This window comes from Tenacibaculum xiamenense, assembly GCF_964513065.1.
Classification (GTDB): domain Bacteria; phylum Bacteroidota; class Bacteroidia; order Flavobacteriales; family Flavobacteriaceae; genus Polaribacter; species Polaribacter xiamenense.
The window spans coordinates 115,344-173,014 of the sequence record NZ_CAZEQU010000010.1; the positions used below are offsets into that span (position 1 = coordinate 115,344).

Sequence of the window (57,671 nt, forward strand, 5' to 3'; positions counted from 1 at the left end):
TCTCATTCTACTATTACGTTATAATATGTTAAACTTCTATTTACTTCCTTTTAAACAAAGGTACCGTAGAGCAAGCTTCACCAAACATGATGTTTTTTGCTACGGGCTGTATTCTTTGAATTAAAAAGGTATATGCAGAAGAAGGGATTGGTTTGCTAGCACATCCTTTAATAATTACTGGTTTATCTTTTAATTTTTCAATGTCAAAATTATCAATAATTTCCTTAAAAACAACGGTTTCTAACAACTCTAAATCGCCAACCACAACTTTTTTCGCATATGGTGTTAGCATAGTTGCTAGCAATAAGTGTGCCCAAGAGGGAATTATTGCATCAGAACTACAAGATAAGGCTACATAACAATCTTGGTATTGCTCCCAGTCATGAGACTTTACTTGATCTCTGAAGTCTTTTTCTCTTAAAATTAGTCCTTCAAACAACCAATCTTTAATATCAAAAACAATTCTAGGTCCTTTTGGATAGAAATCTTCAAGATCAATTGTTTGAAGAGGGCTATTTGCTACTCTATTTACAATTTCGCCTGCCATGATTATAAAAGTCCTAATTCAAGTTTAGCCTCCTCACTCATCATATCTTGAGTCCATGTGGGGTCAAATGTAATTTCAACCTCGCAGTTATTAATTTCTTTTAATGTTTTTACTTTCTCCTCAACTTCAACAGGTAACGTTTCTGCTACAGGGCAGTTTGGAGAAGTTAAGGTCATTAAAATTTTAGCATCGTTTTCTTCTGAAACAAAAACATCATAAATTAATCCTAATTCATAAATATCCACTGGAATTTCAGGATCGAAAATAGTTTTTAAAACACGTACAATTTTATCTCCTAATTCTTCAAGTTTATCTTCTGTCATAATTCAAAGTCTTATTTTGCCAATTTAGCCTGCTGTGCTAAAGCGTATAGTTTAATTTGTTTCACCATCGATACCAATCCATTAGCTCGTGTAGGGCTTAAATGCTCTTTTAAACCAATTTCATTAATAAATTCAGTATCTGCTTCTAAAATATCTTTTGGAGATTGCTCTGAGAACACACGCAATAAAAGCGCCACAATCCCTTTAGTTAAAATAGCATCGCTATCGGCAGAAAATTGAACTTTATCATCACTAAGTTCAGAATGCAACCATACTTTCGACTGACACCCTTTTATTAAATTTTCATCTAATTTATAAGAATCATCAATTAAAGGTAATGATTTACCTAACTCAATAATATATTCGTAACGTTCCATCCAGTCCTCAAACATAGAGAACTCATCAATAATTTCTTCTTGTATTTCTTTGATAGTCATTTTTTAGAACTATTTTTGCACAGTCAAAGACTAATTTTGTTGAAAGTGCAAAATTACGATAAAAAAAGGCATTTTAATGCCTTATGTTGATAAAGTAAACTTAAATATTAATTTTTGTTAGGTATTCATTAGAATTCGAACAAAGTAGAATAAAGTTCTTTAACATAGAAATTATTAGCAGGTTAGCAAATTAATACAATGGTATATAAATACTATTTTTGTTGACCTAAAAATATATTTCTATACTTAAGACATGTAAATTAACACTATGAGTAAATTATTAGCTGTTGGAACAGTAGCTTTTGATGCTATTGAAACACCATTTGGTAAAACAGATAAAATTTTAGGAGGATCAGGAACTTTTGTAGGTTTGGCAGCTGCACAATTTGGTGTATCAACTGGAGTTGTTTCTGTAGTTGGAGGAGATTTCCCTCAATCGTATTTAGATATGATGGAAGGAAAAGGTATTAATACCGATGGTATTGAAATTATAAAAGAAGGAAAAACATTCTTTTGGAGTGGGAAATATCATAACGACATGAATTCACGTGACACTTTGGTTACTGAATTAAATGTTTTAGAGCATTTTAAACCTGTTGTTCCAGAAGATTTTAAAAATTCTGAAATTGTTATGCTAGGAAACCTTCATCCATTGACCCAAGCTTCTGTTCTTGATCAAATGAATGAGCGTCCAAAATTAGTAGTTTTAGATACTATGAATTTTTGGATGGATATTGCTCTTAGCGATTTACATGAAGTTTTAAAACGTATTGATGTGATTACTATTAATGACGAAGAAGCTCGTCAATTAAGTGGAGAATATTCATTAGTTAATGCTGCAAAGAAAATCCATGCAATGGGACCTAAATTTGTAGTTATTAAAAAAGGAGAGCATGGTGCTCTTTTATTTAATGAAGGAAAAATGTTTTTTGCCCCTGCTTTACCTTTAGCTGAAGTATTTGATCCAACTGGTGCTGGAGACACTTTTGCTGGTGGTTTCTGTGGGTATTTGGCGAAAACAGGAGATGTTTCTTTTGAAAATATGAAGAACGCAATTATTTATGGTTCGAACTTAGCTTCTTTCTGTGTAGAAAAGTTTGGAACCCAGCGAATGGAGGAACTAACAAAAGAAGAAGTTCAACATCGTTTACAGGCATTTAAGGAATTAACACAATTTGATATCGAATTATCATAATGAGAATCCGCGGGTTAACTGCGGATTTTTTTATTCAACAACACTATAAAAACACAACACAACTAAACACTTTTTTAAAACAATGAGTGACGCTATTAAACATGAATGTGGAATTGCTTTAGTACGATTATTAAAGCCTTTAGAGTACTATAAAGAAAAATATGGTACCGCATTTTATGGAGTAAACAAAATGTACTTGCTTATGGAAAAACAGCACAATCGTGGACAAGATGGTGCTGGTATTGCAAGTATTAAGTTTAACGTTGAGCCTGGTACTAGATATATTAGTAGAATTCGTTCGAATAAAACCCAACCTATTCAAGATATTTTTGGGCAAATAAATGAGCGAATTAATGGTGTTTTTGAGAAAAACCCAGACAAGGTGAACGATGTACAATGGCAAGAAGAAAATATGCCATATATCGGTAACTTATTTTTAGGTCATGTTCGTTATGGAACTTTTGGAGGGAATAGTATAGAAAATGTACATCCTTTTTTACGTCAAAGCAATTGGCGCCATCAAAGTTTAATTGTTGCTGGTAACTTTAACATGACCAACTCTAATCAGTTAATGAAAGAGTTAATTGATTTAGGACAGCACCCGAAAGAATCTACGGATACTGTAACGGTAATGGAAAAAATTGGTCATTTTTTAGAAGATGAAGTTGCTGATACATATGTTGAAGCTAAAAAGACTGGTTTAAACAAAAAGGATGCTTCTCCTTTTATTGAAGAAAATTTAGACATCCAACGTATCTTAAAAAGATCTTCTAAAAACTGGGATGGTGGTTATGCGATGGCTGGTTTGTTAGGACACGGAGATGCTTTTGTATTTAGAGATCCTTCTGCGATTCGTCCTGCATTTTACTACCAAGATGATGAAGTAGTTGTAGTGGCTTCTGAGCGTCCAGTTATTCAAACTGTGTTTAATGTAAACATCGACTCTATTAAAGAAATTGAAAGAGGGCATGCATTAATCATAAAAAAGAACGGTAAAACAACCATGTCTCCAATCTTAGAGCAAAGACCTAAAAAGGCTTGTTCTTTTGAGCGCATTTATTTTTCGAGAGGTAGTGATGCTGATATTTATAACGAGCGTAAAAACCTTGGAAAATACGTTTTCCCAAGTGTGTTAAAATCGATAGATCACGATATTCAAAATACTGTTTTTACCTATATACCAAATACAGCGGAAACATCTTTCTTTGGTATGATGGAGGCAGCTGAAGATATTTTAAATCAGCAAAAAACTGAGGCTATTTTAGCTGGAGGTGGTAAACTTTCAAAGCAGAGAGTAATTGAAATTTTATCAACAAGACCTCGTTTCGAGAAAATAGCTATTAAAGATGCAAAACTAAGAACCTTTATTACTGATGACAGTAGTAGAGATGATTTAGTTGCTCATGTTTATGATGTTACTTATGGTGTAGTAAAACCAACAGATAACCTTGTAATTATTGACGATAGTATTGTACGAGGAACTACATTGAAGAAGAGTATTATCAAAATCTTAGACAGATTAGCTCCTAAGAAGATTGTTATTGTTTCTTCTGCTCCTCAAATTAGATATCCTGATTGTTATGGTATTGACATGGCTAAAATTGGTGACTTTATCGCTTTTAAAGCTGCATTGGAGTTATTAAAAGAGACTAATCAATATCATGTAGTTTACGATGTTTATCAAAAATGTATTGCGCAACAAAACAAGCAAGATGATGATATTATAAACTACGTAAAAGAAATTTACGCTCCTTTTACTGATGAGCAAATATCTGCTAAGATTGCTGAGATGTTAAAAACGTCAGAAATCAAAGCCGAGGTTGAAGTTATTTATCAACCAGTAAGTGAATTACACAAGGCTTGTCCAGACAACTTAGGAGATTGGTATTTTACTGGTGATTATCCAACAAGCGGTGGTCATAGAGTGGTAAACCAAGCATTTATTAATTTCTACGAAGGAAACGACAAAAGAGCTTATTAAGCTCCTAGCTCATCAATCACTACGTTATAAGCATTGAGTGGTGAGATTATATAAAAAACCAGCATCTTTTTAAAAAGATGCTGGTTTTTGTTTTATGACTTCTCCAATTCTTTTAAAAAATAAGAAGGCCTGATTCCATTTACTTTATAAAATGCTTTTGAAAAAGATTCCGCATTATTAAAACCCGATTCCTCTGAAATAGCCTTTATGGTAAACTTCCTTAATTGGGTATCTTCTTTAAGCTTTTGAGTAATATAATTAATGCGCAACTCGTTCAAATAACTTGAAAAGGTCTTTCCTTTATAACAATTAACAACTTTAGATAAGTATTGTGTATTGGTATTAATTTCCTTTGCTAGTTTCGCTAAAGTAACCTGATTAGATGTGTACAAATTTTCTTTTTCAAACTTCTCCAGAGATTTCATTATTTCATTTACAATAGACTCTGGTATTTCAATTTTACTCTCATTAGCTTTTTTTTCTTTACTCGTGACTCTATCTGACTTGCCTTTTAATAATTCCTCAAACCTTTTTTTATAAGTCTTCCTTTTTAAGTATTGAAGATACAGGAATATTATTAAAGTTAAAGCAATTATTATGCTAGCATAAACTATATAGGATGTGTTACTTTTTTCAGTTTTTAACTGTTGAAGAATAGTTTCTTTTTCAGCTTCTAATTTTGGAATATCATATTCCTTATAGATCTTTTTGCTTACGTATAGTTCCTTTTGATTTACAATGCTATCAAATTTTAACAACCGATTTATATAAAACAATTGCATCTCTAAATCATTCTCTTTCTTGTGGTAATCAATAAGTGTTATGTAAGTATCTCTCATAAAAGGTGAAAAACTTCTTTCTAATTGAAATATTGAGTCTGATTTTTTATAATATTTTAAAGCTTCGGTGATTCTCCCAATCGAATCAAAAGACTTTGCTATATAATAATAAGGATACAATAGATAACTGGTATTTCTTTTCTTTTCAAAAAAACTCATAGCTTTATTAAAAAAAACTATGGATGAACGATACTTCTTTTGGTTATAATAATTTATCCCTTCGTTTATAAATAAGTAATGGTAAAAAACAGTGTCTTTTAATTCAAGAGCCTTTTGTCTAGCTAAGTTTATATACTTATTGGTTGAGTCAATTTTTTTATATTCAGTATAAATATTGGATATTTCCATTAATGACCTTAGCGTATTTGATTCATCATTATTCTTTTTAGCACACACATAATTTTCTTGCAACAACTTTATAGCTCCTTCAAAATCTTCAATTTTTCTTTTTATAGTACCAATTCCAAAATTAGACTGTATAATATACTTTTCAATTCCATTTCTTTTTGCACATTGATTAGCTAACAAAAAATTATCTATAGCTCTATGGTAATCGTATTTCTTTCGATAATATATCCCTTTACTAAGATAAATAAGCATAGGGTAATATTTTGTTGGTTTTTTTTTTGATATATCAATTGCACTATCTGAATATACAAGAAACCTATAATCATTGTATAAATCGGACATAACGTAATAACCAGATATCAACTCGTTTTCAGCGTTTTCGATTTTAGCCTTTTGGATAAACCATTTAATATACTTGATTTTTTCTTTTTCAGACTGAGCCCTTTCATAATATCTAAAAAGTGTATCTAAACTTTTATTTCTTAAAGTATCAACCTCATTTTTCTGGGAGAAACAATTAATACAAACAATAACTAAAAAATATATTAGAAAAATGTTCTTTTTTGATAACATTACATTCATCGTTTATCGAGTTCTTTTAAAAAATAAGAAGGCCTGATTCCATTTACTTTATAAAATGCTTTTGAAAAAGATTCTGCATTATTAAAACCTGATTCCTCTGAGATAGCCTTGATCGTAAACCTCCTTAATTGAGTGTCTTCTTTAAGTTTTTCCGTAATATAATTAATGCGCAACTCATTCAAATAATTTGAAAAGGTCTTCCCCTTGAAATGATTGACAACTTTAGATAAATATTGTGTATTGGTATTAATTTCCTTTGCTAATTTCGCCAAAGTAATTTTATTAGAGATGTATAAATTTTCTTTTTCAAACTTCTCCAGAGATTTCATTATTTCATTTACAATAGAATCTGGTATTTCAATTTTACTCTCTTTAACTTCTTTTTCTTTATAAGTACTCCCATCTGACTTGTCTTTTAGTAATTCCTCAAACCGCTTTTTATAAGTCTTTCTTTTTAAGTATTGAAGGTACAGGAGTATTATTAAGATTAAAACAATTATTATAGTAGCATAAATTATATAGGATGTGTTATTTTTTTCAGTTTTTAATTGTTGGAGAATGGTTTCTTTTTCAGCTGCTAATTTTGGAATATCGTATTCTTTTAGCATTTTTTTATTTATGTAGATTTCTTGGGCATGAAGAACACTATCTACTTTTAACAAATTATTGATATAGAGCAACTGGTTTTTTAAATCTCCCTTTTTCTCATAATAGTCAATCAAATATTCATATCCTTTTCTAGTTAAAGGAAATATACTTTGTTTTATTTGAAATATTGTATCTAGTTTTTTATAGTACAACACTGCTTTTTCCTCGTTGTCAAGTTTAACATAAGTATTCCCTATGTAAAAATAAGCTATGGATAAATTTTTCTTTGATTTGAGTTTTTCAAAAAACCTAGTGTACTTTATTAAACTATCAAGAGCTTGTTTATATTCCCCTCTATGGTATTGTGAAACCGCCTCATTTAAAGAAAAGTGATTAAAATACTTTTTGTTATCCAAATCTTTAAACTCTTTAATACCTATTCTATTATAAAATGAAGCTGAATCAGGCTCCCCTAGGTCATTATAAATATTTGCAAGTGCAGCAATTGAAATGTATTTCGTATAAACATCTATTTTATCTTGATTTTCTTTAGCATATCTAAAGTTTTCCTGATACAAATAAATAGCGGACTTATACTCCTTTATCTTTCTTTTGATTATTCCTATATTATAGTTGGAATGAAATATTTGGTAATCATCATTAAACTGATTAGCATAATTCTTAACAATCAAATAATAATCGAGCGCCTCTTTATATTTTTGTTTCCTATAATAATTGCCTCCAATGAGTTGATATGCTTCCAGAGGGTAACTCTCATCTGGGTTATCTTTTGTCTTTTGAATTATACTATCACAATATTTCAACATTAGCTCCTCCTTATGTATAATAGCCATAGCATGGTAACTAATCATCAAAAATTTCCTGTTCTTTTCTTTTTTAGCCTTTCTTATAATATATTTTAGAACATTGTCCTTTTCTTCCCTAGATTTCTTTTTGTTGGTTATTTTGAACAAATCCATGTACTCTATTCCTGCCAAGGTATCAATCTCTTTTAATTGACCGAATAAATTAAGGTTAAGAAAAAAGATAAGATTCAAAAGATAAACTGAAAAGTTCCTTTTCATTTGAAAAGATTTTTTTAAAGTGAAAATCGCAATTGCTTTGTCCAGATAGATATGTAATTACCGGTTCGAAAATACTTAAAATTACCTTAAAAGTTAGTCTAAAATCTGCAAAATAACTTTCAAACATATAAGATGCTAAACTCGCTTTAGATGATTTAAGGACAGCATCCTAAAAACCAAACAAACCTTTCATTACAAAGACTTTAAGCAAAAAATCTATAACTCGATTTTTATAAATATCGACCCAATTTTTATAAATCGTGAAGTTTAATGCTTTTTCACTGCATTTTTTTTGCATTGCTTTGTAGTGTATTTACGTCGGGGAAAATTGCTAGAAAAAAGTATACCTCTTTATCCGAAAAAACGATAAACACACATTGTCCGATTTATTGAATTGTTTATCGTTTACAAGTTGTTCTCATTAAAATATAAAACTTTAGGGTAAAGAGGTGTTTTTTAATTTCAAAAGTTAACCAAAAAGAACATCAAAACTGTCAACCATTTTAATGAACTCATCTACAGAATATTCTAAAAAATGCAAAAAGAAATACCAAAAAACATTCAGCTCGATTAAAAAAAATATTACTTTCGCCAACGCTAAAGAAAAAGTAAGTTGTAATTGCTATCTACATTACTTACGAAAACTTTTATAAAATTTTACAACTGTTGAAACACAAAAAACACTTTTTGTGAGCAACTGGTCATAAAACTGTGAGTGACTTTAAAAAATTCATGGAAAAAGATAACTAGAGATATTGTTGAGACAATAAGCATTATTGATTTCAAAAGTTCAAAGGAAATATATCTCACTCAATGAAAAAATATGCCAAAACAACTATTTCCAAAAGAAATTATCGAAAACACAGTAGAGGTACATCAATTCAAACACAACAGAAAAACGAGTATTATTTATACCATAATTTTAATGAGTTTGTTAATAGGATTTATTTCTCTTCCTTTCATTAAAATCACTGTTTCTGAAACATCACAAGGCATGCTTCGATCTGAAAGTGACCGGATATGGGTTCAAAACTTAACAAGTGGAGAAGTAATTCAAAAAAGTTTAAAAAACAACTCTTTGGTAAAGAAAGGTGACACCCTACTTGTTCTTAGTAATAAAACCAATATCCAAGAAAAAGCAAATATTGAAGCACAGATTATTGAGCATAAAGAATTTATAATAGATCTAAAACAATTGAGCACCTTAAATAGAGCATCCAATCTTGGTAGTTTAAAATATAAACAAGAGTTTCAATCGTACCAACAAAAGTTAAGAGAACTACAAACCAGATTTTTAAAAGCTAAACAAGATTATTTTCGAAATAAGCAATTGTTTGAAAAAGGGGTTATCGCTAAAATTACTTTAAATGATCAGCGATTAAATTATGACTTAGCCATCAATGCCATAAAGCAGCTAAAGAACCAACATAAAAGTTCTTGGCAAGCAACTTTAATAACAACACAAAACGCATTAAAGGAATTAGAAGCTACCAAAATAAAACTAAATGAAGAAGGTCGTTTATCAGTTATTAAAGCTCCAATAAGCGGAGTTGTATTAAACATGAATGGCATTGAACAAGGGGCTTTTCTTCCTGCTGGCACTAAACTAACGGAAATTTCTCCAAACACGGCAATTGTAGCCGAATGCTATGTTTCCCCTGAAACTATTGGTTTATTAAAAAAAGAAAATAAAGTTAGTTTTCAAGTTTCTTCATTTAATTATAATCAGTGGGGATTAGCTACCGGAACAATTAAAGAAATTGGGAATGACGTGCAATGGATTGACAAACAACCTGTATTCCGCGTGCTTTGCTCTTTAGATCAAGATTACCTTAGTTTACAAAATGGATTCAAAGGGTATTTCAAAAAAGGAATGACTGTACAGGCTAGATTCGATATTGCCAAACGTTCCTTATTTGATTTACTATATGACAAAGTGGATGATTGGTTAAATCCGAATATCGCGCAAACTCCACAATAGAAAATATGCTCATCAAAAGAAATACATAAAATTACCCATGAAAAATTTAAAAAACTTAGAACGATTACAGCAAGTACATAACCTAATTCAACAGGAAAAAACTGGAACACCGAAAGAGCTTGCTTCTTTATTAAATATTAGTGAACGATCAATACATTTACTTCTCGAACAATTGAAAGATTACAATGCGAATATTTGCTATAGTCGAAGTAGAAGAACATATCACTACTGTAACGATTTTGATTTTCAAGTATCTATTTCTGTTAGTGTTTTAACAGGAAATGAAGTAACTCAAATTTTTGGTGGGAGCTACTTTTTACCAACAAATATGAACCTTGCAAGTTAATTGCAGTGAACACGATTATGTTTGCAGTATCAAATCAGAAATAGGTGCACATAGTTTTGAATTGATATCGATACTGATTTTATGTTTCAAAACGTAAGGTCGTATCAAAAGAAAAAGTTTAATTAAAAGTTTTAAAAAATGAAAAATTTAGAAAATTTTGGAGTTAAGGAATTAAACCAAGAAGAACTAAAAAATAATAATGGAGGAGACTTCGGTATTAGTCTTGTAGTTGCAGGAATTGCTTTGACTTTAGCTGCTCTAAATACAGATTGGGATAAAGTCGGAGAGGATATTTCCAACGGTTGGCATAGTTTATAATCATAAAAAATAAAAAAAATGAAAGATTTAAAAAATTTCAAAGTTGAAGAATTAAATGCAGAAGAACTAACTTTTGTTAATGGAGGTGAATCAGGGTGGTACTATTTAGCAAGAGAAGCTAAAAGGCTATATAACGTTAATAAGGGTATGGTCTTAGTCGCATTTCATTACATCGATTCACTATAACATCAATAATTCGATTCAAAATTATTACATTTGAATCGAATTTTTCTCAATTGTTTAAAATACTACAACCTAAAGCAAATAAATAACATGAAAATAATATCTATAATTGCAATCCTTTTATTTGTCATAAACATTCTCAATCTGGACTTTGATAACCTTTTGAATCTTTCTAAAAATAAGTCAGCTTACATCAATATTATCATCGCTATTATAATTTTTATTTTTAATCAAAAGAAAAGTTGATCTCATGAAAAAGAAAAAAATGCTGTATTCTCTATCATGATACTTTTAACCATTTTTTTATTTGATTTCAGAGAAGTCTTTCTCGATGGAATCTTACATGGATTAAAATAAAAATACACCTGTAAAAATTGAAATTAATTAGGCTTTGTCTTCATAATAGTCGTGTGGCTTGCATTACAATTTTATTTACTCTCTATTTAAGTATAAATAAATTGTTGAGACCCTATGTGTATTTAAACTTTCCTGAAACTATCATAGCTTTTATTTTAGGTATACTCCCAAATTTTATTGGAGCTGCTATGGTCTTCCTAGTTTATTTAAAACTTAACATTAGCAAACTTAAATCCATAATATTCACAATGGCTATTGTTCTATTTATGGAATTCGAGCGATTTTATAATCAAAATATTAATTTTGATATCTTCGATATACTCGCTTCTGTTTTTGGCATTTTAATTTTTATTACCTGGACAACAACTTTTTAAACAAAAAACCAAGTTCCCTTGAACTATTGACTACTTTCACTACAAAGCAGTCGGAGGAATAAATATTTACTTCAACAAACGGTTATTTATTATTTTTCACAATAATCCCATGGCATAAAAGAAGCTATATGGTCTAGCTCGACCTATTGAATACACTCACTTACTTTTTCTCTTTCCTTGCAAAAGAATTGCAGTCAACATCCATTAATTTGCAGAAAACATTTAGAAAAAGGAATGGCTAAAATTACCATAAAACAACACGATATTACTGATTGCGGTGCTGCATGTTTAGCTTCTATAGCTGCTCATTATAAATTACAACTCCCCATTGCTCGTATTCGACAATATGCAAGCACAGACAAAAAAGGAACTAATGTACTTGGTCTAATTGAGGCCGCCCAAAAATTAGGATTTCAAGCGAAAGGCGTTCGAGGAGAACTGGATAGCTTATTTAAAATTCCAAAACCTGCTATAGCCCATGTAATTGTTAGTGAAAAACTACATCATTATGTCGTCATTTACGAAGTTACCAAGGAATACATAAAAATTATGGATCCAGGAGATGGTAAATTTCATAAGAAAACACATGATGAGTTTTTAAAGGAATGGACTGGTGTTTTGCTTTTATTATTACCCCAAGAAGATTTTACTCCTCGAAATGAAAAAGTATCCGTTATAAAGCGTCTTTGGTTCTTATTAAAACCTCATAAATCGGTTATTCTTCAAGCTTTTATTGGTGCTATTATTTACACACTTTTAGGTTTTTCTACTTCAATTTATATTCAAAAAATCACAGATTACGTGCTCGTTGGGGGGAATACCAAGCTATTAAACTTACTAAGTGTTATAATGCTAGTGCTAATAGTCTTACAAATTATCATCGGTGTTTTTAAAGACATATTTTTAATAAAAACTGGACAACAGATTGATGCCCGTCTCATTTTAGGTTATTACAAACATTTATTAAAACTCCCTCAACAATTTTTTGACACCATGCGAGTTGGAGAAATCATCTCTAGAATTAATGATGCTGTTAAAATCAGAGCTTTTATAAATGAAGTATCACTATCATTAACTGTAAACGTGTTAATTCTTTTTTTCTCCTTTGGATTAATGTTTATGTACTATTGGAAACTAGCGCTTATCATGCTTGCTGTAATCCCATTCTACTTTTTAGTATACTTTATCATCAATAAACTCAATAAAAAAACAGAGCGAAAAATCATGGAATCTTCTGCTGATCTAGAAAGTCAGCTAGTCGAATCTCTAAATTCAGTAGGAACCATAAAACGATTCGGCTTAGAAGATTTTGCCAATATTAAAACAGAAACTCGATTTATCAGTCTATTACAAATAGGTTACAAATCCGCTTTAAATTCTATTTTTTCGGGAACTTCAACCAAGTTAATCGCCCAAATTTTTACTGTGGTATTATTATGGAGTGGTTCGTATTTCGTAATTGATCGACAAATCACCGCGGGAGAACTAATGTCGTTTTACGCTATCATTGGTTACTTCACCAGTCCTGTGGCAAGTTTAATTGGAGCCAATAAACAGATTCAAAATGCTTTAATAGCAGCAGACAGACTCTTCGAAATCATGGATTTGGAAAGAGAAGAAAATGAGCAAAAAATGGAGTTAACTAAAGATAAAATCGGAAATATAAACTTAGAAAACGTGGCATTTCGATACGGGAGTCGAGTTCAAGTTTTCAATGATTTCAATTTAACTTTAAAGAAAGGTAAAATTACGGCTATTGTTGGGGAAAGTGGCTCTGGAAAATCTACCTTGATATCATTACTGCAAAATTTATACCCAATACAAAAAGGACAAATAAAATTTGGTGAAATCGATGTCAAGTATATTCAAAATGAAAGTTTAAGAAATTTAGTGAGTGTAGTACCTCAACAAATCGATCTATTTTCAGGGAATGTTGTCGATAATATTGCTGTAGGCGATTTTAATCCAGATATGGATTTAATTATTCGGATCTGTAATTCTATTGGAATTCTTCAATTCATAGAAGAACTTCCCAATGGATTCAATACCTATTTAGGTGAAAACGGAGCATCTTTATCCGGTGGTCAAAAACAACGAATCGCAATTGCAAGAGCTCTATATAAAAAACCTGAAGTACTTGTATTGGATGAAGCAACATCTTCTCTTGACTCCACTTCGGAGAATTTTGTCCAAAAAGCAGTTAACTCCATAAGAGAAAAAGGAAAAACGGTAATTATTATTGCTCATCGCTTAAGTACAGTCGTTAATGCCGATGAAATAGTTGTTCTCAAGAAAGGAAGAGTTGCTGAAAAAGGCAATCACAAGGAGTTATACGAAAAACAAGGAATATATTATAATTTGTGGCAACAACAAATACCAAGAATTGCTTAAAAACATCTAGCTAATTTTACACTCATGATACATATACTATTGAAAATTTTTGACATGATTATTTCAATTATCTAAATTAATCTAACTCTAACAATCAAACACCTCTAATTATCTTTTAAATCAGAATGTTACATTTGTATTCAGTTAACACATTCTCTTATAAGTTTTTATGTCACCAGGAAAAAAAACAATTAATATATTCTTTATTTGTAACATTGTACTTATTATTTTTATAGGTATTAGCTGCAAAAAAGACATGAACAATTCAACAAATCCTAAAGTAGTAATTGCACATAGAGGAGCCTCAGGATATTTACCAGAGCACACTATGGAAGCGAAAGTCATGGCTTATGCAATGCATCCTGATTATATTGAACAGGACCTGGTTCTAAGTAAAGACGATATACCTATAGTTATCCATGATATATACTTAGATGATGTAACCAATGTAGCTACAATTTTTCCAGAGAGAAAAAGAGAAGATGATAGGTATTATGTTATTGATTTTACTTTTGCTGAATTACAACAATTAAAAGTAACTGAGCGTTTTAAACCTTCAACAGGAAAGCAATTTTACCCAAACCGCTTTCCAAAGAACAAAGGTAATTTTAGATTACACTCACTATCACAAGAAATTGAACTGATTCAGGGGTTGAATTATAGTACTGGAAAATCAATTGGAATTTATCCTGAAATTAAGAATCCAGATTTTCATCATAAAAATGGAAAAGATATCGCTAAAATTACTTTAGATATTCTCTCCTCATATGGATACAAAACAAAGGAAGACAACTGTATTTTACAATGTTTTGACTCAAAAGAACTAGAACGAATTCGTAAAGAAGTGAAATCAGAGCTTTTTCTTGTGCAATTAATTGAGTTTCCAGAAGAGGCTAAACAATTAAAACATTTTGCCTCTTATGCGAATGGAATAGGTCCTTGGTACAAGCAAATTTTGGATAAAAAAGAAAATGGAAAATGGCTGTTTACGAACCTTGTTAAAGAGGCTCATGAACTTGATTTAGTAGTACATCCATATACTTTTAGATATGATCAATTAGAAGAGTTTTCTTCATTTGACGATATGATGAATGTATTATTTTTCGAAGCAAATATTGATGGTGGGTTTACTGATTTCCCAGACAAGATGGTTGATTTCCTTAGAAAATAAGTATTGATTCTTATCCCAATAGAAATGCTTATTTTTGATTATCTATTGACACGAAAATCAATAGCTAAATAAAACAATTATTTAATAAGTTTCAGCTACTTGTTGAAACATATTTATCAATTTACAATCATGAAAATTCAATTACTTGCTTTTGGTGCTGCCAGTGAAATCCTTAGCTCTACCTCTGAATTATTATTTGACAATACTATCTCAGTAGCAGAACTTAAACAACACTTAATTTCTGAATTCCCAAATATGGCCAGACTCAGCTCATTTGCTGTTGCTATTAACGAAGAATATGCAAATGACAATCAAGAAATACAGAATAATGATGTAGTTGCTATTATACCCCCTGTAAGTGGTGGATAATGGAAATTATGAATTATTAATTGAGTTAAATTGCTAATGCCGAGTTTTGAGTTTTTGTATTGAATTGATTACTTTCAGCTTTTCACCCTTACAACTTTCGATTCTCGAAAAAACAATACCAACATTAAACACCAAACATTCAAAACTTAAAACTCATAATTCAAGAAAGCTATTTCTTCAAATACTTTCCAACGAAAAAAGTTCCAAACGGTAATATCGACAAAAGACAAACCATAAAAAAGTCTTTACCCTTCCATTCTAATTCGTATTTCAACATAATTGCCAATACGATATACAGCACAAATAATAAACCATGTGGCATCCCTAACATTTTAACATATTCTGGATTGTTTTGCATGTATTTAATTGGAACGGCAATGAATAAAAGTAGTATATAAGATATTCCTTCTAAGAGGCTTACAATTTTAAATATATTGATCATTTCTAGTTATAAATTTACTTGCAAAGCTATTGAAAAGTTTCTTCCCGGAGCAGAAATTCCTGAAGCAAATTCTCTGTAATGTTCGTCGAAAAGATTTGTGATATTTCCCTGTAAAGTCAAACTATTTGAAACTGCAAACCTTCCAAATAACCCTACCGTCATCCAAGCTGGGCTTCCGAAATACTTATCTACATCTTCTTGAGCATCTGCATTTATAATTGGAGTTTGCTCATGGTTATCAATTCCTTCACTAATATTATAATCTTGAATATCTTTTTTAGCATTGAATACCAAGTTGGCGCCTCCTTCAAACTTATTATTGGTATAGTTTAATTCAAAATTACCAAACAACGGAGGAATCGAAGACAAAGGCTCTTTTAAGTCATAACTTTCTCCCTTCGTATAGGTAATAAATCCAGAAGTTTTCCAGTTTTTATGTAGTTTCCCTTCATAGCTCACTGTAAATCCAGTTACATACGCACTTCCTTTATTTACATTTGCTACAGCATTTCCTGTTTCTCCATCAAATTGAATTTCAGAACCTACTTCTGCTTCACTATTAACACTTAAATCAAATGGTGTTCTATAAATATAATTATTCAGTAGAGTATAATACACATTTGCTCCTACTCTAAATTTACGATCGTTGAAATACTTTTGAATTCCAATTTCAGCATTATAAGCATGCTCAGGTTTTAAATCGATATTTGGAACCGTTACATTCCCATTTTTCTCTCTTACCTTTCCTACATCATCAATATTTGGAGACCTAAAACCAGATGATAAAACAGCGTTTAACTGCCAAGTTTTATTGGGCTTATATACATAACCAATTGTTGCCGTTAAAGCCGTATTATTTAAACTAATATCATTATTAGGCAATTGAATAAATTGCTCATCGATCCATTTTGCTGTTAAATTTGTATTGGTTAATCGCACTCCTGTGTTTAGGGTTGATTTACTGTTTAAATCTTGCCTATACCCTAAATATAGCGCAGAACTGAAATAGGAGCTTCCTCCATCAGCATATCTTGACTGAACGGCAAAGTCGCCGTTAAAACCTTGAATTGCCCCATCAACAATGTTCAATGTTTTCCCATAAGAATTAGAGTTAACATCGTTGTATACCATTTCAAAACCATACTCCAAATTACGTTTCTTAGCCAATGGCACCTTGAAATCTCCATTTACACTAAACACATTTACATTTTCCTCTCTGAAAGATTTATCCAAGCTTCCAAATTTTCTTTGAATTCTACTTTCTTCAATGCTTTGGTAAGCTAAAGTAATTACTCCTTTTTCTAACCACTTCTTTCTCGGATTAATTTCCAATTGCGGAGAAATCAACAATCTTTTCTGTGGTCCATAATACCATTCCGCAAATTTTAAACTCTCTCCTTTTAATTCAGTTAATCTATCAAAACGAGGAATATTTGAAGATGTTGAATATTGAATATTTACCTTTAAATCGGTTCTTTTCGACAACGGCACAAAAAACTTTTGAAGAACGTCAGTTTGATTATACCCCGTATTTCTCTGTAAATTTTGGTGGTCATTTACTGTAGGGTTTTCTTCATAGTTTCCGTTTATATTTTCAGAGTAAAACGGAACCTTTCCCCAATCTTCAAAACCATGTGATCTATTTTTACCCATGGCTAAATCGTCAAAATTACTGTGAGAAATACTTGTAAAAGAGGCCCAATTTTTAAATCTTAGTTCTGCCGATACTGTATTGGTAGTTTCATTATTAACTGTACTATATCTAGAAAATAATCCTCCTTTAATTTCACTATCTTTTTTAGATAACTTTGGAGTTTTTGTATAATAATGAATTACTCCTCCTAAAGCATCTGAACCATAAATAACAGAAGAAGGTCCGAAAACTACTTCTGTTCTATCTAATAAGTTAGGAGATACTGTTATTGAGTTTTGAAGGTGTCCTTTTCTATAAATAGCATTGTTCAATCGAACTCCATCTACAACTAACAATACTCTATTACTTTCCATACCTCTCAGTACTGGACTTCCTCCTCCAGATTGAGATTTTTGCACTTTAATACCAGGTACATTGGCTAATAAATCTGCCGATGTCTGCGGTGAAACCTTAGCTATATCTTTACTTGTTATTAAGGCTATTTGCTCTGCAATTCTATTTCTCTTTTCTTTATTCTTAAATACAGAAAGTACTACCTCATCTAATTGCTCTGAATGCTTCGATAAATAAACATGATTATCATTAGCCAAAATAGCTTTCTTCTTTGCTCTATATTCAGAATAAGTTACATGAGAAAAGATCAACATTTCATTCGGAGAAAACTCTGAAAGATTAAGAACACCATTTTCATCACTTATTGCAGATTTCATTTTTGCTCTGTTATATACGGCAACCGACTCAATTGGCTTTCCTGTTTCTGCATCAAAAATTGTTATTTCCTGAGAAAAAATCGAGTGCGCTAAAAATAAAAATAGTGTAAATACTACTTGTTTCATTGTTTATTTAATTAAACACAGTTTCTAATATATCTAACGATTTTGGTTTTCTAAACCCATCCAAATGCAACTCAAAATATTTTATTAGTGTTTTGAGTATAATTTGCCTTTCATTTTTATTTAATGAAATTGCATTTATTGCATCAAAATTTATGCCTAACACCCTTTTAAAAAGTGTTAATTCAACATTATATAGTGTTAAATTTTCATACTCGGAATCGGTAAAGCTTCCTTCGGCTAAATTAAAACCTTTTTTCCCTATATTCGAAGTATCTGGGTAAAAACCTAAAAACTTAGATAAATTCATTAAAAACACTAAATGAAAGTTTGATATTTCATCATGACTATCGAGCCAAAGTAACGCTGTTTCTATGTATGTATATAACCCTGGGTTTTTTTCTTCTTCCTGTATAATCCCTGAAAGAATCTCAGAAAGAAACAGAACGATAGTTTGTTTAACAATAGAAGTATGTATACTGCTATAAGGATGAATAACTCGTGCTTCTTTTATTGAATTAAGTGTACTTTTATGATTATGATTGGCCACCATTTGTAGTTGAGTTAATGGCTGAAAATAGGCTGTTTTTAGTTTTCCTTTTCTAGAACTTAAAACTCCTTTAACCATATACGACTTTACACCATCTTCAAGTGTAAAACACTTTACTATTAAACTGGTATCTCCGTACTTGATAGTTCCAAAAACGATGGCTTTTGTATTAACAATTGGCATTAGTTTACAATAGCTATTTTAGTTGTTGCCGATTCCGTATTGTCTTCATTTGATAGCAATACAATATATATTCCTGAAGCTACTCTCGTTCCGGCCAAATTTCGTTTATTCCAAGTTACTTTACCTCCGCCTAACTGCTGCCCCTCGACAACATTTGTTTCGAAAACTAAATTCCCTGAAACATCTAATATTTTCACGTTTGTTCCCTTTGGTAAATGAGAGCCATTACGCCCATCAATTGTAACAACATCATGTTTTCTTAGGGCCGGATTAGGATAAGCATATACTTCTTCAAGACCTTCTCCGAAGGGTACAACACCACTCTTGTAGGCTACCATTCCACGGCTTGTTGCAAAATACACTTTACCAGTAATATCGTCTACTTTTATTTTAACTATTTTATTAGAAGGTAAAGGCGAATTATCCTTATTGAATGCAGCTAAAGTAGTTTCACCACTTGGGTTTGTATATAAAACACCTCCTGTTTCCGTTCCAAACCACTTATTATCACCGCCATCAATTTCAATAGAATTTATTGTTTGATCACCTAAAAGCTTTTTCGGAATTCCTTCATCCAATATTACAACGGGTTCAGCATTATTTATATTACTATCAAAAATTCCAGAAGCATTATTAAACACGACCAACCCGATAGAAGTACCAATCCATATTCTATTATTTCTATCAACTCCAATAGTTCGAACATTATTACTTGGTAAATCTCCTCTATTCACCTCAGCGATTAAAGCTTCCTTCCTGTCTCCATTTTCATTATATGCCAATAACCCATTACCTCTTGTTCCAATCCATACATTATTAAACCTATCAACTTCAATTTCGTTTAACCCTATTTTATTAAAGTTAATAATCGATTCAATATCATAACCTGTCCATTGACCACTAGCCGATAATTTTTTCAGCCTTTGTGAAACTCCTATATTTGTTACCCATAAATTCCCTTGCCTGTCGAATGCTGATCCACTCACACGAATAGTTACTCTATTTGGAATATCTTCAACAATATCCTCTAAAGGGCTATTTAATTGATTATAGAAGTTTTGTACTTGCCCATCTTGAATATTCAACAAACCTCCAGTTAATGGAGTATTAATTTGAGCTCCGGTAATATCTCCAAATGAACTTATAAAAACAGAGCTTTCTTCATTTTTATTAATATTTACAGAAACTAAATCGGCAAAAGGTGTATTTGGATCGTATGGATAGTTGTTCCAGCTCTGACCATTGAAATGAGAAAACCCTTTTCTATTACCCGAAGGGGTGTAAGTAACATTATATCCTCCATAAACCAACCATAAATTACTGTTGTGAACATCCATTGAAAAAATATCATTAAACATTGGTCCTTCAGGATGAATTTCTTGAAAAGTACTTCCATTAAAGGTTTTTAAAATACCGAAAGTGGTGGTTCCTAAATAAACATCTCCGTTTTCTTCATAAGCTTCATTTAACTGAAAATTAAAATTAGTATTTGCAGTTATTTGCTTCACCACCCCCAAACCAGTATTCAAAACTACCGCTGTATTGCTCAAAGCAATTGTAATGCTATTGTTTGAACTCTTTATTCCAATAATATTTTCTGGAAATGTTCTGACAGTACTGATATTTGATCCTTGAATTCTGAGTAATTCATTTCCTCTTGAAGCAAAAACCTGATTATCGAAAACAGAAATGTTTGTAAAATTCCCCGTAAACGTTTGTGTCCAATTATTGAAATCTATCAAGTTTGGATTATTAACATCCGCTATATAAATACCATTTTCAGTAGCTGCATAAATTTGCCCTTCATTTACTGTAATCTGATTTATGTTTAAATCAGATGAACCAAATCCAATAAAATAAGTATCTCCAAACTCCAGTCTTTCTATATCATAAACCACAATAGCAAAAGGTGTTGCTAAATATAATTTGTTGTTAAACTCATAAATGTGGTTAATTCTCTTCTCTCCAGTCTGATTAAAATTAGTAATCTCTGGAGACTTTGTTATTTTACCATCATTATTTACAACTTCCAACAATCCATCTTCATAACCAATAACCAATCTTTCTAATGAACTACTATAATGTAAAGCTGAAGTTGTACCTCCCGATAATCCATGAATTGATGATATCTTACTCGTCTCATTAGAAACTGCATTATATATAAAAACAGCGTTATCAGCCAATGCATATATAAAATTACCTTCCTTAGTAAAATCCTTTACATTAGAATAAGAAAATAGATCTTCCCAACTATCAGAATAGTCTACTTGAGAGAATAAAGTGATATTGAAAAAAAGTAGAAAAAATGGTAGTATTTTTTTCACCTGAACAACTTGATTTAAAAATTTAATTTCAAAGATGAAAGACAACACTTTCAAGACTTGCTCCTATGATTTCTTTCAAGAATACTAACATCATAAAAAGCTTCAAGTCTGAAATACTTTGTCTTAATATCAAAGATATTACTATTAACGCTAAAAAGCAGTACATTCGTACAAATTTGATTTTTTATGTCTGTAGAAATTGAACGTAAATTCTTGGTTGCTTCCAATGATTTCAAAAACCAAGCTTTCAAAAAGGTATATATTAAACAAGGTTTTTTAAACTCTGATAAAGAACGTGTTGTTAGAGTTAGAATTAAGGATAACGAAGGGTTTTTAACCATAAAAGGGCCTTCGAGTAAAGAAGGAACAACCCGATTTGAATGGGAAAAACAAATAAACAAATCAGAAGCTGAAAGTTTGTTCCATTTATGTGAGAAAGGTGTTATTGAAAAGTTTAGGTATTTGGTTAATATAAAATCTCACACGTATGAAGTAGATGAATTTTTAGGAGATAATGAAGGTTTACTTATTGCAGAAATTGAACTCAATTCTGAAAATGAACTTTTCACAAAGCCTAATTGGTTAGCAAAAGAAGTTACTGGAGATATTAAATATTACAATTCTAACTTAAGCAAGCTGCCCTATAAAAAATGGTAATACTTTGTCAATAGAGTACTACCATTTCCAGTTATAATCCAAGAATTCGTATTCTTCTTCTAAATATTGTAGCATAAAGAAAAGATCAAGCAATTCTTGATCTTTTCTCGAATAAAACTGTGAGTTCCCCCTAAAATCACAATCCCTTTCTTTTCATGTGTCTAAATTACAAAAGATTATGCTTCATTTTCTCTGAATTATGCCATTGGAAGAAAAACTTAAACAAACAACTAACATCAAGCAATAACTGGCGTTTACCAATTCATATTATGCTAATTTTAAAGGGAAAACAATGGAAATTTGAGTTCCCGTTTCTTGCCCATCGCTCAGGTCTTTTATATGAATATCAACAGCTTTTCCATACATAATTTCCATTCGTTCTTTTACGATGTTAATACCGAATGATTTTCTACCAGTACTGGTATGTAAATTTTTTATTTTACTTCTTTTTATTCCTATTCCATTATCTCTAATTAAAACACGAACCATATCATCCAATTTATAAATCGAAAGCTTAATAATTTTTTCTCCTTCTTTAAAACTTAAACCATGCCAAATAGCGTTTTCAATAAATGGCTGTAAAAAAAGTGGTACAACTCTTAACCTAGCTACTTTAATACTTTTATCTATCTGAATATCAAAACTAAATCCATTTTTCGCTCTCAATTGTTCTAGTTTAATATATACAGATAATATTTGTAGTTCTTCTTCTAAGCTAATTGAGTTTTCATTAGTTACTTGAAGAACTTTTCTAACGAGCATTGAAAATTTAGTGATAAAGTTAGAAGCTTCATCAACCTTGTTTTGAATAACATAATTGTTAATGGAGTTCAATGAATTAAATAAAAAATGAGGATTCATTTGACTTTTAAGTGCCACCATTTTTAATTGAGCAATCTGATTTTTTTGTTTTAACAAATTCAGTTCCGCTTGCTGTTTTTTCTCAAAAATTCCTTTTAAATAACTACTAATTAGCGCCGTAAATATTATGCTCTGAGCAAAAGCTCCTATGAAATAATAAAACATTCGGTGTACTGGCCAATCTATTAAGTAATACTCTCCTTTAAGCATTTTTAATGAGCTTATATTTGCCGCTATCAGGAAAAATATACAGCCAATTAATAAATATTTCGAATGCTTTGATTTGCTTTTTGCGAGCATGTAAAAAATTAGCAAAGAACAAATTGAAGCGAAAGGTACGGAAAAAGCGACTACTTTCTTTTGAATCTCATACCCGTAAAAAAACTGAACAACTACAAGTATTAAAGCAAATAAAATGAGCACCCAAGAAAACCTCTGCGCTATTACATCTAGCCTAGGAAAACCTCTGCGACTTCTAGTTAAGCTTCTACAAAACTGAATAAAATAAAAATAGGCAATGTATTGAATTGAAAAGCTAATGTATTGATAAAAAGATATCACAGTTTCATTCTCAAAAACATCCCTAGTTAAATATACCACAATACAAAACAAGTAAATACTATAGTACTTGTTTAGCTTATCTCTATTCAATAAATAAAAGATAAAGTGGTAAATAAAGAGAACAGAAAGACCTCCTCTTATCCAAGAGTAAAAACCAGAAGTAATATCAAGAAGCATTAATTATTTATCCAATTGTAACATTTCCACCAACTCATTCTTCTTACGCCTACTTACACTTACAACGGTTCCATCAATTAATGTTAGCTCGCTTGAGCCTCTATTGTACTCCGTAACACAGTTAAGATTAATCACATAGGAGTTATGCACTCTATAAAACTCAGGAAATGCAAATTTCTTTTGAACTTCTTTTAAAGTTTTTGTAGCAACAATTCTCCTTTCCTCTGTTAAGAAAATGGTAGTATAGCTTTTATCAGCTTTCAAGTAAACAACATCTTTTTTGTCAACTAAATACACCTTTCCGTCAGCAGAAATATTTATCTTATCTATTACTTTGACTTCTCTTTTTTTATAATAAAATCGCTTTTTAGCTTTTTCGAAAGTAAGTTGCAACTCATCTAGGTCTACTGGTTTTAAAAGGTAGTCCAAAGCATTCGCCTTCACCGCCTTTACACCATACTCATCATGGGCAGTTGTAAAAACCACATCAAATCCTCTATTTGGAAAATTATTCAGAAAAGTAAACCCATCCATTTCTAACATTTGGATATCTAAAAAAACAATATCTGGGTTAATTTCTCTAATTATATCAGACGCAATAACGGGAGAACTACATTTTACAATGTTAAAATTTTCATTCGGCCTACATTTCCTTATTTTCCACTCTAATGCCTCTAAAGCATCATTCTCATCATCAATCAAGACAATCTTTATCATACGTTTACTCATCAATATTACATTGTATCAGGACTATTATAATGTGGGGGAGTAAACACAGCGCTTCGTACTACAAACAAGGCACAACACTTGTTTTCATAATACGGGTTCACTTTGCTTCTAAAAGCTTCTATCTTTAAGTATCAGTCTTAAATATAATGATTTTTTTCTTAAATTCCTTGTCAAAAAAGAAATAAAACAGCATTAAATCACTAGTTTAGACCACTACCTTTTCAGAAAATTTCGTTGGCAAAAATATTAAAACTTTTTGTTAGTATCATTCATATATAGTTTATCATTACTTAATTCATGATAAATCATATCAAATGCTTGGTCGCGCAATTCTTTTCTATCGCCTATTTTTTTATCTTTTGTTTCTATAAAACATCCTTGTTTTATCCTAATAATTCCAGGGCCTCCTTTGTAGATATTCCAGGAAAAAAACCTCTTAGAATCGTAATAAACCTGAGGAACAATAGGGATTTTATGTTCAATAGCTAAGCTAAAAGCCCCATTTTTAAAAGGAGCCAACACAATGTCTTCCTCAGGAACAAGTCCCTCTGGGAAAATACCAACACTGGTTCCGTTTTTTAATTTTTCCTTAGCCATTTTGTAAACCCGTTTTCTACTTTTATCAGAACCTCTATCTACCATAATTACCACCTTCTTATAGAAAAAACCAAAAACAGGAATTTTCACCAGCTCTTTTTTTCCAACAAAAACAATCGGGTTTTTACTCATTATAATCATAATCCAAGGATCAATCATAGAAGCATGATTTGCTATAAACAAGTAACTTTTATCTTTTTTTATACGTTCATCTCTTTCAATTTTTAATCGAAACCCCATTCCGTACACTAACAGAAAAGACCAACCTCTAATCATTTTCCAAAATGTTGGGTAGTACTTTTCATTAGATGTAAGTACCAAAAGTATAGGCATCATAATCAGAATTGTGCTAAACATTAAAATGTAAAACCACAGCCTCCAGATTAAAAGAAAAGGAATTTTAAAATACTTCATAACTGCGAATGTAGTAATTTCTTTTGTTTGATAAATTTAAAGCTTATTTTTGCCCGTCTTGTGTTGCTATAAACAATTCACATAGGATCTATAAGATAACTGCAGTTATGTTTATTTCTTGTTTTAGGAATGAATTATTTGCAAATTTTAAACAACCAGATATAAACAATTTTATATATAAATAACCAATGGCGAGAATTTTAACGGGAGTTCAAAGTACAGGAACACCACATTTAGGAAATTTATTGGGAGCAATTTTACCAGCTATTCAGATGGCTAACGACTCCAACAATGAATCTTTTATTTTTATTGCAGATATGCACTCTTTAACACAAATTAAGGAAGGAGAACAGCTGCGTGAGAATACCTATAGTGTTGCTGCAACTTGGCTTGCTTGTGGTATTGACATTAATAAGACTGTATTCTATCGTCAAAGTGATATTCCTGAAGTAGCTGAGCTATCTTGGTATTTAAGCTGTTATTTTCCATATCAGCGATTAACCTTAGCGCATAGTTTTAAGGATAAAGCGGACCGGTTAGCAGATGTAAATGCTGGTTTATTTACCTATCCAATGTTAATGGCAGCCGATATTTTATTATATGATGCAGAAATTGTTCCTGTTGGCAAAGATCAATTACAGCACTTGGAAATTTCTCGTGATGTAGCAAACAGAATTAATAATATTGTTGGTGACACCCTAGTTCCGCCACAGGCTAAAATTAACGAGGAAACAAAGTTAATTCCTGGTATTGACGGTGAAAAAATGAGTAAGTCCAGAAATAATGTTATCAATATTTTCTTACCAGACAAAAAGTTGAGAAAACAAATCATGGGAATTCAAACGGATAGTACTCCTTTAGAAGAACCAAAAAACCCAGATACTGATAATGTTTTTGCTTTATATAAACTATTGGCTAATGAGGAGCAAATTGCTGAGATGAGAGCTAATTATGAAGGTGGGAACTACGGTTATGGACATGCAAAACAAGCTTTATACGAACTAATTATTGAGCAGTTTGCTGATATTAGAGCTAAGTATAATCACTATATGGAAAATCGTCATGAAATTGATGAAGCTTTAACTATTGGAGCAGATAAAGCGAGAAAAGTTGCCCAAGATGTTTTACAAAGATTGCGTAAAAAGATTGGGTATTAATTTCATATCTAAGAGAATAAATAAAAAAAGCGAGAATTAACATTCTCGCTTTTTTTATTTATTGTGTTCCCAACGAATTATGGCGCTGGATTTGGTATTAAGCTATGAACTGCTTCGATTTCATTTAAAATATCTTCTGAAAGATCAATATTAATAGAATTGATATTCTCCTTTAATTGATCCATTTTGGTAGCACCAATAATATTACTAGTTACAAACGGTAGTTGATTCACATAAGCTAACGATAATTCAGCTAAAGTTAAACCGTGCTTTTTAGCAACTTCCTGATACTTTCCCACTGCTTTTGCAGATTCGGCAGATGAATACCTGCTAAAGTTTGGAAATAACGTTACACGGGCTCCTTCCGGTTTTTTACCACCTAAATACTTTCCAGATAATATTCCAAAAGCTAGAGGTGAATACGCTAACAAACCAATATCTTCTCGTAATGACACCTCTGACATTCCGTATTCATAGGCACGATGAATTAATGAATATGAATTTTGAATTGTTACTGGTCTTGGCAAATTATGTTGCTCTGAAGTTTGTAAATACTTCATCGTTCCCCAAGGAGTTTCATTAGATAAACCAATATGCTTAATAATTCCTTGTTTTACATAATCGTTTAACGTTTCCAATATCTCTAAATGGTTTTCAGCTTCTTTTGCAGAAACTTTATAGGGATAATCACGTACTCCAAAACAGTTTACTCCTCTTTCTGGCCAGTGTAATTGGTATAAATCAATATAATCCGTTTGTAAACGTTGTAAACTACCTTCAATAGCTTCTTTAATAGCGCGTTTACTAAAACCGTCTTTTCGTATATGTGCTGTATAATCACCTGCTCCAGCAATTTTAGTTGCTAAAACTACTTTATCGCGATTTCCAGTTTTTTTAAACCAAGTTCCTATGATTTTTTCGGTTTCCCCATAGGTTTCAGCATTAGCTGGCACTGGATATAACTCAGCTACATCAAAAAAGTTAACTCCTTGTTCAAGAGCATAATCCATTTGCTCATGCCCTTCGGCTTCAGTATTCTGATTTCCCCAAGTCATGGTACCTAGACAAATCTTTGAAACTTTAATATCTGTATTTGGTAAGGTTGTATATTTCATTATTTTTTTTGATTTGAGAATTATAACATTGCGAAACGAGCAATTGATGTCTTCTCTCTTTATTTAATTCAAAATAGCATCAATTCCTGGAAGGACTTTTCCTTCTAAGCTTTCTAGCATAGCTCCTCCTCCAGTTGACACATAACTTACTTTGTCAGCAAAACCAAATTGCTTTACTGCGGCTACAGAATCTCCTCCTCCAACTAAAGAGAACGCTCCATTTTTAGTAGACTCAGCAATGGCATTTCCTAATTCGGTAGTACCTTTTGAAAAACTATCCATTTCAAAAACACCTAATGGTCCATTCCATAAAATAGTTTTTGAAGCTGCTAGTACCTCAGCAAACTTCTCAGAAGTTTTTGGCCCCACATCTAAGCCCATCCATCCTTCTGGGATTTCATTTGTATCTACAGTTTGTGTATTTGCATCATTTGAAAAAGCATCTGCGATTACCGCATCAACTGGTAAATGAATTTGGGTATTGTTTTGTTTCGCTTTTTCTAAAATTTCAAGTGCTAAATCTAGTTTATCATCTTCAACTAAAGAGTTTCCTATCTTTCCACCTAAAGCTTTTACAAAGGTAAAAGTCATTCCTCCACCAATAATGATATGATCTACTTTCTCAATAATATTCTCAACAATTCCAATTTTAGAAGATACTTTTGCCCCTCCTAAAATAGCTGTTACTGGTTTTTCGGAATTATTTAAAACTTTATCAATGCTCTCAATTTCTTGAGCTAACAAACTTCCAAAACACTTATCATTTTCAAAGAATTGAGCAATTACAGCTGTAGACGCGTGTGCTCTATGCGCTGTACCAAAGGCATCGTTTACATATACATCTCCCCACTTTGAAAGCTGCTCAGCAAAGGCTGTATCTCCAGATTTTTCCTCTCCATAAAAACGTAAGTTTTCCAATAACAAGATTTCACCTTGTTTTAAATTACTCACCGCTTCAGCCACTTTATCTCCAACACAGTCTTCAACAAAAGTTACTCTTACGCCTAATACCTCAGTAACTTTTTCCACTATATGGCGCAATGAAAATTGATCTTCTACTCCCTTCGGACGCCCTAAATGCGACATTAAAATACAACTACCACCATCTTCCAATATTTTAATTATAGTTGGTTTTGCCGCCTCTATTCTGGTTGCGTCGGTAACTTCAAAAGCATCGTTTAATGGTACATTAAAATCAACACGAATTAGTGCTTTTTTATTTTCGAAGTTAAAATCATTAAGTGTTTTCATTTGTATATTATTGATTTTTAATTAGTCAGATGCAAATACTCACATCTTAGTAATTGTTTTTTGGTCTGTTTTTGTTATGTTATTAATTTAGTAAAAATGTGAGCTCCTCACTAGTTTTACTAGGAGTAAATTCAATTATTTCATAATGAGCAACCCCATGTTTTTTAAATGGATCTTTCTCAATCATTTGTTCAACATCCTTACGGTTTTCACCTTTTGCAAGAATAATTCCTCCTGTTCGAGGCTCTTTCCTCCCCGAGGCCATAAAATTTCCTGTTTTGTATTGCTCCTCTAGATAGCAAATATGCTCCTCCAGAAATCTATCCACAGTTTCCAATGAAACTTGGTAGGTAAGATTGATAATAAACATTTTTTTAATTTTCTCTTCTAAATTCAGGGTTCAACAAATGTAACTATTTAAAACCATATAAAACCTCAACAATAACACAACAAATGCTTTATATTTCTTAAAGAATTCTAAATTTTACAAATACAATAAAATCTCATTAAACATTTGTAATCAATTTATTAGTTCATTTAATTTTTCCAGTAAATTTTATTGAATTTAAAATGAAAAAATTCATGTATTTTTGATAATCTATTGTGATTTTTTTCTGAGTGGTTTGGTAAAAAGGACCAATCCCCTCAGCAAAAGGGAATAAATAACATTGATTTAGCGAGTTTTTATTAACTCATCAAAACATAAAAAGTTGAATTAAATTTATTCGTATGAATAAAACATTCATTAAAATAACTTCCGAAGTATTAAGCCTTCAAGAATGCTATGATTTTGTAGAAGATCCTTCTTGTGGTGGCATTGCTATTTTTGTTGGAACTGTTAGAAATGCCACTAAAAACAAAGAAGTTACCAAACTTGATTTTTCAACCTATAAACCTATGGCTTTAAAAGAAATGCAAAAAATTGCCGATAAAGCTATGGAGCTTTTTGGTGTTACTAAAATTGCCATTCATCATGCCGAAGGTTTATTAGAAATAAGTGATGTTCCAGTGATCATCACTGTTTCATCTCCGCATAGAAAAGCAGCCTTTGATGCTTGCCAATATGCTATTGATACTTTAAAAGAAACTGTTCCAATTTGGAAAAAAGAGTATTTTTCTGATGGTGAAGTTTGGGTGAATGCTCACCCTTAAAAACAAATTGAAATGATTAATTATAAAGTTACTGAAAACACACAAGAATTATCGGAAATTTTAACGCTTCAAGCTGGAAATTTACCGAATCAATTAAGTGAAGAGACAAAAAAAGAACAAGGTTTTGTAACCGTTCATCATGATATGGATATTTTAAAAACCATGCATGATGTTCATCCACATATTATTGCTGTATCCAATGGGGCTGTTGCCGGGTATGCATTATCAATGTCCAGAAAGTTTAGAAATGATATTCCTGTTCTAGAACCAATGTTTTCTAAAATTGATGCTTCAGAAATCGGAAAATCTAATTACCTTATTATGGGACAGGTATGTGTAGCCAAAGATTTTCGTGGTCAGGGCGTATTTAGAGGCTTGTATACGCACATGAAAAAAGTATTCTCTGGAACGTTTGACTGCATCATAACAGAAATTAACGCCAAAAACATACGCTCTATTAATGCTCATAATGGTATTGGTTTTACTGAATTAATTCGTTACGATTTTGAAGGTGAAACTTGGGTTGTCGTGTTTATGGATATTTAGCCACTTGATTTTAGCGCTGATTTTTAGGTTTATACTTAGGAAATAAAAGACAACAGAGAAAAGCTAAACTCAAAATTTAACTCTTCTCTCTTATTGTCATTTACTTCTTACTTTTTCTTAGTTTTCTTGTGTCGAACAACAGGGATTATGAAGAACTTTAAAATTTACCGAATTAGCAATAAAGCATAATTCATTTGCTTTTTTATGCAATTCAATTGCTTTTTCTATCATTGATTGTTCAGCAACTTTAATAATTGGATTTAAACTTACCTCAGAAAAACATCCACTTCCATTTTGCTTTTCAATCATAATACCCGTTGGTTCATCAATGTATTCAGTTACTATAACATTAGATTCTGAACATAAATGTAAATACCAAAGCATATGACAAGATGATAATGAGGCAAGCAATAATTCCTCTGGATTATATTTCGTTTTATCACCTAGAAAAACTGGATCAGAAGAGCATAAAATATCAGGCTTATTATTGATAGATATCATATGGCTTCTTTCAAATTCTTTATAGTTTAAAGTACCTTTACCTTTGTTTCCTGTCCATTTTATTATCGCTGAATAATTGTGTTGCCTTTTCATATTATGTAATCATCGCTGTTTGTCCATGTCTTCATCCACTTATCAGATACTTTTTTTGCTTTTTCATATTCGTCAACCACCACAATTAATTGATTTGAATGATCACTATATTGTGTTAAAATATTGACGTTTTCATCCGCTAATTCTTTACAAAACATTCCTAATTGACCAGGAATATCTTGTCTGAGTTTTTGAATAATTACATCACTAATTTTTGTAACTTTTATTCCATTTTTTTCTAGTACTGTTTTTGCCTTTTCTGCTTCTTCAACTAAAAAGTTAGCTATTGAAAAATTGCCATTTTGAAAAACCCCACCTCCTTCAAGGCTGATTTTATTTTTCCCGAGTATTTCACCCATTAGAGCCAATTGACCACATTTGTTTTCAAGTAATATTTCTATGTTTTTCATTTATTATAACTTTTTATATTTAGCAAAGTAAATCGATTTATTACTTTTATATTTCATTTGAGAATGAACAATGGAAGAAAATAATTTTATCTCGGTAGCTTCATTGTTATGCGAGCCTTCAAGAGCAAAAATAGTTTGGAATTTATTAGACGGTAGGGCTTATACAGCAAGTGAATTAGCCATAGTTTCAGATTTATCACCTAGTTCAGTTAGCAATCATTTATCAAAACTACTGAGTAATAACATTCTAAAAGTTGATACTCAAGGAAGGCATCGATATTACTCTTTTGCTAATTCCGATATAGCCTATGTCGTAGAATCTTTAGCAAATCTATCTAATGATAATTCACCTCCTAAATCAAATAAGAAATTAGCTAAAACTGGAGTTAAATATTGTCGAACTTGTTACGACCATTTAGCGGGTTATGTTGGTGTCATGATCACGGAAGCGATGGAGGAACAAGGGTATTTGTTAAAATCTGAGAAAGTTTACCTTGTAACTCAAAAAGGTTGGGAATGGCTTTCTCAATTTGGAATTCTGGAAGCTCATTTTAAAAAAAGTCGTCGGGCATTAACTCGGCAATGCCTCGATTGGTCAGAACGTCGTCCTCATTTAGCAGGACATTTGGGTGCAGTACTTCTAGATAAAATGCTAGAAAATAATTGGTTGAGAAAGATTAAGTTTTCAAGAGAGATTATTATTACCTCAAAAGGTAAACAATCACTTAATAATTTACTGGGAATTGTTTTGAATTAATCGTCAGCCGATTGATATATCTAATTGATTTATTACTTCTAATACTTTAAATCTGTAGGCTCAACAAAAGTAACTTCTGGATTGTAAATTTCTTTTATGTATTCTTTTATTTCCTCCATAAATTCCTCTAATCGCTCTTGTGTTACACTATTATCAGGATTTCTGTAGTTCGAAGAAAAGTTCATCTTTAAAAATCCTTTTCTAAGGTTTTTAAATGAAAAAATTCCTGCTTCCAAGGGCATTGAAAAATCATATTGTTTGTTTTGTGTATATAAATAGGCATATAACATTACCTGAATTGCCTTATGAAACTTTAATTCTCTTACCTCAGTAAAATCAATTACTTTTAAGTTAGTGTTTTCTACTTTTCCTGTTTTATAATCAATAATTCTAGTGACACCATTCAACTGATCTATCCTATCAACTTGACCATGTATTTTAACAGGAAAATCAATTCCTTCCACATGTATTTGTGTGGCTAAAGTTTGTTCTGTAGCTATAATCTTTAACTGGTTCGCTGGATCTTTAAGCAGCTCTTTTTCTTGCTTTAAAAAATTAATAACGAAACGATTAGCAACCTCAAAAATCAAACGGTTTTTACCTGTGCTGATATCTCCATTTTTAAAATGTTTCGAAAAATAAAACACTATGAGTTCTTTCGTTTTCTGCTGCATGGCGGTGACATTATCCAATGCCAAAAATTTTCCTTCGAATGGTTTGTACAAAGCTTCTAATGTGTCATGTACCACAGTTCCCATTGTATTAGCTGCAACTGTTTCTTCTACATCATCAAACTCTTTAATTTTTAACACTTTCTGTTTGTAAAAGGCAAACGGATTGTATAAGTAATTCGTTAATGCCGAAGGTGAAATTCCTTTTCCAGCCAATTCTTTAAGTTTATCAAGAACATGCTCCGTTTTTGAAACCTCCTTTTGTTCTGTTACCGTTGTAATTATTTGCGGACTTATTATTTCTTCTTTAATATCATCACGCATCATTTCTAATTGGGTAATAAATCTACTTTTTTCTCCACTACCAAAAACATCATGTTCTGTGTTGTATAAAATGTAAATGTTTTTAGCGCGTTGCAACAGTCTAAAAAAATGATATGAAAACAGTGCATCTTTTTCTTTATACGTTGGAAGCCCGAATTCTATTTTTACATCAAATGGAATAAATGATGTCTGTTGGTGATTTCCTGGTAGTACCCCTTCATTCACTGAAGTTATAATTACATTTTCAAAATCAAGAACCCTTGTTTCTAATACTCCCATTAACTGCAATCCTTGCAAAGGTTCACCTTGAAATGATAAACTTTCCGACTGAATTAATTGTCTAAAAAATTGTTGTAATGTTTTTAAATCTTGAATATAATTAAAAGTATCATGCAGGTTTTGAAGTTGAGTGAATGCCGTATAAAAACGAAATAAATATTCTTTCTCTAATTCATTTGCAGTATCCTTAAGTGTAAGTAATAAGGTAATTACTCTTGATAAAAATTCATCAATAGTAGTGTAAGGTTTGCATAATCCTAAAACTACTTTTTTGGTTTCTTCAGGAATTTTAATAAAAAACTCCTCAATCTTTTCCAAACTCACAAACGTACTATTGCTTGCAACAATTACTTCAGACAATACGTCTGAAATATTTTCTTCTTCAACATACAAAAGTTGATAAATAGACGGATGCTTAAACAAGGCTATTACATCTTTGTAGTAAAATAGCTGACTCTCCTTTTTCTGTAACTTTTCTTGGTTTAAAAAGAGTCGAAATATAATTTGTAATAAGCTTGTAGTTGGAACATCTTTCAACGGATACCCCATAGTAATGTTTACAGCATCTACTTTTGGAGGCAAGGAATTTAACGTAATAGGAAGTAGTGATTCGTCAGCCATTACCAAAGCAGTATTGTTATAGTTTGAAAACGTTGACAATATTTCGCCTGCATATTTTATTTGAGTAATATTTTTCGAGGCTCCTATTACTCTAATGTTTTTAGTTGTTGCAAAATGCTCTGCAACAGTTTCAATCGGGTTACTTTGATAGTATTTCCAACGTGTTTTATATTTTCTGATAAAACTTCCTGCCTGATGATTACTTTCGTAAAACGACTTATCAATATCCCAATAAACCTCGGTATTTCCAGCCGCTAGCATTTTTTGAAACAACAACTCTTCAGCCGCATTTAGCGCATTAAAACCAATAAAAAAGTACTTTTTGTTAGACTTTGCAGGAATAAAATCATCAATTTTTTTTACAGCTTCCCTATAAATTACTCCTTGATAACCAATATTTTTATCGACCAAAAACTCATAAAAAAGCTCGTATAGTTTGTGTAACCGCTCCATGAAAGCGAAATGATCTTTCATTAGATCTGTTTCCTGAAAAGTACCAGCTACTGACCATTTTCTTAAGCGATGAATATCTCTCAAATACACAAAAATTTCGCGAGCATTGATTAAGTGCTGATCTATTTCATTAAAGTCTTGCAAAACGGTAAACGCCCAAGAAGAAAACACATCAAACGGATCTGCTTTTGGTTCCTCTTTTTTATAAATTCCATAAAAATGAAATAGCAATTGTACCGAATCAGCTTTTTTAAGTCCTGATACTTCTTCTATAAAATCACCAATATTACTTATTTTAGGTAAAAACCCTGTTGTAATTTTATTTTTCAGGGCTTGCTTCACAAACACTCCCGCCCTTTGCGAGGGTAAAATAAATTCCACCTCTTCAAAGGTTTGTGTTGTTTTTAATATGGTATCTAAAGTATCGGTAATGAAGGACTGCATTGATTCAATATTCTAAAAGCAAAGTACAATTTTCATTTTATATAGCCTCTAAAAATTATCTTCTCTATTCTCCTTAATCGCATTGTTTCTATATGCTTTTTCGGACAAAATATAATGGGTAATGTTTTTCAATAAAAAACACCTATAAAAAAGACCCTTTGCTAATTGCAAAAGGTATCAAACAAACTATCAAATGAAAAACACACTCGCTTTTATAGCTTTTCTGCTATCGTATATCGCCTTTGGGCAGCTAGACAAACTTCCTGATGAGATTCATTTACCTGTTGTTTCCTATAATATTCCTTGTGAATTTTCTTGGGAAAAGGTATACACTACCTATGGAACCAGAAATTTTACTACTCCTCAGCGAAATCAGCCTTTCCAAGGACCTTGCCTGTCATTTGCATTTAATGCCGCTATTGAAACTATGTATATGATTGAGTTTAATACCTCATCATCCATTTTGTTATCAGATGCATATACAGATATGAAGGTTTTTGTTGGTGAAATGCCTGCGTTTGAAACTGTTTTAGAATCGGGGTTTCGAATTCCAAAAAGAGCTCCTTTTCAGAGTATTTATTTGCCCAATGTTAACTCGTGGCTCAGCCCTAAATACAATGGTTTTCGCACAAAGGCTCTAAACTGCATTAATGTTGAACGTAACTTTAGAGTAGAACCAATGGAGAGTAATCCTGGAGAATATGAAATTCTAGATACCTGTGGTACATCAATTCATGAGCAAGATAATTTAGCCGCTATGGAAGTTACTCCAATTACACATTTGAATTCTGTTAATCAACTTAAAAACATCATACTTACAAAGGGTCCTGTTATTATGAAAGTTAACAATCTTGCTCTAGATTCGGGATACACTCTACAAAAATTCAAAAACTATAGTAACTCAGAAGTGAGTCCGCTTTCTTTTCATGCTTATTCAATTATTGGTTGGGAAAATGGTGCAGGAAATACTACAAAATGGCTCTTTAAAGATAGCTGGCCAGTAGCAAATGGAAAACAATTAAGTAATAGTGAGTTTCTAAATCTCCTTTCTTCGGGCACTATTGAATTAAGTCGTGTTTCTAATATTTTAAAAAACGGTTCGGCTTCGCAAGTACATAAGTTTATTGTAAATCCTTCTCTACAATGTGTTACTCCTCAAGAAACTCTGGAACTCTTTTCTATTGGTACATTGCTTCATCATGTATGGATTGGCTCACGATTGTACTCTAAGGTATTTGTTCATTCAAATATTCCAGCTGATGAGTGGGAATGGAATATTTCAGATGTATACATGACTTCCCTTACCAATGCTCCAACCATGTCGAGTGTATTAATTAGCCCTATTTCGAGTGGTTTGGTTACTATTAAGGTTCGAGCTAGAAAAGGTGGTTATTGGACTCCTTGGAAACAGAAGATTGTAAACATTTCAAACGGAAGTGGCGGTATGTATTAAGCATGGTTAAAATCACCTAGTTTTTTGCAATATACAGTAATAAGTAATTCAATAATTCCATACTAAAGTTTAAGCAAATTCATAAAATTATTGTTTATATATTACCGTTCATCTTAATTATTGGTCCATTTATTCACAAAAGTTGTTTGTTTTGTCGAAAAGGTTTCTTATTTTTATAGCTCACAACAGCTTACACCACTTTTTGATTGACAATTATTGATATTATGACTGCAAAACTAAATGTAGCCTTAATGCAAATCGATTTATTTTGGGAAGACAGACAATCGAACTTGCAGGCTATTAAAGAAAAGGTGTACTCTTTACCAGAAAATATTGACTTAGTTATTTTACCCGAAATGTTTACCACTGGTTTTACCATGGATCCTGTTAAAAATTCGGAAACCATGAGTGGTGAAACAATTACTTGGATGCGTACATTTGCCAAAGAAAGAAATATTGCAATTACTGGAAGTGTAGTAATTAAAGAGATTTCTAAAAACCTAAAAGAAACGCATTATTTTAACCGCTTATTGTTTGCACATCCTAATGGGGATATTGAACATTACGATAAAAAACATACGTTTACCTTAGCTGGAGAACATGAAGTATATACCGCTGGAAAGGAACGTGTTTTAATTAATTATAAAGGCTGGAAAATTTGTCCTTTAATTTGTTATGATTTGCGTTTTCCTGTTTGGGCTAGAAATACAAATGACTACGATTTACTGTTTTATGTTGCAAGCTGGCCAGAGCCAAGAATTAGTGCTTGGGATGCTTTATTAAAATCTAGAGCTATCGAGAACATGAGTTATACCATTGGTGTTAATCGTGTTGGTAAGGATGCCAATAACCATAACTATGTGGGGAATTCAGCTTGCTTTGATACGCTAGGAAACTGTATATCGAAAGATGTTAGCGGAAAGGAAACTAGTTTAATTGTTACTCTTGATAAAGAGGCTCAGGATTTACTGCGTAAAAAGTTTAACTTTTTGGCAGATAGAGATGGTTTTCGGCTCTCTGGTATTAATGGCATCATGATATAAAAAGACGAACTATTTCCTAAAGGGGAAACTTGGAAATATTGATCACTCGCAAAACTCATCAATTAATCTTAAATTTGTTTCATAGGACAAATCAAATAATAGACACCTATACCTTAAAGGGTTAGATGCAATTGAACTAAACTAATGAAGAGAATATTTATAATTGGTATATTAAGCCTATATACCACTCTTAGTTTCGCCCAAGAAAATAATGGAACAAAAAAACCGGAAGCTAAAATGAAAAAATCCGATATGTTAGGGTTAAGAACAACCATTTATAAAGTTGGTAACATAACTAAAGCAAAAAAATGGTATTCTGAAGCTTTTGGTATTGAGCCTTATTTTGACCAATCTTTTTATGTTGGTTTTAATGTTGGTGGATTTGAGCTTGGATTACAACCTGAAAAGAAACCGACTAAAGATAAGGTTGAAAGTGTTGTTACCTATTGGGGTGTTAATGATATAAATAAAACTTACGAAAAACTAATTGAGTTAGGAGCAACGGAAAATGAAAAGCCGTATAATGTTGGCGGAGAAATAATGACTGCAACGGTTAAAGATCCTTTCGGAAATGTTATTGGTTTAATTTTCAATCCAGAATTTAAAGTAGAAAAATAAAACATGTAATATGAAAAGAATCACATCAATACTATTCTTGATTTTATTGACTTTGAGTTGTTCAAACGTTAAACAAAAGAATGAAAACCTTGAAGAATTAAACCAATTGAGAGCTGAACTCGATAGTTTAAAAATAGAAAATTCAAAAAAGGCAAAAGAACAAATCGCTACATTTTTAACATTTCAAAAAGGAGATGCTGAGCAGGCAATGAATTTTTATATTGGATTGTTCAATAATTCCGAAATTGATGATTTAAAACGTTGGGGAAAAGAAGGACCAGGAAAAGAAGGAACGATAATGCATGCTACATTTACCTTAAATGGAAAACAGTTTATGTGTAGTGATAGTCCAGCAATTCATAAATGGGGTTTTACACCCGCAGTTTCAAACTTTGTAGAATGTGAAAACGAAAATCAACTCGAAAAATTATTCACGAAGTTATCAGAAAACGGAAAGGTCATGATGCCCTTAAACAACTATGGTTTCAGTAAAAAATTTGGATTTGTTGAAGATCAGTTTGGAGTTTCTTGGCAATTGAATCTTCAATAAAATGGATATTGATTACTTCGTAAGTGAAGTATGAAACATCCTCAATTTTACGAACATAATTTTGGAAAACAATAAGATGTCATTGATGTTAATACAACAAACTCTTTTTTGATTTATTTCTCCAACCTGCTTTGTTTTGATATTTAACAAAGTAAATTTTCAGATCGGCTTGATTCTCATAGTCTACGAAATAAATTTTCTTTTCAGCTTTATTAGCATATTCTGTAAAAAACCAATTACCATCGTTCTTCCCTGCTTGGTTATCATATTTTACTTTATAAACTAGTAAATCCGCTTGGTTTGAATATTCTACCACAAATACTTTTATATCAGCCTGATTCGAGTAGTCAACAGAAAAAACTTTTTGAGCACTTACAGTTTCAAAAACGAATAAGAATATTACTAAGAACAGTTTTTCCATACAGAAAATATTTAACCAACTTTTTTTAGCTGTTTTTTAAAGAAATCTCTAGATAATCCGAGGTTATAAAAAGTACCACTATAAATATAATAATTGAAGCTATCCATAAATAAGTATAAATGGATATTCTTTCGTTAAAATACGTCATTTCATCATTATATTCTGAATTTTCGTTTAATATATTATCTATATCCTCCTTAATCAAAACATCCTTGTAACTACTTTTGACATTTTCATATCTAACTTTCACCCTTTTTTTATCCAATTTTAAGATCCATCTTGAAAAAACTAAATATAGAACAGACAATGAAACGAATGCCAAGCCGACAAGAGAAGTTTCTTTATTAAATATTTTCGAAAAATCGTCTTGTTTAAATACTTTCGATAAAAAAACACTTAAAAAAAACGAAATAAAAACTAAAGTACTTTTCTGAAAATTACTGAAGAAAACCTCTAAAGAATCATTTATTTTTTTTACAGTATTTTCAACTTGCTCTATAATTTTATTTCTTGCCTCAAAATATTTGCTAATGTTACCTTTAACATAAATTTGGTATGCAGATAAAATGGAGTTAAAAACCGAAGTAGAAATATCTATCCCGTCATCTTTTAAATATGAAGAGATAATATTTCTCGATAAACCTAATTTATCTTCAATCTTATTACTTTCAGAATAAATCCATTGAAAAATTTGATAATAATTCTCAACAAAATCTAAACTTATGTCCTTTTTAAAATCTAAACTATAAGTAAACGTTTTATCTCCAGAGATCGTTATTAACAACTGATCTTTTTTTATTTGAGACGAATCACATATATAGACTAATGAATATATTAGTGATAATTTTGAAAATGTATCATCTAATTTCGACTCAGTTGATTTAATTTTATTATTATTAAAATAAAATATTCTCGGATGAAACAATAAAGATTCAGAATTTTTAAAATTGCATTGTTTACTAATCGAACCACTTTCAAAGCTATTTTTGTCTATTTTAATTTCAAAATTACTGCTAGTCAAACTAAATTGATCATTAAATGATTCAATAAGGGAAATCAAAGTTTCGAGATTCAACTTCAACAAATAGTTATTAAATGCGGTCTCATCAATAATGTAAATATTTTTTCTCGTTTTATAAATATCAAAACTTACTCCTATATCTTTGACTTCATCAATTTCTTCATCAATAATTAAAGTTTCGTACTCGTCCTGACTCGCGGAATAACTATATTCACTAATACTTAAATTCCATTTGTAACCTAATGGTTTTAATATTTCATCTAGAGCCTCATAGTTATCTTTAGTCAATGACTTCAAAACTTTTGAAAAGTTTTTATAAGTAACATTAATTTGGAACTTCAAAAAGGTCTCTTTAATATTCTTCTTTGAAACCTTTCCCAGCAAATTCTCAATTAAGACCTTTATCATTTTTCATTAATTATTTTAATATATTTATAAGCCTCATCAGTTAAAATTGTTATTCCCAAATGACCTTCATCATCCTCATAAGGCTTTATTAATTCTGTTAGATTAGTAACATACTTATCTATTTTAAGATGTAACCCCTTACCTAAAGGTATATTTGTAACAATTCTTTTATCTATTTGTTTTTGTATTATCTCAAACTGGTTATCAAATTTGTTATCACTTTTCAACCTTTCAAACTTATCCCTTATTCTTTCTAGAGGAAACTTTTTATTAAACGGAGTGTATTTTAAGATAATATCATGTACTTCAGTAAAGTTGAAATTTTTATTACTTTTATAGTATCCTATCAAACTATTCCTTATTAGTGTTGAATCAAGAGCAAACTCTCTATTATTTCTTTCTCTATCAATTATTTTAATAAATTTTTCTAGAGATTTACTAGTATTTTCCTCATCAGTAAAAACATGCTCTAGCTCTAAAAAACCAGACCACCAATACTTACTATTATTTTTATCATTCAAATAAATTTCTTGGTGTCTATTCTCGTTCTCTAAAAATACTAAGAAGGCCTTAAAAACTCTCTTTTTTGTATTCAATCCTCTGTTTAAATCAAAACTTCTTTCATTTATTATCTCATCATGCTCAACTTTACATATTAAAACATTATCATTTTTATTTTGTCTGAAATGAATTTGAATAAGACTTCCTTTTTGCACTCTAACATTTAAATTTTTATTTCTAAGCTTTTTATCAACCTCTTTTTCATTATCCAATAATCTTTTAGCATTATTCTTTAATATCTCTTCCAAATTAGAATCCTTTGCTATAAGGTCATATATTGAGGATTTTACTTGAGTTTTTCCATCTCTAAACTTATACTTTCTTTTGTTAGGGCTCTCTATTATCTCCTCAATTAAAGATTCTGTATAGTTGATAATATTTTCCTCTTTAAAATCTAAATTAATTGGCTCAACATGATTACTCCCTATATCTATATGATGAAGTGTAAGTTTTTCAATTTCGATTTCCATATTTGTTAACAGTTTGATTTTTAAACCTATTTTTATTATTTCTCATATCTAAAACTTGAGCTTTTTTGAATATTTAAACAGGTACTACTTATACTTCTGGAATTACCCTAAGATATTTCTGAATGCTCATCCAGTAGTTAAAATTGATAGAGCTTTCGAACATAAAAATAAAACATGAATTTACCTTACGGCTTCCCGTAAGTAAAAGGTTAATTTAAAAGCCTTAAGAATAAAATTGTTCATAGGTTAAGTTTTTTCGCAACCAATAATCCAGTCCAATTTCGCCAGAACCTAATGGGAAAGAATTTATAAAATCTTCAAAAATCTCACTACAGGAAGTAATAATTGGTATTATCATTACTTCATTTTTTAATCCAACCTTTATAAATACTGCTAATTCGATTTGAGATGGCGCAGAACTAAACTAAGGAAGCTTGTTTCAACCTATTTTTCCAATAAGTACTATTAGGCCATCGCTGTTCCATATTGTATTGATGCATGAGTTTTTTTAGGTAAGATTTAGCTCCATTTTCGATGATGTATCGATACGTAATAAAGGCGTCTTCTTCCTTTTTTAACTTCGCTGCAATGGCATGTCCACCATAGAAACCAGAAGCTAATGCCGACGTAATTCCATAAGATGAAATAGGATCATAAGAAAAAGCAGCATCCCCCACTGCTAACCAATTTTTCCCGTAAGGTTTTTCCAAACAACTTGTGCCACTAGCCATGATTTTATAATTGCTAAGCTCTATATCTGTGGGTTTGATAATGGTTTTTATTTGTCGTGTTTTTTGAAGCTCCTTCGTTAAAAACATGGGCATGTTATTTCTCGCTGGCAATACTTCTCTCAATGTAAAAAACATACAATTTACCTCATTTGTTGCTTTAGGAGACAAATACCACCAACCATTTTCAGTGGCTTCTATCCATATTTGTCTTGGTGTTTTTTTTGGTGTCTGATGCCAAAAGGAAACCGTTAACTGCGTATCTAAATCATGTTTGATAGCTCCCAAATGTCGGGCTACTGAAGCTTTTCTTCCTGTAGCATCAATTATATATTTTGAATTTAGAGTTGTAGTTTTGGTATCTTTTTGAATCAATGCTTCTACAAAATCTTCTCGATCATATACCTTTTTTAGCTGATAACCTTGATAAAAATTAGTTTTATTCTTTTTAATTAGATTTCTAAGTTGGTTTTCAAAATGCAAACGATCCAGTAAAAAACCAGATCCATGAAGTCCTTCAATAAACTCTTTTTCTTGCACATCTTCGCTTCCCCATACACTTTTGTTTCCGTAATATGGAATATGTTCAGGACTAATTAACAAGTGTAAAATACCTAATTGCTTTAACAAGGGTTTACTATTTGGAGGAAGAGCATCTCCCAATTTTAATACTGACGTGGTATTGGCATCAATAATACAATGTGGAATTTTGTATGCCGATAAGGTTAAAGAAGAAGCAAGCCCTGCTGGACCTGCTCCTACTATAATTACTTGATAAGAATTTTGCATAGTGAATTACATTTCATCACGTCTAAACGTTGTTCCTTTAGCCGTTCTTCGAGATTTCAACACATCCTTTTTCGCTACTGATCGAACTGGTGTTTTCACTAATAACTCATCTTGACTATGCTCTTCTTGTTCTCTTGCTCCTAGAATTACCTCTTCAACATATTCAACCTGTTCAAAACTTGGGTCTACTATTGGTAAAGGTCTTCCTGATTCTACCCAAGCATATTTTGGCAACAGTTCTGAATCACTTGCTACATTGTCTTGATGACGTGCAATAATTCCTAAATTATGCCATTGCTTTGTCATTTTATTAATTTTTTTGAGGTAATCTGGACCTAAATCTCGCAACCAATCTTGACGGTAATCAAAATGCTTTAAACGCTGCCCTATATTTACTTGAGTATCTTTTATTCGCTCAAATCCATCTTCACTCAACACTTGATTTGGAACTCTTGCTGCCCAAAATGATGGTAATGGTAAATAGGTTGTTGGATTGTATCCTGATAAACAACTTGCTTCATCCGTTTGCCAAGGTACACCGAGCCATCGCGTTAAGGCTCCTGGTCCGCTAACTGATAAAGGTCCGTCTTCGCTTAATGCTATTTGTGGCGATAATAAAGGACCAAAGTCTAATTGAATATCTTCATTTTTAGGCACCGTTTTTAATCGATAAGGTTCCTTCCACATCAATTTCACACGCATCGGCCATGTCAATTCAATTCCAGGGTGAAACGGTCCTCCTAAACATTCTTCTAACGGAGCTTGGTTGAGTGCATTTATTTGTTCTTCCAAACTTAAATCTTCAAACACTTTTTTGGCTTTAAATTCTCCAGTAGTAAAATCACCTTTCGCCCATTTTTGCAATCGATTATATTGAATTTGTGTGATTGGTAAATCGACAATTGCTAGTCCTTCATATTCACCAAACCCATCACCATAAAAAGGTGGAACTTCCTGTGGCTCGTAGGCTTCAGAACTTGGATCTCTAAACCATTCAAATACTTTCTGACGAACTTCCTGAGAGCTGGTATCTGGAGACTCTAACATTGCTACAAATTCAGGATTGGTAAAATCTGATGGTGAGTTATGACCAAAAAGCATGGCAAACCCTTCATTTACCCACTGTGTATTAGTCATTCTTTCTAAGATTGGGTAAATATGTTCGTAAAATATCACTCCATTCGCTGCTGGATCGGGATAATTCATTTCTCGTATAAACAAATCCTGCACTACATCATTCATAGTTACCACACCAAAAAGTCCCGGTCCAAAATTAGGTGGAGTTACTGCTACCATTGCTGGTGTTGCTTCTAAGGTAGTTTCATTGATTTTAACCGTTGCTCGAATTACTCCATCACAAGTATCATCATGCCAACCCACATTATTTGCAAAGGTTGTTGGTGGTAAATTGTCTTTTGATTGCGCATCACCATTACCAGGCACAAAAATCACTCTTCCTTTGGCATCTGTTTCCACATTTCCAAGGTTCACCTTTGTACCAAAGAACTCACCATCGTCAAAATTATAATTTGCACCAGATACATTGGTTCCTGTAATTTCAACTGGAGTTGGCTTAATAGCTAGTTGTGATCTGTTTTTTTCATCTTTATTTCTGTATGCTGAAGGTATTCCAGCTTTGGGTAAATCTAAAGCATTATTAAACTCATACCAAGCTGCTTTTACATTGGCTACGTGGACGTGCCAGTTTATATTTGCTTCTTCTTCTGTAAGCTCTCCTAACACATTATTGTTACTATCGAAAGCATAAATTTTAAATTTTACTGCCTGCTTTTTTATTCGACCTTCATCATCTTTATAACCTTCCGATGGTAAGGGTTCAACTCCTGGGACTTCGGATGCTAAAAAATACTCTGGTGAATTTCCTATTCGAGCGATTCCAATAGGTGGATAAATAGAAACATGGCTAATTTTACTGGTATCCATTAGTTTTTAATTTTTAAGTGGTTATTAATAGTAATCGTGTTTAAACGATACTCTCAAACTTAAAAACTATCCATCAATTTTTCTTATGGAATCCCGTAAATAAAAGACTTATTTTCAAATAAATAACAAGTTTTTTTTACTACACAAAATTCGAGATAACCAATTTCTTGCTATTTAACATGAGTTCGCGATAAACCATTGTTTGAATCACAAGGAAACTATGAATTTATCAGGTCGAGCGGAGTTAAGACCTTATCCTTTTAAGTATGGAAACACTTCTCGACTGCCCTCGAAGTGACACCTCAACACAAAACAACACATAAAAACCTTACATACATCAAATTAAATCTACACCTATAATGAACTCACGTTATTCAGGTTTGGAAATTTTCATGCGCTTAACAATGTTATTGAATAATTACGCCAAATTTCGAAGTTTATAGAATCGATGCTCATCATATACGTTCCCATTCTTGAGGACAGCGTCTTTAAAAACACCTTCCTTTTCGAACCCACTTTTTTCAAGTGCTTTCATTGAGCCGAAATTAAAATCTTTTACACCTGCATAAATCCTTCTTAAATTCAACTCATTAAACCCATATTCAACTATTAGCGTAATAGCTTCCGTCATGATTCCGTTTCCCCAAAAAGGTTCACCTAACCAATACCCTATTTCAGCCGAATTTGTATAAATATCTTTTTGTAAGGTTAAGCCAATAACACCGCAAAGCTCTCCCTTAAATTCAATAGCGAAATTATGCAATAGGTTTTCTTTATGAGTCATGTTAATAAATTCCTTAGCATCTTTTTCAGTATATGGAAAAGGTATATAGTCTCTCAAACTATCCCAAATATTTTTGTTATTTAGCAACTTGGCAATATCAGGAGCATCAGATGGTTTTAAATCTCGTATTCGTATATTCTTGTTTTTCAATTCTCTTAAACTTAATTTGGGCTTTTCTTTACGAACGGTATTATTTTAAAAACATAACAAAATGCAATTGCTGAAAGTACTCCAGAAATAGTATGAATCATATCGTTATCAGTTGCAAAGTATAATACCATCGATGCTGCAAAAAAACCGGCCCCAATTAATTGATTTTTATAATTCTTTATCATAGCATATTATTAATATAAATTCATTCGAGAATCTCTCTTTTTCCTTCTAAACATTTTGTCAAGTCTTTTTAATTGGGCTTCCTCTTGTAAAGTATCGTTCGTAGAATTATATCTTTTCTTTGCTGTATATAAACAATGTTTGTTTTTCTTAGAATTGATTTTATCGTCCTTACGAAAGCTATGTCGTTTTAATTTTTCCATAAGATTCAATTTAGTTTGTAATGCAATTTGCAAGTATAAATTTAGGTAAATCTTATCATTTCTTCAAGTTTAAAGCCGTCTTTCAGACTCATGAATCTCTAAGTCATTGATACTCGCGTACCTTTTTTTCATCAATCCATTTTCATCAAACTCCCAATTTTCATTACCGTACGCTCTAAACCATCTTCCTTCTTTATTTTGGTATTCGTATTCAAACCTTACCGCAATTCTATCATCAGCGTGTGCCCAGTATTCTTTTTTCAATTTATAATTAAGCTCTGTTTGCCATTTATTTGTAAGAAAATCTACAATTTGTTTTCTTCCATTAACAAATACATTTCTGTTTCGCCATTCACTATTTTCAGAATATGCTAATGAAACTTTTTCAGGGTTTTGCGAATTCCAAGCATCTTCTGCTAATTGAATCTTTTGCTTTGCGGTTTCTAATGTAAAAGGCGGTAGTGGATATTTTTTTTCCATTTTATTGTTGGTTAAAGTAATGTTTTTACAATCTCTTTTGATTTTTCTACAATTTCATTTGACTTAAATAACTGACTTTCTATAATCGAACTTTCAAAAAGCATGTATATATGTATTGCTAAAAGTTCTTCTTCAATTAGCTCTTGAAAAAATTGACGTAAATCGTTTTTATGAGCCTGAATTACCGATCGAATATTGGTTTGCTCTTCAGATATTTCGGAAAGTATATTTAAGAAACTACAGCCTCGATAATTTTCTTTTCGATTCATTGCTATAATAAAATCAAAAGCTGCAAGTATTTTTTCTTTTAAACCACTAGATCCTAACGTAAACTCTGAAAACTCTGAAAACCAGAAATCATGTCTATGATTAAGAAATTCGACACATAACATGTCTTTCGATTCAAAATGCTGATAGAAGGTTGCTTTGGCTACTTTGGCCTCTTTAATAATTTGATTAATCCCTGTACTATTATATCCCTGATGGTGAATTAAATATGAAGCTGTTTCTAAAATTCTTTCTCTTGGAAGACTCATGTTATTTCTTTTTACAAAGCTAACAAAGAAAAAACATACAGACAAGTCTGTCTATTAAAATTAAAAAACTATTTACTCATTTGTTAAGTGCATAGTTTATTTAATTTTGCCTAAGCCCAAATTCCATTGGATTGTGTTAAAATAATAGGCGCATTATCGGTAATTAAAATGGTTTGCTCATGTTGAGTAACGTACCCCCCTCTATTTCCTACTAAAGTCCAACCATCTTTAAGTTGAACTGCAATAGTCGATTTTGTTGCTATAAATGTTTCAACAGCAACGGTTGTGTTTTTCTTAAACCTTTCCTTATTCCACTTAACCCGATAGTTTAAAATATCTTCTGGTTCTTCATGCAAGCTTCGTCCAACACCATGCCCAGCAAGATTTTTTATCACCTTATACCCAGATTTTTTTGCTTCGGTTTCAATCAAATAACCAATATCAGAAATTCTTACGCCTCCTTTAATATTTGATATCGCTTTTTTTAAGATGTTTTTAGATGCATCCACCAAAGGTTGGTGATTATGAATATCGTTACCTAATACAAATGAGCCTCCATTATCAGACCAAAATCCATTTAATTCCGCAGATACATCAATATTTATTAAATCTCCTTCTTTTAAAATTTTCTTTTCTGAAGGGATTCCGTGTGCTGCTTCCTTGTTTACACTAATACAAGTATGACCTGGAAACCCATAGGTTTTATTTGGAGCTGACTTTGCTCCATAACTTTCAAGTAATGCACCTCCAAAATCATCCAGCTCTTTGGTAGACATTCCAACTTTTGCAAACTCTCTCATTTGTTTTAGAGTAATGGCCACCACTTCACTGATAGCTCTCATTCCGATAAGTTCGGATTCCTTTGTAATAGACATTTCATTAAATTTAAAGGTAAGTTAACTTTAAAAAATGAAAATATTTGGTTAAAAATAGACTTTAACAATTTGCTATGAACAGTCTTTTCCGAGTATATATGTGGAAAAAACATACTTCCAGGGCATAAAAATAATTGGTAAAATCACTGGCATAAATGCTTGTACCCATTCTTCAGCTTCGGTACCTGCTAGTGTTCGATTTTGCCATAACGGATAGGCTACAAAAAATAACCAAAGGCATTTATAGAATATCATGAATAGCATAATTGGTAACATTTTTACTGTACGAAATATTCCAATTCCTGATAGTGTTGTATAAGCTGCAATAGCACACCAAGCAACAGCCACTTCAGGACTCCATTCTCCTTTATGTGTTAAGAGTTCTGTCCAAGCATCCTTAGCGGCAAGAAGAAACATTAACGCGAAAAAAAGTTTTAATACATATATTTTTATAGGCCAAATTCCCTTGTATTTATCCGAAGGGCGAAAGAGGTTTTTTATTGTTTCCATTTGTTTATAATTACATGGTTAGTTATTAGCTTCTACTCATGTAGACTGTTTTTAACAAATTATGTTACAACAACTTACCTATACACAATGAAAATTTGACATATCACTTTTTATACGTTTAAAAGAGTCTATCCTTTCCTGACTTAACTTTTCATTTTTTCGATCCATATTTCACCTTTTTATAACAAACTTTCTAAACAAATAGGCCCTCAAGCCAAGAAGTCCAAGGAAAGGTATTCCTTGAACTTCCATAGTTTCTAATTATTAAAAAAGTACTATTGTTTTTTTACTGGCAAGATAATTCTACTTGGGTATTTTTTGTTGTGATATAATTTAATCGTCGCTTTTTTAGCTTTATCTATAGTTTGATATGAAGGAGATTCCCAATAATTAAAATTTCTTTGGGTATATGGAGAATCAATAAATGAGAATACTAATCTTATACGACTTCCTTTTTTAAGAACTCTACTAAAGAAATTTTCTCCATTGAATACATATTTTAATACTTCATTTTTCTTCACTTTTTTTGGTGAGCTGAGTCCCTCTCTATAGCTTGCTCTAACATAATCGCTTTGTAGAAATAATGATTTATTGCCTTTTGTTATTTCATACGCATGAAATTTCAAATCAACGTTTTCAACATCCATTGAAATATAGGCCTCCAGTGCTATTTTTCCATTTATAGTAATATCTTCTTTAAGAGGCTCTGAATGGTATATTAACACTTCCGAATCATTAACTACCCCTTGAGAAAGGTAATATTCATTATCCCGAATAGTATTAGTCGGATTATTAAGCCCTCTATTTAATTTTGGATTATCAACGATTATATCTGGGGTATTATCTTCTTCTAATGGCTGCTCTTTTAAGTCTCCAGAATTAAAAACATCTTTTGCCGTAGTATTTAACGAATTTAGATACAATGATTTTTTTTCACTAGAAACTGCTTCTAATTTGCTAGCATATCTCCATTCATTACTTCCCATTTCATAGTACATCACTCTATCCTTCAATAATTTTGGTTTCTCCTTTTCCTTCAAAGTCCAATCGAACCAGTTAAGGTACAATTCATTCATATCAATTACAGCATTCTTTCCAAACTTAAATCCACCTAGTTCACTCTTTGGCCTTCTTGTTCCTCCATGACTCCATGGACCTATAATTAAGTAATGATTTTCTTTTGCTTGAGCGTTCCCTTCATCCATGTGCCCCTCATAATATAGCAAAGCACCTGGTTGGTCTCCATCAAAATGTCCTGTTATTGATAATATTGGAATATTAATTCTTTTATTTTCTTCAGGTGTTAAATAAAATTGCTTCCAATAAGCATCATGACTAGGATGACTTAACCACTTTTGGTACGTTTTGTTCGGTAAACCTATTAAACTGTCAAGCTTATTAAATGGAACTCCATCTTTGTACAGTTTTTCAAATTTATTTGACCAATAGGAATCTCCAAATATTTTGTGATTATTGGTTTTCCCACTAGTAAAAGTAAGCCACCTTATACAATACGGATAAAAGATATTATTATACTTAGGAAAATCTCTCCCGGGTCCAACGGAAGCAATAGGAATGATTGATTTTAAATTCTTTGGAAAATGTTTTAATGTTAACCATTGATTCATTCCTCTATACGAACCTCCAAACATTCCAACATTTCCATCACACCATTCTTGTTTGGCAATCCAGTTAACAATATCAAAACCATCTTTTCCGTCATTTTCAAAAGGAACAAAGTTTCCTTCTGAGTTTCCTCTACCCCTACAATCGACTGTTATAAAAACATATCCATTGGTTGCAAAAAACAATCCTCTAGAATGATTTTCATCCGAAATATATGGTGTTATTACAAGTATAACAGGGTACTTTTTTGTAATATCAAATGGTTTATAAATATTTGAAGATAAATGAACTCCATCTGACATTTTAATTTTTTGATGAAAGGATATTTTTACATCTAATGAATCTAAATTCTGTGACTGAGCAAAATTCACTCCTATGAATAATGCAAAAAAGAGTTTGATCATTTTTTTCTTCATAATGCAGTAAGTTGTTTTTTCAATTTAGTAATTAATTTGATTTTATTTTTTTCCACTTTCGAACGCGAGCTCTTGCATTTTTATAAGGAGACGATGTATTAAATTGAATCATTTTTCCTTTGGTATATTTTTCATACCAAGGTTGCTCATATAACTCTTTATTTGCTGTTTCTTTTACTATTTCGAGTATTTCATTGACGTGTTTTTCCAATTTCTCTAGTAATTCCGAGTAAGCAAAAGTTTCGTAATCTTTATAAAACTTCTGAGCAAGCTTTCCAAGTTGATTCCATTTATAACCCGTCTCGGGAAAATCAACAATTTCTTTATTTTCCTTTTTTCTATGCCATTTCAACACGAGTTCAGCCCAACCAATAAGATACGCTACCAAGTCAGAAACACTCATTTCTGTGCCTTTTGCGTGCCCTTCTAGCTCTTTCATTTTAGTTAACTCAGCAGGAATTGTATCTAAATCCTGTTTCAATTTAGCATATGAATCTTCTATCGCTTTAATTAACTCTTCTTTGTTCTTTGGTACGGCCATGGTCTACAATTTAGCTTTAAAATTCCTCCTCTTTCAACTTAAAGAGATTAGTATATTCGTTACTCACCTCTTTTTCCAAAATACGCTGAGCAGCATATTCTCCCATTGCGGGTCCATGCTTAAACCCGTGTCCTGAACCAGCACCTACTATCCATGTGTTATCTGAAGCCGGTAGTTGATCAATAATAAAGTTACCATCTGTTGAATAGGTAACTTGACAAACACGACTTTCAATAATGGGTTGGTTTTTTAATGCAGGAAAACGGTTTTTCACAAAATCATGAGTTCTCTTAACCTGATAATGATTAATTAATCGCTCATCAGTATCTGGATCGAAAGAATTATGGTCAGGATAAATTGCTACTTTAAACCCTCTTTCTCCAATGTTTGGAAACCCATAGAATCCGCTTCCATAAACACTCCATTCTGGAATGTTAGGGTACGTAAATTGATTGTTTCCAGCTGGTGTTCCAACAAATAACACGTCTCTTCTTTCAACCTTTAATTTTGGTAATAATAATGATGGAAATACTTTTGGCAACCAAGGCCCACAAGCAAACACATAATGTTGGGCTTTCAACGTTTTGGTTCCGATATCAATTCCTTGAACCTTTCTATTTTTAATTACTGGAGTTCCTTTGGCAATCATTACTTTTCCTCCATTTTTTTCAAACTCTTTTGCTACCGTTTGTATTCCTTTTCTCGCGAGTAAAGTACTTCCTGATGCACCTCCATCGTTATACATGGCGGTTGCAATGTCATCGGATTTTATTTGCGGCCAACGATACCGAATTTCATCTTGACCTAAAACTTCAGTATTTGCGATTCCTTGTCTTTCTAGTTGCTGCTTCCTTTTTAATGCTCGCTGGCGATGCGCTTCGTTTTGCGACATGGCCAATCTTCCTGTCGATAACACTATTTGCCTGTTAGAGATTTCTTCCATGTTTTTCCATAGTTGATAAGATCTCAAAGCACTTTTAACATAAATGTCATTATCGTTATCGGCTTGAATTAATCGGGTTTCTCCTCCCGAGCTAGCTCTTGAGTTTCCTGGTCCATATGCATCAAGTAGTGTAACTTTGGCCCCCATTTTATTTAAATGATAAGCTGTCCATACTCCGAAAGTTCCAGCCCCAACTACAATAATTTCCGAGGAATTCGATGTTTCAAATACTTTTTTTGGGGAAAAATTAGCTAAAGAAACCCCTAATGCTCCCATGCCTGAGAGTTGCAGAAATTTTCTTCTTTTCATAATGTCAGTAGTAATAGTTTGGTTTTATATTCTCAAACCTAACCATTTAAAGTGATTTCCCCATACGATTTATTGAAAACCTAGCAATTTTAACACTTATTTTAGTTTCTATAAGTTTTTGTTTAATAACAACATTTACAAAACCTTACTGCCTTATAGCATATACATAAGCCTCTATTGTTTCATTATTTTCTTCAAGTATAACTGTAACTTTTACCCGTTGATACTCTTCTCCTTCGAATTCATCAAGCGACGCCCAATTATCTTTTAATTTTTCAGAATAAAATACATTTCCATACACTTTTCCTTCTTTATCATCTAATCGAATACCTGGGTATCCTACTAAAGCGCCCCAACCTTCTTCATAAAGTTTTCCATGAACATATCCTTTCTTCCAACTTCCTCCAATTTCTTTTAATATGTGCTCATTAGGCTTTCCTGGTCCCAAGGTTCCATAAACAAATAGTTTTTCCATTGTGTACAAGTTATTTTAATTACAGTGCGATAGTCCAGGTTTAATTCCCCGAAGTAGTTGATTATCTCATGTATTATTTATTATTTTCAAAAACCGTCTCGTAATGTTCAACTACTGGAAAAGGATCATAATAATGATGTAATAACTCCTTCCATTTAAGGTATTCTTTTGATGTTCGAAATCCTACTTCATGGCTTTTAAGATCTTCCCAATTGACAAGTAGAATATACCTACTGTCAACTTCAACACATTTCCTCAAACTATGGTTTAAATATCCATTTATTGAACTGATATATTGACTGGCGAATTTAAAATCACGTTCGAAATTTATTTCCTCGCCTTGTTTTACATCTAAAATAGCAACTTCTAAAATCATATTTCTTCTAATATGGATTGTCCTTTAGATTTATCTCCAGAAGTCCATTGCCAAGATTCATGTAAGCGTATCTTCCCATTTGACATTATTTCTGGTGTCGAAAAACATATTCCTGTCATTAATTCTCCTTTTTTGTTTATTTGATGATATCGCATTTCGATATTTCCTTTTTCATCCACTAAACCAATCAAATGCCCTTCTTTGATTTTACCTCCGTTATAACTAGATGTAAGAATGTTTCCTTTTTGGCAATACAAAAAAACGGTGTCTTCTGAAGTTTCAGAGTTCCCTGAACTTGAAACAGCTTTGAACTTTCTATTATTATAATTCATTAAAGAATGATCATTTTAAAAAGATGAATTCGTTTAAACTTTATAGCAATCTATAAAATCTAAACGAGTTCATTTCAAATTTCATTTAAAAAACTAGAGTATGTAATCCGTATTTATGAAATTACTTTTCTTACTATCAAGAAGTTCCTGTAGAATTTCGTTGTTATATTCGTTTTCTTTCGAAGCTACAAAAGTTCTAATTGAAAAAGATCGTAATGCGTCATGAATACTTAATGTTCCAACCGCTGAATCTTTTCGTCCAGTAAAAGGAAAAACATCTGGTCCTCTTTGACAAGAGCTATTTAAGTTTACTCTACAAACAAGATTAATTAAAACATCTATCAACGGAGCCAAAGTATTGGTGTCTTTCCCAAATAAACTTACTTGCTGCCCATAATCGGAAGCCGCCATATCGTCTAATGGTTCTTGTATGTCATTAAAGGTCATAATTGGTACCACAGGACCAAACTGCTCTTCATGATACACTCTCATTTTTTTATTCACAGGAAATAGAACTGCTGGAAATATATAATTATTACTTCGTTCTCCTCCTTTTTTATTTAAGATATTGGCTCCATTTACTTTAGCATCATCTATTAACTCTTGAATATAATCAGGTTTGTTTGGTTCAGGTAATGGTGTTAAAAAAGCCTCATTATCCCATGGGTTCCCGAATTTTAATTGATCTACTTTCGCCGAGAATTTTTTGTTAAACTCGTCTGCAATTGATTCATGTACATAAATAATTTTTAAGGCTGTACATCGCTGTCCATTATAAGATAATGATCCTGAAATACATTCAGAAACGGCTAAATCTAAATTAGCATCTGGTAATATGATTGCTGGGTTTTTGGCTTCTAAACCAAGAATTAATCGCAGTTTATTTTTTCCAGGGTGAAGATCTTGCAACGCAATGGCAGATTTACTGTTTCCTATAAGTGATAAAACGGTTACCAACCCTGTTTTCATTATTGGCGAAGCCACTTCTCTTCCTCTTCCATATAGAATATTGATAACTCCTTTTGGAAAGGCACTTTGAAATGCTTTTAATAATGGTGATAAAAGTAATACTCCAAATTTTGCTGGTTTAAACACCACTGTATTTCCCATTATTAAAGCAGGAATTAATAAGGTAAACGTTTCGTTTAGTGGATAATTATAAGGCCCTAAGCATAAAACAACACCTAAAGGACTTCGCTTTATCATAGCATTTATTCCCTGAACCTTAGTAAATCGTGCTCCTTCATGATTTAGTTCCTTATAATCTTCAATAGTATCATATATATACTTAACGGTTCTATCAAACTCTTTTTCGCTATCTGCTTTGGTTTTTCCAATTTCCCACATTAATAGTTTTACCACCTCTTCTCGTTCGTCTTTCATAAGAGAAACAAAATTCTCCATACATTGAATGCGATCTTGAACTTTCATTGTTGGCCAGTTTCCTTGACCGTTTTTAAAAGCTTTATCAGATGATTTCAATGCTTCTAATGCTTCTTTCTCTCCCATATAGGGTATTGATCCTAATAAAGTATGTTTGTATTCATTTGTGCTGGATATTGTTGAGAAGACTTCCGTTGTTTTTCCTTCCCATACTTTTAGTTCTCCATCTAACAAATATTCTCTTTGGTGAATAGGTTCATTTATTTGTAAATGTTTTGGAATAGCATTCATAAGTATTGTGTTTAGTTTGTTTTAAAAAATTGCCCCATATAAAGCTCTAACTTTTAAAACTAATAAACAACTGACTATGTTAGTTTTAAGGGTAAATTATCAAATACTTAATTTCAGCTTTAAAACCATATTTTTGCAATCGTTTTCGAAAAATATATGATTATTATTTTCTTATAAAATTGAAAAATCAATAATCATGAATTTGCTCTTTTTTAAGATTATATCCCGTTTTTAAACAACATTACGCCACGTTTACGACGTTTTTAACAACAAAACAATTGTTTTTTTTAAAAATATCGTAATCAAAAAATGTATTTTAATATATTTATGGAGAGTTAATTAATTTACTGCCAACCACATATGGATTCGAAAAAATCGCATCGTCTTGCTTTTATTCTTTTAGGTCTTCCTTTGCTAGTCTACCCCTTCCTTTTTTTAGCGAATATTATGTCTTTTGCAGCTCATGAATGCGCACATCAAAGTCATTTCCATAATGTAATTTTTAAATTATTTATATGGAGTAGTACATTATATCCAATTTCATATTTGGTTACCTTAGTATTGTATGTTTTTAAGAAAATAAAATATACATATTATATTCCTATACTACATTTATTTTTTGCTTCTGTTTGCTTTCTTTATTGGGTATGTTAGTTCTAAACGTTAAAATAAACACCGTTATTTCTTAATACTTTCTTAAAAACATCAATTTATTTGTTAAAAAAACATAAGATTACGGAACTCCGTAAAATTAGTTATTGGACTCTATTTAGCTTTGACCCGAATCCCCTAAGGCTGGCTAATCACCAACCATTTAATTAATCAAGATTAGTGTATTTTTCTTAGAAAGTTTAGATTAAGTAGAACGAAATACACGGTAAATTACAAACAACCAAGTAATTTAAAAAAAGGCAACCGTAAAAGGTTGCCTATTTTTTATGCTGGAATCATCCATTTAAAATTGAACTTGGTATCTGGTACCGAAATTCTTTCAGTGATCCTATACATACGATCTGGTAATTTCATTAGAAAATCACGAGCTTTTTCAGCTTCAGGAGTAAGGTTCGTTATTTTATCAATTTCCCAAAAACTATTTAGCTTCCTTACAATGTCTACATAATCGAAACCTGTATATACTCCTATTCTTTGAGCCACTGTTGAAAAATCATCAAACAAACTTCCTTTTTCTTCGAATGATTCTCTTAAGTGCATTGCTGGCATTACGATTTTATGTTTCATCATATGCTGAAAAGCCAACATCATTTCACTAGGGTCAAACTTGAAAATTTCCTTTACAAACTCAGCATAGGCTAAATGGTGACGCATTTCGTCTCCAGCAATGATTCTTGACATTTTAGCAAGTGCTTTATGCCCTTTTTTCTTTGCTATTTTAGCTACATTTAAATGTGATATGTACGTAGCCAATTCTTGAAACGATGTGTACACAAAATTCTTATAAGGATCTCTCGCAGTACCAATATCAAATCCGTCCGAAATTAAATGTTGTGTTGTAATTTCCACTTCACGCATATTTACACGACCAGAAAGATATAAGTATTTGTTAAGTACATCTCCATGGCGGTTTTCTTCTGCTGTCCATGCTCTTACCCATTTTGCCCATCCATTGTCCGGATGCTGCGTAACACCATCTAGGTCTAACAACCAAGATTCGTATGTAGGTAAAGCTTCCTCAGTGATAGTATCTCCTACTAATACTACCCAAAAATCGTCATCTAGTTCCTTAGATATTTCACGAATCTCTTTTACCTCCTCTATAAAGCTATCACTCTGAGAGTTCGGTAAAAAGTCTGTCGGTTGCCATATCTTTTCAATAGGAACTAAAAATTTGTCTACAAAACTGTCGATATTTTTCTCCAGTGTTTGCATCACTTCTTTTCTTATATTCTGTATTGACATTTCGTACAGGGGTTTATTTTTAGTTATTTGTTTCTATAATTATATACCACCAAGGAACACATAAAACTGGGTTCCTTATGTATTATTAACTCTGCAAAGAGAGTTTTCCTTATCTTCAGAAATTCTGAAGATTGTTTAAGATCATTAGTGGTTAAAAGTCAGTT

Annotated in this window: 58 protein-coding genes (1 of these 58 only partly in view); 18 read left to right on the forward strand and 40 right to left on the reverse strand. The window is 31.6% G+C overall.

Translation table 11 applies throughout. The features are described from left to right. The 4 genes in view from ACKTTV_RS02430 to ACKTTV_RS02445 are tightly spaced (at most 34 nt apart) and all read right to left on the reverse strand, a layout consistent with a single transcriptional unit that may run on beyond the window. Nucleotides 1–6, reverse strand: the 5' end (the start) of a protein-coding gene (locus tag ACKTTV_RS02430; RefSeq protein ID WP_408029212.1) for a DUF3078 domain-containing protein. Its footprint begins 843 nt before the window's first position; only the first 6 of its 849 coding nucleotides appear in the window; it begins with the start codon at nt 4–6; its stop codon lies off the left edge, out of view. Between the two features lie 34 nt (nt 7–40). Continuing rightward, nucleotides 41–547 carry a DUF2480 family protein gene (locus tag ACKTTV_RS02435; protein ID WP_408029213.1) on the reverse strand — a complete coding sequence of 169 codons (507 nt, stop codon included), beginning with the start codon at nt 545–547 and terminating at the stop codon, nt 41–43. 2 nt (nt 548–549) lie between these two features. Beyond that, a complete protein-coding gene (locus ACKTTV_RS02440; RefSeq protein ID WP_408029214.1) occupies nt 550–870 on the reverse strand; it encodes a DUF59 domain-containing protein in 321 nt (106 codons plus the stop codon). An 11-nt stretch (nt 871–881) separates the two neighbouring features. Next, complete coding sequence (locus ACKTTV_RS02445) at nt 882–1,307, reverse strand: SufE family protein (RefSeq protein WP_408029215.1); 426 nt, start codon at nt 1,305–1,307, stop codon at nt 882–884. A 268-nt stretch (nt 1,308–1,575) separates the two neighbouring features. Between ACKTTV_RS02445 and ACKTTV_RS02450 the strand changes: the two genes are divergently transcribed. Then, on the forward strand, nt 1,576–2,502 hold the full coding sequence (locus tag ACKTTV_RS02450; protein WP_408029216.1) for a PfkB family carbohydrate kinase: 927 nt from the start codon (nt 1,576–1,578) through the stop codon (nt 2,500–2,502). A gap of 82 nt (nt 2,503–2,584) precedes the next feature. Further along, nucleotides 2,585–4,483 (forward strand): amidophosphoribosyltransferase, encoded by a 1,899-nt coding sequence (locus tag ACKTTV_RS02455; protein WP_408029217.1) that lies wholly within the window; start codon nt 2,585–2,587, stop codon nt 4,481–4,483. 92 nt (nt 4,484–4,575) lie between these two features. Here ACKTTV_RS02455 and ACKTTV_RS02460 read toward each other — a convergent pair whose 3' ends face one another. After that, nucleotides 4,576–6,252 carry a helix-turn-helix domain-containing protein gene (locus tag ACKTTV_RS02460; protein WP_408029218.1) on the reverse strand — a complete coding sequence of 559 codons (1,677 nt, stop codon included), beginning with the start codon at nt 6,250–6,252 and terminating at the stop codon, nt 4,576–4,578. After that, nucleotides 6,249–7,925 (reverse strand): helix-turn-helix domain-containing protein, encoded by a 1,677-nt coding sequence (locus ACKTTV_RS02465; RefSeq protein ID WP_408029219.1) that lies wholly within the window; start codon nt 7,923–7,925, stop codon nt 6,249–6,251. Before ACKTTV_RS02465 ends, ACKTTV_RS02460 begins: the two co-directional genes overlap by 4 nt. 823 nt (nt 7,926–8,748) lie before the next feature. On the opposite strand from ACKTTV_RS02465, the gene ACKTTV_RS02470 reads away from it, so the two are divergent. The 7 genes from ACKTTV_RS02470 to ACKTTV_RS02500 all read left to right on the forward strand — a co-directional run bounded on the left by ACKTTV_RS02470 (nt 8,749) and on the right by ACKTTV_RS02500 (nt 15,415). Then, a complete protein-coding gene (locus ACKTTV_RS02470; protein WP_408029220.1) occupies nt 8,749–9,906 on the forward strand; it encodes an HlyD family secretion protein in 1,158 nt (385 codons plus the stop codon). A 37-nt stretch (nt 9,907–9,943) separates the two neighbouring features. Beyond that, nucleotides 9,944–10,252, forward strand: a complete 309-nt coding sequence (locus ACKTTV_RS02475; RefSeq protein ID WP_408029221.1) for a DNA-binding protein — start codon at nt 9,944–9,946, stop codon at nt 10,250–10,252. 138 nt (nt 10,253–10,390) lie between these two features. Continuing rightward, a complete protein-coding gene (locus tag ACKTTV_RS02480; RefSeq protein WP_408029222.1) occupies nt 10,391–10,570 on the forward strand; it encodes a hypothetical protein in 180 nt (59 codons plus the stop codon). Nucleotides 10,571–10,588: 18 nt separating this feature from the next. Then, a complete protein-coding gene (locus ACKTTV_RS02485) occupies nt 10,589–10,756 on the forward strand; it encodes a hypothetical protein (protein ID WP_408029223.1) in 168 nt (55 codons plus the stop codon). Nucleotides 10,757–11,718: 962 nt separating this feature from the next. Then, the gene (locus ACKTTV_RS02490; protein ID WP_408029224.1) at nt 11,719–13,875 is read left to right on the forward strand and encodes a peptidase domain-containing ABC transporter; all 2,157 of its coding nucleotides are present in this window, start codon (nt 11,719–11,721) and stop codon (nt 13,873–13,875) included. A gap of 169 nt (nt 13,876–14,044) precedes the next feature. Then, nucleotides 14,045–15,046, forward strand: a complete 1,002-nt coding sequence (glpQ, locus tag ACKTTV_RS02495; RefSeq protein ID WP_408029225.1) for a glycerophosphodiester phosphodiesterase — start codon at nt 14,045–14,047, stop codon at nt 15,044–15,046. 129 nt (nt 15,047–15,175) lie between these two features. Further along, nucleotides 15,176–15,415: a MoaD/ThiS family protein gene (locus ACKTTV_RS02500; protein ID WP_408029226.1), complete on the forward strand. Its 240-nt coding sequence runs from the start codon at nt 15,176–15,178 to the stop codon at nt 15,413–15,415. A gap of 169 nt (nt 15,416–15,584) precedes the next feature. Here the strand turns inward: ACKTTV_RS02500 and ACKTTV_RS02505 are convergent, their stop codons facing one another. The 4 genes from ACKTTV_RS02505 to porZ are packed head-to-tail and all read right to left on the reverse strand — an operon-like array spanning nt 15,585 to nt 21,401. After that, nucleotides 15,585–15,857 (reverse strand): DUF3817 domain-containing protein, encoded by a 273-nt coding sequence (locus ACKTTV_RS02505; protein WP_408029227.1) that lies wholly within the window; start codon nt 15,855–15,857, stop codon nt 15,585–15,587. A gap of 6 nt (nt 15,858–15,863) precedes the next feature. After that, entirely contained in the window at nt 15,864–18,347 is a 2,484-nt protein-coding gene (locus ACKTTV_RS02510; protein WP_408029228.1) for a TonB-dependent receptor, read from the reverse strand. 7 nt (nt 18,348–18,354) lie between these two features. After that, a complete protein-coding gene (gene recO / locus ACKTTV_RS02515) occupies nt 18,355–19,077 on the reverse strand; it encodes a DNA repair protein RecO (protein ID WP_408029229.1) in 723 nt (240 codons plus the stop codon). Continuing rightward, nucleotides 19,077–21,401 (reverse strand): type IX secretion system anionic LPS delivery protein PorZ, encoded by a 2,325-nt coding sequence (porZ, locus tag ACKTTV_RS02520; RefSeq protein ID WP_408029230.1) that lies wholly within the window; start codon nt 21,399–21,401, stop codon nt 19,077–19,079. Before porZ ends, recO begins: the two co-directional genes overlap by 1 nt. A gap of 186 nt (nt 21,402–21,587) precedes the next feature. Here porZ and ACKTTV_RS02525 point away from each other — a divergent pair, with 186 nt between their 5' ends. Continuing rightward, a complete protein-coding gene (locus tag ACKTTV_RS02525) occupies nt 21,588–22,058 on the forward strand; it encodes a CYTH domain-containing protein (protein ID WP_408029231.1) in 471 nt (156 codons plus the stop codon). Nucleotides 22,059–22,325: 267 nt separating this feature from the next. On the opposite strand, the gene ACKTTV_RS02530 is transcribed toward ACKTTV_RS02525, so the two are convergent. The 3 genes from ACKTTV_RS02530 to ACKTTV_RS02540 form a co-directional block, all read right to left on the reverse strand. Further along, nucleotides 22,326–23,657, reverse strand: coding sequence for a sensor histidine kinase (locus ACKTTV_RS02530; RefSeq protein ID WP_408029232.1), 1,332 nt, complete (start codon nt 23,655–23,657; stop codon nt 22,326–22,328). Between the two features lie 3 nt (nt 23,658–23,660). Beyond that, entirely contained in the window at nt 23,661–24,374 is a 714-nt protein-coding gene (locus ACKTTV_RS02535) for a LytR/AlgR family response regulator transcription factor (RefSeq protein ID WP_408029233.1), read from the reverse strand. A 258-nt stretch (nt 24,375–24,632) separates the two neighbouring features. Then, nucleotides 24,633–25,319 (reverse strand): lysophospholipid acyltransferase family protein, encoded by a 687-nt coding sequence (locus ACKTTV_RS02540; RefSeq protein WP_408029234.1) that lies wholly within the window; start codon nt 25,317–25,319, stop codon nt 24,633–24,635. A gap of 266 nt (nt 25,320–25,585) precedes the next feature. Between ACKTTV_RS02540 and trpS the strand changes: the two genes are divergently transcribed. Continuing rightward, the gene (trpS, locus tag ACKTTV_RS02545) at nt 25,586–26,554 is read left to right on the forward strand and encodes a tryptophan--tRNA ligase (RefSeq protein WP_408029235.1); all 969 of its coding nucleotides are present in this window, start codon (nt 25,586–25,588) and stop codon (nt 26,552–26,554) included. 77 nt (nt 26,555–26,631) lie between these two features. Here trpS and ACKTTV_RS02550 read toward each other — a convergent pair whose 3' ends face one another. The 3 genes from ACKTTV_RS02550 to ACKTTV_RS02560 form a co-directional block, all read right to left on the reverse strand. After that, the gene (locus tag ACKTTV_RS02550; protein ID WP_408029236.1) at nt 26,632–27,669 is read right to left on the reverse strand and encodes an NADP(H)-dependent aldo-keto reductase; all 1,038 of its coding nucleotides are present in this window, start codon (nt 27,667–27,669) and stop codon (nt 26,632–26,634) included. A 63-nt stretch (nt 27,670–27,732) separates the two neighbouring features. Continuing rightward, the gene (locus ACKTTV_RS02555) at nt 27,733–28,920 is read right to left on the reverse strand and encodes a phosphoglycerate kinase (protein WP_408029237.1); all 1,188 of its coding nucleotides are present in this window, start codon (nt 28,918–28,920) and stop codon (nt 27,733–27,735) included. A gap of 82 nt (nt 28,921–29,002) precedes the next feature. Next, the gene (locus ACKTTV_RS02560) at nt 29,003–29,290 is read right to left on the reverse strand and encodes a YciI family protein (protein WP_408029238.1); all 288 of its coding nucleotides are present in this window, start codon (nt 29,288–29,290) and stop codon (nt 29,003–29,005) included. Nucleotides 29,291–29,649: 359 nt separating this feature from the next. Between ACKTTV_RS02560 and ACKTTV_RS02565 the strand changes: the two genes are divergently transcribed. Then, nucleotides 29,650–30,072, forward strand: a complete 423-nt coding sequence (locus ACKTTV_RS02565) for a molybdenum cofactor biosynthesis protein MoaE (RefSeq protein ID WP_408029239.1) — start codon at nt 29,650–29,652, stop codon at nt 30,070–30,072. 12 nt (nt 30,073–30,084) lie between these two features. Beyond that, nucleotides 30,085–30,618, forward strand: a complete 534-nt coding sequence (locus tag ACKTTV_RS02570; protein WP_408029240.1) for a GNAT family N-acetyltransferase — start codon at nt 30,085–30,087, stop codon at nt 30,616–30,618. A 117-nt stretch (nt 30,619–30,735) separates the two neighbouring features. On the opposite strand, the gene ACKTTV_RS02575 is transcribed toward ACKTTV_RS02570, so the two are convergent. Next, nucleotides 30,736–31,212: an OsmC family protein gene (locus tag ACKTTV_RS02575; protein ID WP_408029241.1), complete on the reverse strand. Its 477-nt coding sequence runs from the start codon at nt 31,210–31,212 to the stop codon at nt 30,736–30,738. Beyond that, a complete protein-coding gene (locus ACKTTV_RS02580) occupies nt 31,209–31,622 on the reverse strand; it encodes an amino acid-binding ACT domain-containing protein (RefSeq protein WP_408029242.1) in 414 nt (137 codons plus the stop codon). Before ACKTTV_RS02580 ends, ACKTTV_RS02575 begins: the two co-directional genes overlap by 4 nt. Before the next feature lie 70 nt (nt 31,623–31,692). Here ACKTTV_RS02580 and ACKTTV_RS02585 point away from each other — a divergent pair, with 70 nt between their 5' ends. Further along, nucleotides 31,693–32,379, forward strand: a complete 687-nt coding sequence (locus tag ACKTTV_RS02585) for an ArsR/SmtB family transcription factor (RefSeq protein ID WP_408029243.1) — start codon at nt 31,693–31,695, stop codon at nt 32,377–32,379. Between the two features lie 38 nt (nt 32,380–32,417). Here the strand turns inward: ACKTTV_RS02585 and ACKTTV_RS02590 are convergent, their stop codons facing one another. After that, nucleotides 32,418–35,171 carry a PD-(D/E)XK nuclease family protein gene (locus tag ACKTTV_RS02590; protein WP_408029244.1) on the reverse strand — a complete coding sequence of 918 codons (2,754 nt, stop codon included), beginning with the start codon at nt 35,169–35,171 and terminating at the stop codon, nt 32,418–32,420. A 193-nt stretch (nt 35,172–35,364) separates the two neighbouring features. Here ACKTTV_RS02590 and ACKTTV_RS02595 point away from each other — a divergent pair, with 193 nt between their 5' ends. The 4 genes from ACKTTV_RS02595 (at nt 35,365) to ACKTTV_RS02610 (ending at nt 38,835) form a co-directional block, all read left to right on the forward strand. Beyond that, entirely contained in the window at nt 35,365–36,624 is a 1,260-nt protein-coding gene (locus ACKTTV_RS02595) for a C1 family peptidase (RefSeq protein ID WP_408029245.1), read from the forward strand. Between the two features lie 224 nt (nt 36,625–36,848). Next, nucleotides 36,849–37,667: an amidohydrolase gene (locus ACKTTV_RS02600; protein ID WP_408029246.1), complete on the forward strand. Its 819-nt coding sequence runs from the start codon at nt 36,849–36,851 to the stop codon at nt 37,665–37,667. A 144-nt stretch (nt 37,668–37,811) separates the two neighbouring features. Beyond that, entirely contained in the window at nt 37,812–38,285 is a 474-nt protein-coding gene (locus ACKTTV_RS02605) for a VOC family protein (RefSeq protein ID WP_408029247.1), read from the forward strand. Nucleotides 38,286–38,295: 10 nt separating this feature from the next. Further along, nucleotides 38,296–38,835, forward strand: a complete 540-nt coding sequence (locus ACKTTV_RS02610) for a VOC family protein (protein ID WP_408029248.1) — start codon at nt 38,296–38,298, stop codon at nt 38,833–38,835. An 88-nt stretch (nt 38,836–38,923) separates the two neighbouring features. On the opposite strand, the gene ACKTTV_RS02615 is transcribed toward ACKTTV_RS02610, so the two are convergent. The 21 genes from ACKTTV_RS02615 to ACKTTV_RS02715 form a co-directional block, all read right to left on the reverse strand. Next, nucleotides 38,924–39,256: a DUF6150 family protein gene (locus tag ACKTTV_RS02615; protein ID WP_408029249.1), complete on the reverse strand. Its 333-nt coding sequence runs from the start codon at nt 39,254–39,256 to the stop codon at nt 38,924–38,926. A gap of 25 nt (nt 39,257–39,281) precedes the next feature. Further along, on the reverse strand, nt 39,282–40,685 hold the full coding sequence (locus tag ACKTTV_RS02620; RefSeq protein ID WP_408029250.1) for a hypothetical protein: 1,404 nt from the start codon (nt 40,683–40,685) through the stop codon (nt 39,282–39,284). Further along, nucleotides 40,682–41,716: a hypothetical protein gene (locus tag ACKTTV_RS02625; RefSeq protein WP_408029251.1), complete on the reverse strand. Its 1,035-nt coding sequence runs from the start codon at nt 41,714–41,716 to the stop codon at nt 40,682–40,684. Before ACKTTV_RS02625 ends, ACKTTV_RS02620 begins: the two co-directional genes overlap by 4 nt. 223 nt (nt 41,717–41,939) lie before the next feature. After that, complete coding sequence (locus ACKTTV_RS02630) at nt 41,940–42,074, reverse strand: hypothetical protein (protein ID WP_408029252.1); 135 nt, start codon at nt 42,072–42,074, stop codon at nt 41,940–41,942. Between the two features lie 61 nt (nt 42,075–42,135). Next, on the reverse strand, nt 42,136–43,233 hold the full coding sequence (locus ACKTTV_RS02635) for an NAD(P)/FAD-dependent oxidoreductase (RefSeq protein WP_408029253.1): 1,098 nt from the start codon (nt 43,231–43,233) through the stop codon (nt 42,136–42,138). Nucleotides 43,234–43,239: 6 nt separating this feature from the next. Then, nucleotides 43,240–45,177, reverse strand: a complete 1,938-nt coding sequence (locus ACKTTV_RS02640; protein ID WP_408029254.1) for a LodA/GoxA family CTQ-dependent oxidase — start codon at nt 45,175–45,177, stop codon at nt 43,240–43,242. 418 nt (nt 45,178–45,595) lie between these two features. After that, a complete protein-coding gene (locus tag ACKTTV_RS02645; RefSeq protein WP_408029255.1) occupies nt 45,596–46,111 on the reverse strand; it encodes a GNAT family N-acetyltransferase in 516 nt (171 codons plus the stop codon). 11 nt (nt 46,112–46,122) lie between these two features. Then, entirely contained in the window at nt 46,123–46,296 is a 174-nt protein-coding gene (locus ACKTTV_RS02650; protein WP_408029256.1) for a hypothetical protein, read from the reverse strand. A 9-nt stretch (nt 46,297–46,305) separates the two neighbouring features. Continuing rightward, nucleotides 46,306–46,497 carry a hypothetical protein gene (locus tag ACKTTV_RS02655; RefSeq protein ID WP_408029257.1) on the reverse strand — a complete coding sequence of 64 codons (192 nt, stop codon included), beginning with the start codon at nt 46,495–46,497 and terminating at the stop codon, nt 46,306–46,308. Nucleotides 46,498–46,566: 69 nt separating this feature from the next. Continuing rightward, nucleotides 46,567–46,977, reverse strand: coding sequence for a DUF1348 family protein (locus tag ACKTTV_RS02660; protein ID WP_408029258.1), 411 nt, complete (start codon nt 46,975–46,977; stop codon nt 46,567–46,569). A gap of 11 nt (nt 46,978–46,988) precedes the next feature. Further along, entirely contained in the window at nt 46,989–47,513 is a 525-nt protein-coding gene (locus ACKTTV_RS02665; protein ID WP_408029259.1) for a TetR/AcrR family transcriptional regulator, read from the reverse strand. A gap of 110 nt (nt 47,514–47,623) precedes the next feature. Continuing rightward, nucleotides 47,624–48,388 carry a type I methionyl aminopeptidase gene (gene map / locus ACKTTV_RS02670; RefSeq protein ID WP_408029260.1) on the reverse strand — a complete coding sequence of 255 codons (765 nt, stop codon included), beginning with the start codon at nt 48,386–48,388 and terminating at the stop codon, nt 47,624–47,626. Between the two features lie 72 nt (nt 48,389–48,460). Next, nucleotides 48,461–48,898 (reverse strand): hypothetical protein, encoded by a 438-nt coding sequence (locus ACKTTV_RS02675; protein ID WP_408029261.1) that lies wholly within the window; start codon nt 48,896–48,898, stop codon nt 48,461–48,463. Between the two features lie 275 nt (nt 48,899–49,173). Then, the gene (locus ACKTTV_RS02680) at nt 49,174–50,940 is read right to left on the reverse strand and encodes a CocE/NonD family hydrolase (RefSeq protein ID WP_408029262.1); all 1,767 of its coding nucleotides are present in this window, start codon (nt 50,938–50,940) and stop codon (nt 49,174–49,176) included. Nucleotides 50,941–50,971: 31 nt separating this feature from the next. Next, nucleotides 50,972–51,481, reverse strand: coding sequence for a ClbS/DfsB family four-helix bundle protein (locus ACKTTV_RS02685; RefSeq protein ID WP_408029263.1), 510 nt, complete (start codon nt 51,479–51,481; stop codon nt 50,972–50,974). A 16-nt stretch (nt 51,482–51,497) separates the two neighbouring features. Beyond that, on the reverse strand, nt 51,498–52,733 hold the full coding sequence (locus ACKTTV_RS02690) for an NAD(P)/FAD-dependent oxidoreductase (RefSeq protein WP_408029264.1): 1,236 nt from the start codon (nt 52,731–52,733) through the stop codon (nt 51,498–51,500). Between the two features lie 145 nt (nt 52,734–52,878). Continuing rightward, on the reverse strand, nt 52,879–53,208 hold the full coding sequence (locus tag ACKTTV_RS02695; protein WP_408029265.1) for a gamma-glutamylcyclotransferase family protein: 330 nt from the start codon (nt 53,206–53,208) through the stop codon (nt 52,879–52,881). 73 nt (nt 53,209–53,281) lie between these two features. Beyond that, nucleotides 53,282–53,584: an antibiotic biosynthesis monooxygenase family protein gene (locus ACKTTV_RS02700; protein ID WP_408029266.1), complete on the reverse strand. Its 303-nt coding sequence runs from the start codon at nt 53,582–53,584 to the stop codon at nt 53,282–53,284. Then, nucleotides 53,581–53,916 carry a n-acetylglutamate synthase gene (locus ACKTTV_RS02705; RefSeq protein WP_408029267.1) on the reverse strand — a complete coding sequence of 112 codons (336 nt, stop codon included), beginning with the start codon at nt 53,914–53,916 and terminating at the stop codon, nt 53,581–53,583. The genes ACKTTV_RS02700 and ACKTTV_RS02705 overlap by 4 nt, the downstream gene beginning before the upstream one ends. A 93-nt stretch (nt 53,917–54,009) precedes the next feature. Continuing rightward, nucleotides 54,010–55,590, reverse strand: a complete 1,581-nt coding sequence (locus ACKTTV_RS02710) for an NADP-dependent glyceraldehyde-3-phosphate dehydrogenase (protein ID WP_408029268.1) — start codon at nt 55,588–55,590, stop codon at nt 54,010–54,012. Between the two features lie 936 nt (nt 55,591–56,526). Then, nucleotides 56,527–57,507, reverse strand: coding sequence for an acyl-ACP desaturase (locus tag ACKTTV_RS02715; protein WP_408029269.1), 981 nt, complete (start codon nt 57,505–57,507; stop codon nt 56,527–56,529). Nucleotides 57,508–57,671: the final 164 nt, after the last annotated feature.

Coding starts and splice junctions, on each gene's coding strand:
- ACKTTV_RS02600 (WP_408029246.1), top strand. CDS start 36,849: ATGACTGCAAAACTAAATGTAGCCTTAATGCAAATCGATTTATTTTGG.
- ACKTTV_RS02510 (WP_408029228.1), bottom strand. CDS start 18,347: ATGAAACAAGTAGTATTTACACTATTTTTATTTTTAGCGCACTCGATT.
- ACKTTV_RS02710 (WP_408029268.1), bottom strand. CDS start 55,590: ATGAATGCTATTCCAAAACATTTACAAATAAATGAACCTATTCACCAA.
- ACKTTV_RS02570 (WP_408029240.1), top strand. CDS start 30,085: ATGATTAATTATAAAGTTACTGAAAACACACAAGAATTATCGGAAATT.
- ACKTTV_RS02695 (WP_408029265.1), bottom strand. CDS start 53,208: ATGGAAAAACTATTTGTTTATGGAACCTTGGGACCAGGAAAGCCTAAT.
- ACKTTV_RS02660 (WP_408029258.1), bottom strand. CDS start 46,977: ATGGAAAAAAAATATCCACTACCGCCTTTTACATTAGAAACCGCAAAG.
- ACKTTV_RS02610 (WP_408029248.1), top strand. CDS start 38,296: ATGAAAAGAATCACATCAATACTATTCTTGATTTTATTGACTTTGAGT.
- ACKTTV_RS02675 (WP_408029261.1), bottom strand. CDS start 48,898: ATGGAAACAATAAAAAACCTCTTTCGCCCTTCGGATAAATACAAGGGA.
- ACKTTV_RS02540 (WP_408029234.1), bottom strand. CDS start 25,319: ATGATGCCTATACTTTTGGTACTTACATCTAATGAAAAGTACTACCCA.
- ACKTTV_RS02705 (WP_408029267.1), bottom strand. CDS start 53,916: ATGAATTATAATAATAGAAAGTTCAAAGCTGTTTCAAGTTCAGGGAAC.
- trpS (WP_408029235.1), top strand. CDS start 25,586: ATGGCGAGAATTTTAACGGGAGTTCAAAGTACAGGAACACCACATTTA.
- ACKTTV_RS02565 (WP_408029239.1), top strand. CDS start 29,650: ATGAATAAAACATTCATTAAAATAACTTCCGAAGTATTAAGCCTTCAA.
- ACKTTV_RS02595 (WP_408029245.1), top strand. CDS start 35,365: ATGAAAAACACACTCGCTTTTATAGCTTTTCTGCTATCGTATATCGCC.
- ACKTTV_RS02580 (WP_408029242.1), bottom strand. CDS start 31,622: ATGAAAAACATAGAAATATTACTTGAAAACAAATGTGGTCAATTGGCT.
- ACKTTV_RS02620 (WP_408029250.1), bottom strand. CDS start 40,685: ATGATAAAGGTCTTAATTGAGAATTTGCTGGGAAAGGTTTCAAAGAAG.
- ACKTTV_RS02465 (WP_408029219.1), bottom strand. CDS start 7,925: ATGAAAAGGAACTTTTCAGTTTATCTTTTGAATCTTATCTTTTTTCTT.
- ACKTTV_RS02460 (WP_408029218.1), bottom strand. CDS start 6,252: ATGAATGTAATGTTATCAAAAAAGAACATTTTTCTAATATATTTTTTA.
- ACKTTV_RS02665 (WP_408029259.1), bottom strand. CDS start 47,513: ATGAGTCTTCCAAGAGAAAGAATTTTAGAAACAGCTTCATATTTAATT.
- ACKTTV_RS02550 (WP_408029236.1), bottom strand. CDS start 27,669: ATGAAATATACAACCTTACCAAATACAGATATTAAAGTTTCAAAGATT.
- ACKTTV_RS02525 (WP_408029231.1), top strand. CDS start 21,588: ATGTCTGTAGAAATTGAACGTAAATTCTTGGTTGCTTCCAATGATTTC.
- map (WP_408029260.1), bottom strand. CDS start 48,388: ATGTCTATTACAAAGGAATCCGAACTTATCGGAATGAGAGCTATCAGT.
- ACKTTV_RS02655 (WP_408029257.1), bottom strand. CDS start 46,497: ATGGAAAAATTAAAACGACATAGCTTTCGTAAGGACGATAAAATCAAT.
- ACKTTV_RS02485 (WP_408029223.1), top strand. CDS start 10,589: ATGAAAGATTTAAAAAATTTCAAAGTTGAAGAATTAAATGCAGAAGAA.
- ACKTTV_RS02650 (WP_408029256.1), bottom strand. CDS start 46,296: ATGATAAAGAATTATAAAAATCAATTAATTGGGGCCGGTTTTTTTGCA.
- ACKTTV_RS02470 (WP_408029220.1), top strand. CDS start 8,749: ATGCCAAAACAACTATTTCCAAAAGAAATTATCGAAAACACAGTAGAG.
- ACKTTV_RS02555 (WP_408029237.1), bottom strand. CDS start 28,920: ATGAAAACACTTAATGATTTTAACTTCGAAAATAAAAAAGCACTAATT.
- ACKTTV_RS02700 (WP_408029266.1), bottom strand. CDS start 53,584: ATGATTTTAGAAGTTGCTATTTTAGATGTAAAACAAGGCGAGGAAATA.
- ACKTTV_RS02560 (WP_408029238.1), bottom strand. CDS start 29,290: ATGTTTATTATCAATCTTACCTACCAAGTTTCATTGGAAACTGTGGAT.
- ACKTTV_RS02680 (WP_408029262.1), bottom strand. CDS start 50,940: ATGAAGAAAAAAATGATCAAACTCTTTTTTGCATTATTCATAGGAGTG.
- ACKTTV_RS02435 (WP_408029213.1), bottom strand. CDS start 547: ATGGCAGGCGAAATTGTAAATAGAGTAGCAAATAGCCCTCTTCAAACA.
- ACKTTV_RS02500 (WP_408029226.1), top strand. CDS start 15,176: ATGAAAATTCAATTACTTGCTTTTGGTGCTGCCAGTGAAATCCTTAGC.
- ACKTTV_RS02575 (WP_408029241.1), bottom strand. CDS start 31,212: ATGAAAAGGCAACACAATTATTCAGCGATAATAAAATGGACAGGAAAC.
- ACKTTV_RS02615 (WP_408029249.1), bottom strand. CDS start 39,256: ATGGAAAAACTGTTCTTAGTAATATTCTTATTCGTTTTTGAAACTGTA.
- ACKTTV_RS02635 (WP_408029253.1), bottom strand. CDS start 43,233: ATGCAAAATTCTTATCAAGTAATTATAGTAGGAGCAGGTCCAGCAGGG.
- glpQ (WP_408029225.1), top strand. CDS start 14,045: ATGTCACCAGGAAAAAAAACAATTAATATATTCTTTATTTGTAACATT.
- ACKTTV_RS02590 (WP_408029244.1), bottom strand. CDS start 35,171: ATGCAGTCCTTCATTACCGATACTTTAGATACCATATTAAAAACAACA.
- ACKTTV_RS02605 (WP_408029247.1), top strand. CDS start 37,812: ATGAAGAGAATATTTATAATTGGTATATTAAGCCTATATACCACTCTT.
- ACKTTV_RS02640 (WP_408029254.1), bottom strand. CDS start 45,177: ATGGATACCAGTAAAATTAGCCATGTTTCTATTTATCCACCTATTGGA.
- ACKTTV_RS02630 (WP_408029252.1), bottom strand. CDS start 42,074: ATGATAATACCAATTATTACTTCCTGTAGTGAGATTTTTGAAGATTTT.
- ACKTTV_RS02480 (WP_408029222.1), top strand. CDS start 10,391: ATGAAAAATTTAGAAAATTTTGGAGTTAAGGAATTAAACCAAGAAGAA.
- ACKTTV_RS02490 (WP_408029224.1), top strand. CDS start 11,719: ATGGCTAAAATTACCATAAAACAACACGATATTACTGATTGCGGTGCT.
- ACKTTV_RS02535 (WP_408029233.1), bottom strand. CDS start 24,374: ATGATAAAGATTGTCTTGATTGATGATGAGAATGATGCTTTAGAGGCA.
- ACKTTV_RS02445 (WP_408029215.1), bottom strand. CDS start 1,307: ATGACTATCAAAGAAATACAAGAAGAAATTATTGATGAGTTCTCTATG.
- ACKTTV_RS02450 (WP_408029216.1), top strand. CDS start 1,576: ATGAGTAAATTATTAGCTGTTGGAACAGTAGCTTTTGATGCTATTGAA.
- ACKTTV_RS02455 (WP_408029217.1), top strand. CDS start 2,585: ATGAGTGACGCTATTAAACATGAATGTGGAATTGCTTTAGTACGATTA.
- ACKTTV_RS02530 (WP_408029232.1), bottom strand. CDS start 23,657: ATGCTTCTTGATATTACTTCTGGTTTTTACTCTTGGATAAGAGGAGGT.
- ACKTTV_RS02715 (WP_408029269.1), bottom strand. CDS start 57,507: ATGTCAATACAGAATATAAGAAAAGAAGTGATGCAAACACTGGAGAAA.
- ACKTTV_RS02685 (WP_408029263.1), bottom strand. CDS start 51,481: ATGGCCGTACCAAAGAACAAAGAAGAGTTAATTAAAGCGATAGAAGAT.
- ACKTTV_RS02690 (WP_408029264.1), bottom strand. CDS start 52,733: ATGAAAAGAAGAAAATTTCTGCAACTCTCAGGCATGGGAGCATTAGGG.
- recO (WP_408029229.1), bottom strand. CDS start 19,077: ATGCCAATTGTTAATACAAAAGCCATCGTTTTTGGAACTATCAAGTAC.
- ACKTTV_RS02440 (WP_408029214.1), bottom strand. CDS start 870: ATGACAGAAGATAAACTTGAAGAATTAGGAGATAAAATTGTACGTGTT.
- ACKTTV_RS02475 (WP_408029221.1), top strand. CDS start 9,944: ATGAAAAATTTAAAAAACTTAGAACGATTACAGCAAGTACATAACCTA.
- ACKTTV_RS02505 (WP_408029227.1), bottom strand. CDS start 15,857: ATGATCAATATATTTAAAATTGTAAGCCTCTTAGAAGGAATATCTTAT.
- ACKTTV_RS02625 (WP_408029251.1), bottom strand. CDS start 41,716: ATGGAAATCGAAATTGAAAAACTTACACTTCATCATATAGATATAGGG.
- ACKTTV_RS02585 (WP_408029243.1), top strand. CDS start 31,693: ATGGAAGAAAATAATTTTATCTCGGTAGCTTCATTGTTATGCGAGCCT.